The sequence below is a fragment of the Legionella jordanis genome, from assembly GCF_900637635.1.
GTDB lineage: Bacteria > Pseudomonadota > Gammaproteobacteria > Legionellales > Legionellaceae > Tatlockia > Tatlockia jordanis.
The window spans coordinates 1-57671 of record NZ_LR134383.1 but is presented as its reverse complement, the minus strand read 5'-3'; the positions used below and the strand labels follow the sequence as shown (position 1 = coordinate 57671).

Sequence of the window (57671 nt, the reverse complement as noted above, 5' to 3'; positions counted from 1 at the left end):
CTTCGGAAATGACGCCGAAAGCAGGCAGGACCAAAACATATACTTCAGGATGTCCAAAAAACCAGAACACGTGTTGAAACAAGATGGGGTCACCACCACCTGCTGCCTCGAAGAAGGAGGTGCCGAAATGCCTGTCTGCAAGCATCATGGTCACAGCCCCGGCTAAAACAGGCATGATGGAAATCAATAGAAATGCGGTAATTAACCAAGTCCATACGAACATAGGCATTTTCATTAACGTCATGCCTGGAGCACGCATGTTCAGAATAGTCGCAATGATGTTAATGGAACCCATAATTGATGAAATTCCGGCCATATGAATGGCAAAAATCATAAAATCCGTGCTTGGCGGAGCGTATTTAGTAGAAAGTGGCGCATACATTGTCCAGCCGAAGTTAGGTCCACCACCAGAATGAAACAATGTGGAGCCTAATAAAGCAAAAGCAAAGGGTAATAACCAAAAACTCCAGTTGTTTAATCTTGGTAGAGCCATATCCGGCGCACCAATCATTAATGGGATTTGCCAGTTGGCCATCCCTGTAAACGCAGGCATTACCACGCCAAAGAGCATAATGAGCCCATGCATGGTAGTCATTTGATTGAAGAAATTCGGATCGACAAAAACACGGCCAGGCTGGAGAAGCTCCAAACGGATGATTAAAGCCATGCCGCCAGCAACAAAAAAGCTGACCAAGGCCAGAATCATATATAGAGTACCGATATCTTTATGGTTTGTTGTAAATAACCAGCGTTTTACAAAACCAATGATGCCTTTACCCTGTTCTGGGCCATGTTCTTCGTGCTCTTGATCATGAGCTAATACTTGACTCATCGCAAACCTCCAGCTTGAGCTTTATTGACCATTGTCGGTTGTTGATTATTGCTTTGGCGTACTTGTGCAACATCAGCAGGTTGTACTGAATCATTGGTATTATTCCCCCATGCATTACGCTCGTACGTGGTGATGGCTGCAATTTCCTCATCAGTTAACTGATCTTTGAACGCTTGCATTGCTGTACCGGGGACGCCGTGCAATATGATGTTAATATGCCGTGAAATAGGGTTGCCCACTGCCACAGAGCTGCCTTTAAGCGGTGGATATAATGGCGGAAGTCCTTTACCATCTGCTCGATGGCAAGCGGCACAGAATTGTTCATATTTTTGTTTGCCCGTCATCATCAATTGATCACGGGTTAATTGCGCTTGAGCAGCAGGCTGAGCGGCATTCTCGGCGTATTGGTCACGGACTTTAGTCTGAGTTGCGACCCAGTTATTAAATTCATCTTCACTGACTGCCTTAACCACAATTGGCATGTATGCATGATTTAAACCACAAAGTTCAGCGCATTGGCCGCGATATATCCCTGGTTTTTCAATTCTTGCCCAAGCTTCATGCATAAATCCTGGCATGGCATCGCGCTTCACACCCAGTTCAGGCACCCACCAGGAGTGAATGACGTCATTGGAGGTTACCAAAAAGCGAATTTTTTTGTTCACTGGGACAACAACGGGGTTGTCAACTTCTAGCAAATACCATTGCCCCTTTGGTTTCTCATTATGAATTTGCTCGTATGGAGTGGATAAATTGCTAAAAAAACTGATCCCTTGATCCAGATATTGATATTGCCATTTCCACTGATAGCCAACCACTTTAATGGTTACATCCGAGTCACTACTGTCCTCAAGACGTATCAGTACCTTAGTAGCCGGAATGGCAAGGCCAATCAAGATTAAAAATGGAATGACAGACCACACAATCTCAAGGCGAGAATTATCATGGAAGCTCGCAGGAGCATAGCCTTTGGACTTACGGTGATGAATTAGGGAGTAAATCATGACGCCGAAAACGACAAGGCCAATGATGGCGCAAATCACCATTGCAATCATGTGCAAATCGTACATGTCTTTGCTTAAGGGCGTTACCCCTCTATACATATTCATTTGCCATTTATCTGCAGCGGCCATGACAGATTGATGTATACCCAATCCCACTATCGCAGCCAGCATTGCTCTAAGCTTCAACCCCTTTAGCATCCCCATATCACCTCTTTAAGTAGCTTTATCTCAAGGAATTTATTTGACGCGCGGCTAATTAGGCCGCGCCCATTATACCTTGCCTGTTCCCATCGTTGCTCTTACCACAATGAGTAATTACCCTCGGTTTTAGAGCGACTGACCATGTATTTGACCGCCTCAAGAATTTCCCCAGTGGTACACTCTTTACAGCCGCCATTTTTAGGATGGTAATCTCCTTTGACGGTATTCTCGACCAAAACATCTATATTTTTTGCAATCAGAGATTTCCAGGCGGCTTTATCTCCGAGTTTGGGCGCACCATCTTTGCCCTCGTTATGACACATGCTGCAGTTTTCCTCGTAAACTTCCTGGCCATTTGCAGGGTATTTAGCTGCTCCGCCAGTGGTCAAATCTTGCCATTGCGAACGAGACAAGGAAGCATTTAGGATATAATCCACTGCAGAAATAATGTCGTCATCAGAACAAGTCACACAAGCCCCTTTGACAGGCATGCTGTTATAGCCTCGGATAGCATGGCGATAAAGACCTGTTAGGCCATGCATTTTAAGGCGCATGTACCAGTTTGCACCATTGCCAATTATTGGCGCAGTCATTTCTCCCCTTTGATGACAAATGATGCAAGCTTTGACATACACTTGCTTGCCACGTTTCAAAGTGGGTTGGCTTTCTGAAGCAGGAACACCCAAAGGCTCGTCGCTAACCACTGTTTTTAAGTAGGTGGCAATGGCAAAACGATCCTCATCCGTCAAGTAGGACAAACTATTGTGGTTCACCTCAGCCATTGGACCAGAAACAGGCCCTGCGCGATTGATTAATTGTCCTTTGGCAAAAACATCTGCTACTTCATAGCGACTGGCAGAACGTAGACCATATTTGGTGATGTTCGGTGCCCAATAGCCATCAATAAAAGTTCCTGTTAAGTAGAAGCGATTCTTTGGGGCTCCAAAGATATTAAGTGGTGTGTGGCACATGCTGCAATGCCCCAGGCTGTCTACAATGTATTTTCCACGATTCCAAACAGGAGACCTCTCAGAATCGTAAGGCACAGAGTTATCATCCGGGAAGAAAAACAATAAGTTCCATCCCCACAGGGCAAAACGTGATCCGGGAACATTAAAAGGAAATGGTAAAGGTTTATTTTTTAGTTTGACTGGTGGAATGCTCATGAAGTAAGCATAAAGAGCTCGTGCGTCATCGTCAGTCATTTTTGCAAAATAAATATAAGGGAATACCGGGAAATAGTTTCTCCCTTGAGGATCCCTGCCTTCTTTTAAGGCACGAATAAAATCTTGTTCGGTCCAATTTCCAATACCTGTTTCTTTATCAGGGGTGATATTGGGACTGTAGAAAGTACCAAAGGGGGTTTCAATGGGCAGTCCGCCTGCATAAGCCGGTGTTCCTGCTTTGACATCAGTATGACAGGCGATGCAATCACCCATTTTTGCCAAATACTCTCCTCGTTGCACGAGTTCTGGTGAGAAGCCTTTTACAGCGCTCGTTGGCGGATAGGGAGGATAGTAGCCATCAATTAATGGTTCCATTGGCCTATTTCTATTATCCACCGGCTTCAGAATGGCTTGCGTATTATTATTTTGGGTGACTGCAGGTTGGGTCGCGGTCACACCTTGATTGGGATTAGCCGGTGCTCCCGTAGTGATGGTACTTCCCGTTGAGCTGCTATTGCCGGAAGCAGCAGTCCCTGCCTCCGGTTGCGTTGCCTGTGGCTGCCCAATACTGGTAGAAGCATCAGTGGTTGCATTGGGCGAAGTAGTAGGCTTATCAACCGCCGGTGTTGCTGTGGTTGTTTTCGAATCGGTCTTGATTGCTTTGCTATTTTTCTCTTGAGCTTTAGCCGTGGAATTCGTTTTGCCCTTAGTAGTCTTGGAGGTCGACGCCTGTTTAGAATTGTTGGTCGAAAGGTCTTTTCCACTGGTATGCCCACTGCTGGCAACAGCAACGCCGGATGGCAAAGCCAATATTATTAAAAAAGACACAACAAGTGCGTTTTTTGTCAACAAAGAGCCCACGCTCCCTCCTTTAAATTAATTACCTAAAGGTAAGACGGTCAGGAAAAAATAATTTGGCATTTTATACCCCTCGTGGGTCAACTGCAATGTTGATTGTTGCTGCAATGAATAAATAATGGAGTGATAATAGCGATAGAAATAAGGCAGAAGACAAATTAATGTACAAGATTACCTTTTAATCCTATTTTAAAAACTGCCGTGCGCCCTGTTTTATCGATTTAATAAACTGCTGATAGCGTTTAGCGGGTAATTGCCAGTAATGCCAATACAATGGCATTAACCAATGTTTATCCGGACAAATTTCTTGCAATTCGCCTGAACTTAATTCATCACTTATATCCAGGCTGGGAATCCAGCCGTAGCCGTAGCTTTGCAGGGCAAATTGCTTGTAAAGATGAACCGATGGCACTCTATGGAAGTGCCTGAGAGTGAAGGATTTATTAAAAAAATACTGAAAAAAATGCTGCGGTAAGCGATCTCGACTGTCAAAAATGATGACCGGGGCCCGTTGCAAATTCTCTTCCAAACCACGCTTGTTGTCAAAATAACGCTTCACAAACTGTGGGGAAGCTACCAATATGTAGGTCATGTGGCCCAGTAGATCGCATTCACAGCCCGGGAGTGGGCGATTATAAGTGCTAATGCAAGTAGAAACAGCCCCTTTACGGAAATGATCAATGGTCACATCCTGATCATCACTGATGATATCAATATTAATTTTTTCAAATAAATTTAAAGAGGGTAATAAACGCAAAAACCAGGTCTCTAAACTGTCACGGTTCAATGCTATGGAGAGCCTTGCCGGTAAATCATGCTGAATTTCCTGTAATAAATGTTCTTCCAGTAAACGGGTTCTGCGCAAAAGGCTTAATAATTTTTCACCAAGAGGCGTGGCTTGGTAGGGCAGCGTGCGAATGAGCAGGGGCTGGCCAAATTGGGACTCCAACTGCTTAATTCTTTGTGTCACCGCAGGCTGAGTGATAAATAGCTGCTTAGCCGCTGCTGCAAAACTTTGAGTTTGAATCACCGCATCCAATGCTTGTAAACCGCGCTGCTCAATCTTCATAAGTAAATTTTATCATTCATAAAAATTATTAATTTTAATTATAGTGAAGAATATAGGATAATTGCCATTCTTTTAATCATTTGCGATGAATCATGTTGGTATATTTCAATGGCTTATTCTTAGGGTTATCATTAATTACGGCTTTGGGCCCTCAAAACGTATTTTTAATCCGACAAGGCGCATTGGGCAAATACGCCATGCTTTCAGCAGTGGTTTGTTTTTTCTGTGATGTCATTTTGGTCAGTGGCAGCGTGGCAGGACTGCACAAAATTTTAGAGCTTCACCCCGTTTTTCAAGTGTGGATTACCTGGTTTGGCGTCGCTTTTCTTTCCTTTTATGGGACAAAAGCCTTGCAGCAGGCTTTTGCCAGGAATCCTGTTAAAAACAAAGCCGCCAAGGAGGCAACCAGCCGCTGGCAAATCATCGCCTTAGCATTGGGTTTTAGTCTCCTTAATCCCCATGCAATTATTGACAGCCTCGTAATAATTGGCGGGGGCAGCAGCCAATTTCCAGAGCATAAGCAAGCTTTTTTGTTTGGAGTCATCACCTCAAGCTTGTTCTGGTTTTCTGCCTTAACGCTGACAACCCGTTATTTTGCTAAAGCTCTGTCTCGACCCACAATTTGGCGAAATATTGAATTGGCAAGCGGTATGTTGATGTTTTTTTTAAGTTTTAAATTAGCTTGCACCCAGTTTTAATCGAGAAGCGCCGCCGTCAGAGTTACTGCATTTTTAAATAACCAGTAACCATGGCTGGCGCATACCGTTCTGCCACTCTCTGAGTACATCCTTTTAAATAGGCAATAGAGACAGCCATTAGGTCACCATTACCGCCTTCACCATAAACGCCAAACCAAATGTTTTTCACCTGCCGCCCAGCAGAGAATTCAGCACATTTTTCCTTAAACGTTTCACTGGGCTCAATTTCCCTATAAGAAAGCAGGTATGAGCTAAAATCTTCCTCAGACCATAAAGCTATTGTTTCAGGCTTAACGAAAGGCCCCAGCGTGAGAATAACTTCTTGGATTAATGGTACTCCTAATTTATACCACTTGTCTTTTTTAGTCATTGCCCAACTATAAGCCTCTATTAAATCCTTCAAGGCGGCCCAATAAGGCCTAAGAACTAAATCAGGATTAGCACTGCGGTGCCCCCATAAATAGGCCGCGTAAGAAAATCCAGCTATGGATAAAGTAGTGGAAGGTAACAACGGGATAAATGAAGAGCCTGCATAAAAGAATAAACCTACCCCTAGGGATGTTAGAATCTGATTATCAAATTCAAACAAATTTTGCTGTGCCTGCTTGAAACACTTCAAACGCTGTTCAAGAATTTGTAAATGATCTTTTGATTTATAGGCAAAATCCATCTTAGGTAACTGCTCTGGGGAAGATGGGGTAGAAAAATAATTAAAAAAACCAAATGGATTGGAAAACGCTCTAAACATACTTCACTCCATTGAAAAGCATTCAAGATTTTTTAACTGATTGTCAAAAAAATAGCAAGAGCAGGTTTTATTTACAAAGGATTAGATAAGAAAGGGCCAATCAGTGTGTCGCCAATTGACCCAGTGGAATGACACATAGCAAGTCCAACCTCGCAGCGCAAATATCTCATACAGCAAACGGACTGTCAATATTTTAACCTGAATGTGGTTGAGGTTAGTGCATTGTTTATCTTGCATAAGTTTGGACGCATTCCTATTTGTTGTTCTGCCATTCCTGCGCTAGACTGCATATGAATTTAGTAGTGTGGATTTTTTATGTTCTACGGTGACAATGTTCAAAATACAAGACAACTTTTTTTTACAAGCTGGGAGAAGCATCGGCAAAAGCAAGCTCTTTCGCCTCTTGAACAGCAAATTGTGGCTGTGATTATTGCCCACCCTGAATACCAAGCCTTACTAGAAGATCCACAGCAAAAAGATAAGATGTATTTTCCCGAAATGGGGCAAAGCAATCCTTATTTGCACATGGGGCTTCACCTTGCCATTCGGGATCAGGTGAGTACGGATAGGCCAGCAGGGATTATTAAAGTGTATCAGCAATTACTTCAACGATATGGCGATGAGCAAACGGTTGAGCACCTAATGATGGAGCATTTGGTTGAATGCCTGTGGCAGGCGCAAAGAAACCATTGCATGCCTGATGAACAAAAATACCTTGAAGATTTGGCCAAACTCGTTGGCTAAAGACATCCCTTAAGCCAAGTGTTTTTTCAATTGGGTATCGGACTGAGATGGGTTAGAATGAGTAACATCTCTACTCGCAGTTGCAGCAAATGAATGATAAAGAACAGCTGACGCATTTTGGCTTTGAGTCAGTAGCCTGGAATGACAAAGAAAAAAAAGTGGGTGCGGTTTTTAAATCCGTAGCCAAAAGTTATGATTTAATGAACAACATTATGTCATTCGGCATTCATCATCTTTGGAAACGCTTCACTGTGGAAGTGAGCCATGTCCGTCCGGGACAAACGGTATTAGATTTGGCAGGCGGCAGCGGCGACATAACCCGTTTACTCCGTAAAAAAGTGGGCGCAAATGGCCAGGTCATTCTGGCTGATATTAATGCTGCCATGTTGGAAGTTGGACGGGATCGCTTACTGGATGAAGGCTTACATGAAAACATTCATTTGGTTCAAGCCAATGCGCAATGTTTGCCTTTTGCCGATAACAGCTTTCATTGCATCACCATTGGATTTGGCTTAAGAAATGTAACCGACAAGGAGGAAGCCTTAAGATCCATGTATCGCGTTTGTAAACCTGGGGGCAAATTGATGGTTTTAGAGTTTTCGACCCCCAATTTTCCAGGTCTTAAACCTCTTTACGACTGGTATTCATTTAATATCTTACCCAAACTGGGCGAATTGTTCGCCCAAGATGCCGCGAGCTACCAGTATCTGGCCGAGTCCATTCGCATGCATCCTTCGCAAGAGAATTTAAAACGACTGATTGAAAGCGCGGGCTTTGAAGACTGCAGTTATTATAATTTGAGTGGGGGCATTGTTGCCTTACACATTGCTTATAAATATTGAGAATCTTATGATTAAGAAATATTCTTTAAAGGCCTTACAAAAAGCCATCAACCATGCCTTGATGCTGGATGAAAGCATGCCGGCTAAACTCACAGCATTGCAGGGCAAAGTGCTTGAAATCATCATCACCCCCCTGGCGACGAATTTTTTTATTCATTTTGACGAAGGTACAATGAAATTATTGGCCGACTATGATGGCCAACCCGACACCATTATCCACAGCAGCCCCATTGGCTTAATTCGCCTGAGTTTTTTGCCAGCCTCAAAAGCCCGCTCTTTGTTTAATGATAAAATGAGACTCTCTGGTGATCTCGAATTAGGGCAACAAGTAAAAAAGCTCTTTGATGAATTGGATATTGATTGGGAAGGCCATTTGGCTCATTTCACCGGGGATGTCGTTGCCCATCAAATTGGTTCATTGTTCCGTCATGGGCTTGCTTTTAGGAAGCAGGTCACCGAATCCATGCGCAGCAATCTTAGCGATTATCTCCATGAAGAGTTGGCTGCCTTTCCCAGCCGCGAGGAAATCGATGATTTTTTTGCGGATATTGACAAGCTGTCGCTCGATGTCGAGCGCTTACAAGCCCATGTGAACCAGTTGATGAAACATGAAATCAATTAAACAACTTATCCGTCTACTTCATATAAACACCATTTTAGCTCGCAACGGCTTAGATCAGGTCATTGTCAGCATTCGGTTATTTAGCCCTTTCCGCTTTATCGTCTATCTAAACCCCTGGAATTGGTTTCGCAAGGAAAAATTAACTCGGGGAGAGGCATTGAGAAAAAGCCTGGAAGAACTAGGACCTATTTTTATTAAATTTGGCCAGGCTCTTTCCACCCGCCCTGATATTTTGCCGCCCGATATTGCCCTTGAACTGTGCAAATTACAGGATGATGTACCACCTTTTGCCAGCGATAAGGCCTTGTCCATATTTGAATTGGCATTTGGACAATCTGCCTTTGAGGTATTTGCCGAATTTGACCCTATTCCTCTTGCATCAGCATCGATGGCTCAAGTTCATGCAGCCAAGTTAAAAACAGGTGAGGAAGTGGTGGTTAAGATTTTGCGCCCAAACATGCGTAAAATCATAGAACAAGATTTAAGCATCATGTACACCATTGCCAATTTAGCGGATCGCTACTGGGCTGAGAGCAAGCGCTTAAAGCCACGAGAAATTGTCCAGGAATTTGAGCATAACTTGCTCGACGAGCTCGATTTACAACGTGAAGCAGCCAATGCAGCCCAATTAAGAAGAAATTTCTGCAAGTCACCGCTGCTTTACATACCGGAAGTGTATTGGGATTACACTCGTGAAAATATTATGGTAATGGAGCGGATTCGCGGAATTCCTGTTGCTGATGTGGCTTCACTGAAAGAGCATGGGGTTGATATTAAGAAATTGGCTGAACGAGGGGTAGAAATATTCTTTACCCAAGTGTTTAGAGATTGTTTCTTCCATGCTGACATGCACCCGGGAAACATTTTTGTTTCCACATTAAGACCCCATGATCCGCAATACATTTGCATTGATTTTGGTATTATTGGCACCTTAAGTGACAGCGACAAACGGTATTTGGCTGAAAATTTGTACGCCTTTTTTAATCGCGATTATCGCCGCGTAGCCCAACTTCACGTTGAATCGGGATGGGTTGCCCGTGACACCCGAGTTGAGGAATTTGAGAGCGCCATTCGCACGGTGTGCGAACCCATTTTTGAAAAACCTTTAAAGGATATTTCTTTCGCCCAAGTGGTACTCCGTTTGTTTCAGGTGGCCAGACGCTTTAACATGCAGGTGCAACCGCAATTGGTTCTGCTGCAAAAAACTTTGCTGGCCATCGAAGGTTTGGGTCGCCAGCTTTATCCTGAACTGGATCTTTGGGCTACGGCAAAACCTTTTCTTGAAAAATGGTTGAAAGAGCAAATGGGCCCGCGGGCATTTTTAAGGCAATTACGAGAAAATCTTCCTTTCCTTTCCGAGCAACTGCCTCACATGCCGCGTTTATTAAATGATGTGTTGCAACTGACAAAAGAGCAGAAGATCAGAGCCCTTGTACGTGAAAATGAGCAGCTGATTGACTATAAACCCAAATGGTATCGAGTGCTTGGAGCAAGTACCTTTGCCAGCCTCATTACTGCAGGTTTTCTTGATATCTTGAACCAAGATAAAATAGCAGCCGTAGTCATTTCCGTAGCTGTTGTTACCGCTGCATTAACATTCTTTAACTGGACTAACAGGAGTTAACATGGGATTAAGTGGAATCAGTCCAATGTCTTTACTGCTAATCTTATTGATTGTTCTTGCCCTTTTTGGCACCAACAAGTTAAAAAATATTGGTTCTGACTTGGGGGCAGCCATAAAAAATTTCAGGCGCGCCATGAATGAAGACGACGATAAAAAATCATGAGCAGCGCTGAACTGTTGATCATTATTTTGGTGGCCATCATTGTGTTTGGTCCCAATAAATTGCCGATGTTGGCGGAACATTTGGGCAAATTGTATAAACAGTTCTTGCACTTGAAAGAGCAAGCGATGGCTTTTTGGCAGGCGCGATGGAATGAACAGCAGTTGCGGGAAAATCTTAAAAAAGCAGAACAAGCGGACGCCTGCTATCAGCAGCCTAACTCAAGGAAGCTTGAGTCATCAAGTGAGTTGCAAGCTGACTGTCAAGAAGATAAGGAGCCTGAGCGGCGAGATGCCAATTAAAAAGGACAATGAGCCAGCACCTAGTAAGCCTTTATTCCCCATCAGGAACCTTTCATTGCTGTACCAATCGCATTATCTGCTTGCTCGCCTTCATCCGTGGTGGACGTTTTTAAGGCAGATTGAATTCTCGTTGCTTTTTGTGATTCATAGGGCTTGAAGAAGCTAAATTGACTGCTGATTGAAAGTCCAAACGTTTTTTCAAACGCTGAATTGATTACATCAATAATTAAGTTAAAAGCACGCTCATAACCGCTTTCAGGAGGAAATATTTCGCGTGCAAGGTTGCTGAGCTTGTCTTGCTTTTCCTCTATTCTCTGGTTCCCAAGCAAAACTTCAAATGTTCCTCGACGGAATTTATAAAAACCTTGTTTCTCTATGTCATCCTTAAACAATGAGACATCAAAAGAATTGAATTTATCCATGATTTTGGCAAGCTGGGCAAAATCATGTCTCTCTGAGGCTTTTTCCAATGTCTCAATTTTTTTATGATGTTCATGGCGGCTGAAGCTGTCTGCTAGTACTCCCGTTGTTAAAGCCAATTTCCTCTCAGCGAGCTTGATTTGCGCATCATCGCCAAGTCTTTGAGCCTCAGCAAGCGCCTTCTGATCCTTAAGGTATTCACAGGCCAATTGGTTTTGCAATGTCTCTGGAAAATACATTTGCCTTAAGAAAGAATTAACGGCATTAGCATTAGCTGGAGTAACTTGGCCAATCATCTTTGCCAAAGCTTCATTTTCCCTGCAGTACAATAGAAACCAATGGGAAGCCACTCTTAATTCCTTACGCTCCCCTTCCATACCTTTGCTGCGCACCAATGTTTCATGTTCTGCATGCCACAGGTTGGCCAATCCATCAATTAGCTGATTATCATAGTCTTTAATACCTTCAAGCAAGAAATTTAACTCTTGTGAATTCAGCGCACCCTTTCTCAGGCTTTCCATTTCTGAATTATTTTTACACAAAAGATAAACTACTTCGCATTGTTTGACGTTTTTAGCTAATCCATCCAGCATTTGTCCGGTTAAGGCAATCCCGTTTTTATCCAATTCAACAATGGCATCCATAAAATAAGGACGATCCAGGTTTTCTTGACTGATGAACTCGCGAAACACTTCGTTGTTGAGTGTTCCAAGAACAGCATTGATGACATTTGGCTTATCCAGATAGCGATGTGGCTCATTGATGCCGAGCGTATGCATGGCGGTGAGGAAATTTATTTTTTGCAGAAATTCCAGGGGCGCGTCGCTTCCGACAGCAAAATCTTTCAAGGCGACCAATGCTTTTAAATTGAAGGCTGCAAGATTATCCTGATGATTAAGAAACTTGATGATTGATTGAGATGAAGCATAGAGGGAGAGGACGTTTAATAATTGCTTGCCTTTATTACTTCCCATGCGGTTTAATTTATCTTGTAACAATTCTAAATTTAAATTCCTGTGATTGTCTTCAACCGTAATGATTTCCCTGGCAAGCTTATGCAAGGTGATAATGTCCTGAACCTCTGCCGCCTGGGCTTGAAAATCTTGCAATTCATTTTTTACCTTCGTGCATTCCTGATTAAGTGTTTGAAGATCAGCCTGGGCATTAAAAGCTCCCCTTTGCAAAATGGCCTGGCCAGATAAGTCTGCATAGTGCGCCCTTTCCAATTCGGTTATTTTATCGGCATCAATCTCGTTAAATGATTCCAAACCAGTCATCAGTTGATTGGCGCGTTCTACACAGGTGGCTACCAGGCCTTCAATTTTTTGTCTTACGATGGCTTCAGCTTGCTCCAGTTTGGCTTCCAATTTCTCAACAGCCTGCAATCGGTCTTCATTAAACTTAATCCTCTCCTCAATTGTTCTTGTGACCGTTTGAGGAATAGCAAGCGCTTCAAAACCAGCATAAATACCATTTAAATCAGCCGGTATAACAAATTGTTGTTCTTGCACAAGATGAGCTAAGGCAGAAACAGTATCTTTGTCCTGCAAAATACGTTTTTCAACAACGTGCTCTTGATCAAGCATTTCACGACATTTGGCTTGCAGAACTTTTAACTCCTTAGCTGCAAATTTTTCCAAATCGGCATTTATTTTTGTCAAGGCTACTAATTTTTGCTGTTGAGACAGTAAAACTTCTCCTTCCTGCTCTTCCGAAATAACCTCGGCATAACGGGATTCAATTTCCAAAAGTTTTGTGCTGGTAAAACCATCCAACTGCTCTTGGATAAATGCAGATCTCCGTTTGTAGAGGGCAATTTGTTTTTTAATTTCTTCTCTGCTGGCTCGTATTTCCGCCTCTTCGGTAAATTTGGCTTGCTCAAACCTGCTATCTAATCGTTCTTGTAATTGTCTTAATGCTTCTGTGTCATCCTGGCACTGTTTGCTTGCCAGTTGCAGCTCCTGAAACAAATTATATTTTTCCTTCCTGGAGAAAATAGAATCGGGTTTTCTTCCCTTCAGATAACCTTTTGGCATGGCTAAAAGTTGTGCATTTAAGTCACTCACCAATGCTTTTACCGTTGGATCCCGATTAAGAACTTTAGCAATTTCAAGTTTATTTTTGGCTTCCTGGATTGCCCTTTCACGAGCATTTAGCGCTTCTTCATAGTTGGCTCTGGCATCCACAACAACATTAAACCGGTTTAATACGTCGTTGCTTTTTAATTTACTTGCAAAGCCTTCCAAAACTACAGTAGCCGTTTTGTACTCTTCATCCCCTTGAGCATGGGCTAATACGTCTTCTATATCTTTCAACAGATCCTGAAATTTTATGAGGACAGCAGGAAATTCCTCTGAGTGTTTTTGCAGGAAATCATCTTGCAAATAAAATTCATCAAGACGCGAAGGAATGGCTTGTGATATTGCCCTGACTTGCTGATTGTATTTTTCTTTGTAAGTAATCACATGTTTTTCGCTAGTCCGCATAAATTCGCTTAATCTTTGATTTAGCTGTGCAAGACCCGTTCTGACGGCAATAAATTGAGTAAATAGTTTTTCGCTTTCTGTTTCGATTATTTGACCCATTTCATCCAGTTGATATTCCGCCCTAAAATGAATTTCGGGGGCCTGTTCTGGCAATTTGGCAAGTGCTAGTTCAAGCTGATTTAGTCTTTCGCGCATCTTCTCCAAACGGTCAAAGTTGACCACGTTTTTCCTTAAGCCATTTTCAATTTCTTCTTCGTATCTCTTTTCAAACTGCTCGAGTCGAGTCCTTAAAGCTTTTGCTTGTACTTCAAGTTGCTCTCTTTTGATAGTCATAATGCGCCTGCCTCATGACCTGTTAAAGGGGTGGCTTCCTTCCCCTTTTTCGCTTCCTGCGTCTTTAGCAGATCATAAATGTAATCATCTTGTTATTAATATATACAATCAACATTAAGTGATTCTTAAAAAGACAGACGTATAACAAAATTTACAGAAAATTAACTCTATTTTGCCTTTAAATTTGCAAAAAAAAATGAAAGACTGCCCATAAAATGGGCTTTAGCTGAGCCTGCAGGGTAAATTTTGGGAAAGTTCTTGATTAATTAGCCAAATCTTGCTTCTGGCCGATGACAGTAAGGGGCTTTCTTGTGCTTTTCATAATAACTTTGATGGTAGCCTTCAGCAGGCCAAAAGGGCTGTACTTCTAACAAACGCGTGACAACATTGTAGCCACGGGCGCGCAGGATTCGAATAAGGTCTTCGGCTTCCTGATGTTGTTCATCATCATAATAAAACACAGCGCTTTTATACTGATGTCCTATATCTGGCCCCTGTCCGGTGCGCTGAGTCGGATCATGGATTTCAAAAAATCGCTTAAGGACGCTGCGATAATCAATTTTAGTTTTATCAAAAACCACTCTTGCTACTTCATAATGACCGGTGTTGCCTTGGCAAACTTGTTCATAACTGGGTTCAGCCACGAGCCCCCCGGAATACCCCACTTCAACCTTCAAAACACCAGGAAGTTGTCGCAAGAAATAATCAATGCCCCAAAAGCACCCGCCGGCGACAATGGCTTCTTCGCTATCCATCACAGCGACATCCGGAACAAAATCAATTGAAGCAGAATTCACGCAATGACGCAGATTATTGTGAGTGAAATGTTCCCCTACGAACACATGGCCCAAGTGAGCCTTACAACGGCCGCAGACAATCTCAGTCCGCTGCCCATCTGCGTCAGGGCGCTGCTCCACTGCCCGGGTAATGTTGTCATCGAAACTGGGCCAACCGCAGCCAGAGTGAAATTGATTGTTTGCGCGAAACAGAGCCAATCCACATCGGCGACAAAGGTAAGTCCCGGTTTCAGCCACTTCATTGTATTCGCCGGTAAAAGGATATTCGGTTGCTTTATGGCAAATGATGCGTTTGGCGGCTGGAGTCAAACTGTTTACTTTATCAAGGTAAGGTTCCATGGTTTCTCCTTACATGCTAGGTTCCTGGCCGCCCACTATCATTTATTTAACCCGATTACAGATTCTGTCGGCCATATAACCAATCGCACCTGCATAGTATATAGAGTTATTGTAACGCAAAATCATCTTATAGTTAGGGAAAGCCAAAAATACCGGGCCACCATTAGGTTGGACAATACTGGCAGTCAACTCAGGATAAGGGAGGCTATCTCCGTTTACAGTCCGAACACCCAAAGCATTCCATTCACTGACTGGTTTCGTAATGGACTTACCCTGTAGATTCATATCAAACTTGGGCGGTAACTTTACCTCAATTGCCCAGGGTTGGTTGGCTTGCCAGCCATTCTTTTTCATGTAGTTCGCTATGGAAGCAAATACGTCCGTTTTTGACCCCCATATGTCTTTTCGGCCATCACCATCATAATCTACGGCATATTCTACCCAGCTTGAGGGTAAGAACTGCGGTTGCCCTGAAGCACCCGCCCACTCCCCTTTAAAGCGCTCCAAAGGGACATGACCTTCATTTAGAATGCGTAAGCCCAGGAATAATTGCTTGCGGAAAAAATCGCGGCGGTTGGAATCATAAGCCAAAGTTGCTAATGATTTTATGACTGGGAAATTACCCATGTAGGTGCCATAGCTGCTTTCCATACCCCAAAAAGAAACAATAAAACAAGGGTCAACCCCAAAATGCTGTCCAACATCCTCAAGAATCTCTTTATTCTTGGCGTAATTTTTCCGCCCCATCACGATGCGGTAGTTATCAGCGCGAGAATGCAAGTATTTGTTAAATGTCAACCGATGCTCTGGCTGCGAACGTGCCAGGCCTTTAACCTGTCGACTGGGTTCGTGAATATCGGCAAATGCAGCATCAAAAACTGTTGGCGAAATCCCCTGCTCAAGAGCTTCTTTTCTAACCTCAGCCACCCAGCTGTTCCAGCTCTGTTGATTTGCCAGAACAAATTGCGGCAATAAAACCATCATCACGAATACCTTAACCAAGTGTTTTTTCATGAGCCACCTCTTAATTGAAAGTCGCAGGCATTAATTCTCTGAATTAACATGCTTCTTTTTGCCTTTGAAGTTAAAAATAAATTGCAAGAAGCAGGAAACGTGCCTTCATAATAACTTGAAATCCAATAAAAGACGAACTACTGAATTCCATAGTGAATGGTTAATGGTCTTTCTTATTCGGCTCAAGGATTAAGATGTTTAAGTCTTCTGTGGGAAGAAAGTTCGTTTTATTTATCTCAAACGTGGTGGGACTGCTCCTTCGTACATTTTGACCACAAAAACTGAGCAGATTATTGCTGTCGCCTTTGTCAATCACCAGATGGAATTGTCCAATAGGTTTGGCCCAATTCGCTCCCGTTTTTAAGATATAGGCGATGCGGTTTTCACTGTAACCGGGCATGCCATCTTCCACATGCTGAGCTACAGTTTTTTGCAAATGTTCATCAATGCAGTATTTTTTTAGGAAAGTTTGATACCAACTTTGCTGAGCGGCATAAGGTGCAGCAATGCTGGTTCCGGCTGAAAACCCAACGACTGGTTGGTACTCATGCTCTATTACCATTTCCTGCTTTGCAGGAAAACGCTGGTGCCAACTATAGGTGGCTTTTAGTGTCCAGGCAGGCTGCGGTACTTTCATCATGCCTTTACCAGCATCGTATTCATCTATCCAAATGAGGCCGAGCTTCTCAAGTTTCGGCCAGTCCTTTTTGGGAATTCGGCTTAAATAACTGGAGGTTTTGCTGTAAGCCGGCGAAAGAGGAATGTGATAGCTATTTAATAAAGCCGTCTGATCTAATCCATTGGCGATGGCTTTTTGCTCCACATCCATGCTGATTTCTTGACCATTAACCCTGCTATGAAAATTAAAGGGATTTGCCGGGTTGTCCACCGGAAAAATTGAAAACGGTTTATCATAACGATAACTTTCTATATCAGGCAAAGGAAAGGCAATTAAGAGATCCTGGTCTTTGTTAGCATTATTAAAGAATACATAGCGGACTGAGATTTTCTTGGCCGAGATATACAAATCTTCAGACCGCAATTCAATGTCCGGGTTTTTCACAAACCTTAATCCACCGGCGGCCAACTCAGCGGAAGAATCATTTGCAAAACAAAATTTCATAAAACAGCAAGCCGACAATAAAAAACCAATTTTTAAGAAGGGTATTCTCATTATAATTCTGCCTTTATAAAGTTTGGCCAATCGTCGTCATGGCCAGCAAGGGTCGTAAATTCAATGCATTTACCTCAGACAATCAACACATGCTGCGAAGGCTTCTCTTAGCATTTTAACCCAAGGAAAGCCTTGTTCATGATGAACGTTCATAGACTGTATTGCAATTGTTTCAAGGGGATGTGCTAAAGTAAAATTTATCATTCTAAAAAGGATCAAGATGAGTCTTACTTCTTTAATAACTGAGTTTTTTTCTTCTAAAGCCTATGCCGTAGTCGGGGCTTCCAGCAACCGGCATAAGTTTGGCAATAAAGTATTACGCTGTTATCTTCAGCATCACAAAACGGTTTATCCGGTTAACCCTCACGAGTCCATGATTGAAAGCTTAACTGCCGTTAAATCCATTGCCGACTTACCTGAAGAAGTTAACAGCATCTCCATCATCACCCCTCCTAAAATTACAGAACAGATTGTCAATGAAGCCATTCAAAAAGGCATTAAAAATATTTGGATGCAACCTGGGGCCGAAAGCCAATTGGCAGTGAAACAGTGTTTGGCGCAAGGAATTAATGTCATTTATGGTGGACCTTGCCTATTGGTTGAACTTGGATTTAAAGACATTTGATTTCATCTTAAATTCCCTAGCATACAAAGTGCTGCAAACTGCACATTCGCCGCTAATAGGAGCGGTCAATTAGTTTTTTTGAGGCTATTTGAACCAAGATTTTGGAGTAAGAGAGGGTTGTCCTGGGCTCGTTCCTTCCAAGCTTCCATGGCAGCCTCTGTTAAAAACATGACTTCGCCGTCAATAATTTTTTCCCCGTGAAAATATAATCTTTCAAAAATATCTTCTTTTAACGGCGTAAATCCTAACTTGAAATAAAATTCTCCAGATTTATTTGCAGAGAACAGCGCAACCCGCCCCTCTCACTCTGAAGTCAAACTGTATTCAACAATAGCCTGGACAAGCACTGTTCCCAAAGAATAGGCTCCTCGCTTCTTAGACTCAATGGCATCGATAACAATAAAAGACAGGTCCTTATAGGCCGCCTCCAAATGAGGAGATTGTTTGTTATAAGCAAAACGGGCATATGCCACTACATCCTGGCTTTCTTGATCGACCAACACTAAAAGTTCACTTTTTAATTCAGGGACGGAAACATGATATAAATTTAATGCAAGAGAGCCTGCATTTACATGCGTCTTCGGCTTTACTTTCAACTCGCAGACTTTGCCGTAGTTAAAGCCGCTGAGACTCACCATTTCGGAATAAGAACTAAATACATTGAATAAATTCTCGCTCAATGAATCTTTAATTTCGGCTATCACAATGTTGTGTGTCTGTTCTTCTTCTGGTTGACTAAAAGAAATAATTTCAGGCAGCTTTTTTATTTGTTGGGCCGAATCGGCTTCTACCTCATTCCAAAACCCTCTGGAAACTCTTTCGTATTGGTACATTAATCGCCTGCTCTCTTTCAGAACCTGCATATGAACAATTATAGAGCCATACGTCCATAATAAAAGCAATATACTGCCTCAAGCAAACGTTATCTCATTGGGATTGAACCAATACAATTTAATAATAAGTACTTTTGTACTATGGTATAAATATCTAAGGAAAATGCACATGGATAGCAGCTATGGCCGAAAGCAGGAAGATAAGCCCAATTGTGGAAGCAACCATTATGTCCCAGCTTGGGCCTGTCGTTCGCCAAGGGGGTTTAAGGGACTAAATACGCCAATTACTTCCGAAGAATTGGATGAGTTTTTTGAATTACTGGATAAATCCTATCAAGCTACAATCGCTCGTTTTACTGCAGGGATTAGTCCTGCCGCCTTGGCCACCGCAACATTTTCCTGGCTTTCACAATTGTCTCTCTGCCCAGGGCGCATGCTTGAATTAGCGCTTTATCCATTGTTTCATTCTCAAGATTGTACCAATAAAATTCTTTGTCATGAACGACCTGGAGAAGGTAGAGACGTTCGATTTCACACAAACAGTTGGCAAACCTGGCCATGGGAAATTTATGCAGAGAATTTTCTCCAATTTGAAGATTGGTGGCGCCGAGCAACCACCGATATTCCTGGAGTACCTGCTCATGTAGAAAGAACTGTGTCATTTTGTGCTCGCCAGATCATTGACGCCCTATCGCCTTCCAATTTTGTGCTGACCAATCCGGATCTATTCCGCCAAACCATCAATACCTATGGTTTGAATTTATTTCACGGGACAAAACTTGGCATACAAGACAGGCTGGAACGGATTTTTGGCATTCCACCGGAAGGAGTTGAGAATTTTATACCTGGAAAGCACGTAGCCATTACCCCCGGTAAAGTCGTTTATCGCAATCATTTAATTGAATTGCTGCAATATGAACCTCAAACCACATCAGTTTATAAAGAACCCATTTTAATTTTTCCAGCCTGGATCATGAAATACTACATACTGGATTTGTCCCCTCATAATTCATTAGTCAGATGGCTTGTTTCCAAAGGGCATACTGTTTTTATCATTTCCTGGCGAAACCCCAAAAACAAAGATAGAGATTTGGGGCTTGACGACTACCACCGTAAAGGAGCCATGGCAGCCATTGATGCTGTATCAAAAATCATACCCAAAACCAAAATACATTTAATGGGTTATTGCCTCGGTGGTACATTGGCTTTAATTTCATCAGCAGCCATGGCCAGGGATAACGACGATCGTCTTAAGACCATTACACTCTTAGCGGCTCAGGGGGATTTTAGTGAAGCAGGCGAATTAATGTTGTTTATTACTGAAAGTGAAGTCGCATTTTTAAAAAACATGATGTGGGAAAAGGGCTATTTGGACACCAAACAAATGGCCGGTTCTTTCCAAATGCTTCGCTCATACGATCTAATCTGGTCTAAAATGATTCACGATTACATGAGTGGAGCACAACGCGGCATGATTGACTTACTGGCCTGGAACTCCGATGCCACCCGTATGCCTTATAAAATGCACAGTGAATATTTAGAACAACTGTTTTTAAATAATGACTTTGCTGCGGGCCGTTTTGCCATCGAAGGCAAGCCCATCGTGATAGAAAACATTCATCTGCCCACTTTTTGTGTCAGTACAGAAAAAGACCATGTTGCTCCCTGGCGTTCAGTCTATAAAATTCACTTGATGATGAACAATAATATAACTTTTGTTTTAACTGCTGGCGGACATAATGCTGGTATAGTCAGTGAACCTGGTCATAAGGGCCGTGCCTACCGCATCCGCGAAAGGAAAAAAGATGAAACCTTTATCGATGCTGATCAATGGCTTGAATCGGCCCAGCAAAAAAAAGGTTCCTGGTGGATAGCCTGGCACAAATGGCTGGTCAATAACTCTTCAAAAAACAAAGTTCGAGCAAGGACACTGGACGCTTCTTTGCCCAATGCTCCTGGCTCCTATGTGTTACAGAAATGACCAAGGGCTAAATTCCTAATCCAGTTTAATGCTGTAGGAATAGCTATTAAATCCATCGTAACTGGTGCCCTTGTAAAGCATTTTGTTGCAAGAGGCGCTTACGGAAGGATGCATCATGTAGGGACCATCCTTGATATCTAGAACACACCAATGAGCAAGATCGTAAGCGACAGTGACATGCGCATAACCTTCACGGCACTGCTCAGTATCCCTGATTTCAAAACTTCTTGGACCTATAACCTGCAAGCGAATGTCAGGAGTGTGGTTGGCACTTACAATAAAAATACCTGGATGGGATTGATCATCTAGGTGAAAGTAGTCCCGATAACCGCAAAAAGTTGCTTTCGCCTGGGCACCTAGCACGAATAAACCGCCTAATAAAACCGCCAGAACTCTTTTCATATTTGTCCCTTCCTCAATCAATGGAAGTTGGATTATAAAAAAAGGGTGTATATGAAACAACCACTTAGATGCTCTTTCCTCGTTAATATTATTGGCAACTGACTGGACTTAAGCTAATTGAGTGAGCCATATCCCCATTATCCTTGTGCAGCAAAAGTAAAGGCTTATTAGGGGATAAAATGGAAGACGGCACAGTCCTGTCTGTCTCTGTTAGGCCTCTTTAATCATCTGGGCTGAACTATAATAACAATAAGGCGACCATGTAAAAGGACTTTACCATGTACAAATCTAAATTAAGCCCAATATCATTAGGATTAAGCTTTGGTATCCTATGGGGCCTTTCTACTCTAATTATGGGGTTGATAGCCACTTATTATTCCTATGGCCGTCCTTTTGTTGCAGCCATGGCTAACCTTTATCCAGGCTATGCGGCTACCATTAAAGGCAGCTTGATTGGCGGACTTTATGGCTTCATTGATGCCTTTATTTTTGGTCTTCTTCTGGCGTTGCTCTATAATTTGTTCAGCTGCTGCTGCCGCAAAAAAGATAATCTCCACTAATTGCAGGAATGGTTTGCGTCAGAGTGCTGTTTCGGCATAGGCTGCGCGCGAAACTCGGCTTCGTAACAGCAGGTTAAGGATAATTCCATATAAAGGAATAAAGGAAAGAAAGCTAATAACCAGCTTAAACAGCAAGTCGACCGTTGCAATTTCCAACCAATGGCTTGCCAGAAAAGCATTGCTGCACTCGAAAAAAGCGATAAAGAAAAAACAATAAGTATCAAAAATATTCCCAAAAAGATTGGCGACAGAGGGGGCTAACCACCAATTTTGTTGTCGTCTTAATGTTTGAAAAATACTGATATCGAGTACCTGCCCTACAACATAGGCACAAAAACTAGCCAAAGCAATTCGCAAAGATAAGGAATCCAGAGGAAACAGTGCATTTTGACTGTAATAATTTGAAATGACATAGGAAATGACTAATGCCGGAAACATGCTTAAAAAGATGACCTTCCTTGCCATATTTTGACCCAGAAGCCTTGTGGTTAAATCCGTTAAAATAAATATTAATGGATAGCTAAAAGCTCCCCAGGTTGTATGCCAATGCATAAGAGTCACAGGATGTTGAACCAGGGTGTTTGAAATCGCAACAATGAAGATGTGAGCAAGGGCAAGAAAAAACAGAGTTTGCCGTACGAGCATAGAGAATCCGGAGCTAATTTAATGCCTTATTGTAACATAGCTTATGGCACTAAGACTTATTCAGATTAACTGGTTCTTTATTACAGCGAAACCAATTTAAAGCGAGAAGGGTTGTAGCATCAACTATTTTCATCTCATCCATTAACTGGTAGACCCGACTTCTTGAGATGCATGTGGTCATAATTTCTTCTTCACCATCCAAACCATGCAGACCTGTTAGAGGTTGCCCCTTGAACTCAGAATAAAAGAGGTAGCATTTTTCAGTAGAAATACCTGGACTTTTGTAGACGAGGGCAATCTGTTCCAAAGCATCGATCTTAAGACCTGTTTCTTCATGAACTTCCTTAATGGCAGTCTTTTCAGGATTGCTATGTTTATCAATCGTGCCCGAAACGAACTCCAAAATGAAAGGGTCATGCTGTGCCTCATTGAAAAAAACCCCAAGGCGGAATTCCTGACAAAAAAGAAAACTATCCATATCGGGAACATAAATGAGCACCAAAACGGAATCTGCGTTATGAACCACTTCGCGTCCTTTTATACAGAAGTGCTCTTTTTCATGATCAAAGCTAGGAACGGTTAAATCATATTGATAAATCTGAAGATAACCTTCATATTTTTTCTCTTTTGAGATGCATTTAACTTGGTTGGCCATTTATTTAGTTATAAACCTGTATTGCAGTAATTCACTTAAGTTGGTTATGCTTATTTTTCAATTATTTATCTAACAGCTCAATTTAAATTTTTTATAGGTGATTGTCAATTTATTAACTTATAGTTCATAACTCAGTCTGGGAAAGGGATTTCATGGCATTCATATCCAGGATAAAACGCTTTTTTTCACAACTCGGCCCTGGTCTTATCACCGGTGCTAGTGATGATGATCCATCAGGAATTGCTACTTACTCTCAAGCTGGCGCCCAATTTGGCTTGCTTCCCTTGTGGACTGCCCTATATGCCTTTCCTCTCACAATTGCCATACAGGAAATGTGTGCACGCGTGGGGATTGTGACCGGAGAGGGGCTGGCAAGCAACATTAAAAAACACTACTCCAAAGTCATGTTGTATTTTGTGATGGCGCTGAGCCTCCCGGCCATCCTCTTAAATATTGCGGCTGATATTGCGGCCATGGGGGCGGTAGCGAACCTGTTGGTCCCAGCTATTCATGCTTATTGGTTTTCCCTGCTCTTTACGGGCATACTCATGATGACTATGATTTTTTTATCCTATGAAAAAATAGTCAAAATATTAAAATACCTCTGCCTGTCACTTTTTCTCTACCTCATCATCCCCTTTCTTAATAAACAGGACTGGCTTAGCATTTTTAAGCACAGTTTTATTCCGTATATGCAATTTAATAAACAGTATTTCGCTATTTTGCTGGCAATTCTTGGAGCCAACATCTCTCCCTATCTTTTCTTTTGGCAAGCAACCATGCAGGCAGAAAAGCACAAAAATCGGCCAACATTGTTTGTTAGCCACCGTCATCTAGAGCGGATGAATGTTGACGTGGGTATTGGCATGTTCGGTGCCAATTTAATCATGTATTTTATTATCCTAACTACAGGAACCATCCTGTTCCCACAACACATTCATAATATTGCTACGGTTGAACAGGCAGCAAAAGCGCTTGAACCCCTTGCCGGGCAACTGAGCTATCTGGTCTTTGCTTTGGGAATCATTGGTACCGGCTTTTTGGCTATCCCCGTTTTTACCGGTTGTATATCTTATGTTTTATCCTCTGCATTCAATTGGGAGGGTGGACTTAAAAAGCCCTTCTATCAAGCGAAGAGTTTTTATTCAGTAATCATCTTATCTTTAGTAATGGGCTTTGGAATTAATCTGATTGGACTGAATGCGATTCAAATTCTTTTCTACACTAACCTTCTTTATGGCTTAACATCACCATTCTTGATTCTGTTAATTTTACTCATTGCCAACAACAAAAGAATTATGGGCGAATATAGAAATGGGGCTTTGTCGAATGCATTAGGAGTCATCGTTCTATTTCTAATGACTCTTGCGGCACTTTTCTTAATCTTTTTATATCTTAGAGGTGATTCATGATCCCATGCAGGAAGCATGGGATCTCAAGGAATTATTTGTTTACTTCACAAGTAATTTTGGTGCAGTCACGGCAATGTTGAGCAGCAAAATTGAAGGCATCAGAAGCAGATTTAGCTTGATTTTTCATGTCTTGATCGGCTTGCTGATCAGCTGCAACTGAACTGCTGCTAGCATTGGTGGTGCAAATCCAGTTTGAATCCATTGAGGTTGCATTGGTATTGCTTGTATTGTTATCGCTGCTGGAAGCAAAAGCTCCGGCACTTACAACCAAAAGACCTGCAGCAACCAAATTTAAGATTCCTTTCATGATACTTTTCTCCATATTATTAATTTATTGATTGGATTTGATCGTTATCCAATGATTAGAGTAGAAGTCTATTTATTTTTAGTCAAGTGAGGAATTTCTGTATTGACTTCACCAAAACTCCTGCAAGGCACTCTAGCAGAGAACTTCGTTTAATCCTGCTGCCGCCGATTTTTCTTGCTCTTCCCCATTAGCAAGATAGGATCTTCCCAAGCAATTACAGATTTTAATTTTATCCTTGAGCATTAAATAAGCCGATAAAGCTGCAAGAGGATTGCAACCCTCTACCTCCCCATCAGAATGATTGCTGTTTTCTACTATTGTTTCCGGCGGGAGCTCATCGTCAATCGACCAGTTGTCAACGATGGCCATATATATACTGTTTAACAGCATTTTTCCTTGTCTTATTTTGTTTTGCAAAATGTCCTCGTCTTTGTCTCTTGGCAATGACAATAAGGAGAAAAAATACCCTTGCCAGCCGCTTATCCGCTCTTTGGCTTGCTTGGGTTTAATTTCTGCAAAACAGTCATAACATTGACGAATTTCTTTAATCAACCCTGTCCTATAGCTTTCATATTTTGCAGGTAATTTCGCATTGATAAATAACCATTCCAATTGTTGCAGCTTGCTCACCAAAGATTTAACTTCTGCATAATATTCCTTGGGTATTTTTAACAAGTCATCCGTGCTCGCTGAAAGGCATTCCATCTCTTGCGGGGGTATGCTCCAGAAAAGCTTCACCTCTTTATCCCTTGCATCTCGATAGTGCACTTGCTCTCCTGATTTTTTATGATGCAAGCGCAAAGGCCCGCGGCTGTGCAGTAGAATTTCTTCCATGGGGCCACTTAATCTCGGAATGGCTTTATGACTGTCGCCTACCGTTAGGCGTTTAATCTGGGATTCAGAAAGAACGGTTTTTAATAGAGAAATTGCCTGCGTCTTGCATGTGAAAGACTGATTAAAATCAGGCCCAAAAAGGCCCCATGAACATTTCAATTCAAAAGGCTTTAATCTAGGTTCTTGCCCGGATAGTTTGGCTTTGGCCTTTTCAATCCCAAAAATTTCTCGCGAAAAAGTTTCAAAGGGGTAGACCCTATACTTCTTTTGTTCTGGTAATTGAACAGGATGCATGGCTTCCTCTATTGCCTTTTTTTGCTCTTCAGCCATTTTTTCACAATTATTTCTAAGCAGAACAAACTGAACCTCAGTCAATTCAAAAGTGACCCCATGCAGGCCATAACCCAAATCTAAAAATCGGATATCTTCCCGCATTAACATGCCGTGATTGCCTTGAAAATCCAGATTCAACCCCAGTTTTTTCTTTAATCTGCTTATGGCTGAGGAGCTTGAATTAGTTGAAACACCATAGAACCCCCATTGCTCGACCACCTCCATTTTTTGTCCCTCTGTCCATTGCGATAACAAAAGGCAACTATGCCAAAAGGGATTACTGCCAACCTTCCCGTCTTCAACACAATAAGTAACCGCATATCTCATGGCACCATCCTTGTCTAAAGTTGGAATGAATGAACATCTTAATCAAGATAAATTCAACTCAGCCAAGAAGCAAGCACGCTCCCTGGACAAAGATTTGCATGAGCCGGATTTGCAGCGTTCGATATTAGTATTCGTACAACTCGATGGGTAATTGATCCGGATCAAATATAAAGCTAAATGTTTTGTTAGTTGCTTCATCAAATCGAATGGGTTCTGCTTCGATGTGCTTATCTTTCAAACCATTCAGAACTTCTGTCAAATTATCCACCTCAAATGCAAGATGCCTAAGTCCGCAAGCCTCTGGCCAAGATAAACGCTTTGGCGGGTTTTGAAATGAAAAAAGCTCGATAATGTATTGTCCATTTAAGGCAAGATCCAGTTTCCAGGAATGCTTGTCGGCGCGATATTGTTCACGAATGACTTGTAAACCCAAGATTTCGGTATAAAACTGCTTCGATTTGACATAATCAGAGCAAATGATGGCGATATGGTGAATGCGATTAAGCATAGTAATCCTCACTGTGGCTCAGTTAAGCTTGTATTAATCTCTCGTGTGCTAAGCTGGCGGCATCACCACTTAAAAGAGAATGAAATGGAACATGCAATTCCTTCCCTGAAAGAACTTTGCGTTAAAGCCCTTGTCAACTCTGAGCCCAAAACATTGAATCGCCAGCCCAATTTATTGCTCAGTCCCGAGATCAAATCACTGTATTTTAAACAGGAGCTCGAACAAAAAAAAGAAATGGTAGACAAAGACATCCAAGTAGCAAAATCGAACCGGCACGATAGAGTGAATGCCCAGGCAAGCGCTTTGGCGGAAAATAAAATATTCTTTAAAAGCATGTGCTGTGCCGGAGGCTCGCTGCTTACTATTCTCTATTTAGGCATTGGCTACCCTATCTTGCGAGCAACAGAGACCAGCACAAACAATGAGTATCTCTACTATTCTCTCGGTATTTTGCCTTTTGTAATGGGTGCCGGTCTTTCTACTGCATTTTTGATGAAGCTTGCAAAGCTTTTTGCAGAATTAAGAGTGCCAAAGGACTCTTTACCAGAGCTTGAGGCGCAAAGTAGCCTCTATAAAGACTTACTGAAAAAAATTTGAGGCCATTATTTAGTTAGTTTTTGAATGGTAGACGCAATGTCTTCTACTTCACCCGAATAATGGTAATAAATGCGGTTATGATAGCAATCTATAATGCAAAGAGGCTCCTTCTCCTGTGAATCTCTTTGCTTTAAGATCCAATACAAGCCCTCGCGATGGTTATTCTGAATTTCAATCAACAGATCGAGCATCCTTGCTTCTTCAAATTCTGCTTGGGTGCAAACCAAACCTGAAGCTTCACTAGTTACTTTATATGCATAATGCCTTTCTTTCATAATGCAATGTCCCTTATTTCTTGTATTTCAGGCTAAATTAATACCAACCTTTCCTGTTATGAGTATAGAAAACATTTTCAAAGCCTGCTGCCTGGCAAAAGCTATACTCATATTAGCCGTCCTTGCATAAGGAGAAGCCATGAAAAACATGATGGGCTGCATACTTTGTCTTGTTCTCTGTTTTTTAAGCCCCGTCAGCTCTGCAAGAATACTATTGACCACAAAACCCGTTGTTTTAGAAGCGCAGGGTGATGCTTACCTGTTTCCTGACAGCTATCACCGTAATGCCAATGGTTTTCATTTTGTGTATGTCATGGGAACGTATCGGGTTTGTCATCTTAATCCTCTACCAATTCTCGCTCATCTTGATGTGTTGCGTATTAATATCGAATTACATGGACAGAGATTTCTTTGGAATTGCTATGTCTATGATCCCAGGTTTTTTGAAATTGATTATTAAACAGCTGCTTAGTTGCTCAAGGCTTGTCATCTTGCTAGAGTGAGGTTTTCCTCAGTTTAGCTTTATTCATGAGTGAGCTTGTAAACATCAATGATTTAACCGTCGCCTTTCAAAGCAAAGAAAAAACACAAATTGCCGTCGATGCCGTCAATTTTAGTTTGCAACAGGGAGAAACTCTGGCTCTTTTAGGGGAATCTGGCTGTGGTAAATCCATCACCTCCCTGGCTTTAATGAGACTGCTTCCCCTACATGGCGTTTATGGAAAAAACAGCAGGGTAATGGTTCAAGGCAATGATGTGCTTGCACTCCCTGAATATTGGATGCGAAATTTACGTGGAAAAAAACTGGCTATGGTTTTCCAGGAACCCATGACCGCCCTAAATCCAGTTCTCACCATTGGCCAGCAATTGGCGGAGGTGCTAAAAAGACAGGGAGTAGAACGTCGATTTATTAAAGAGCAGATTTTGTCCTTGCTCAAGGAAGTTGAAATCCCCATGCCGCATTTGCGCCTACGTCAATATCCACACCAGTTGTCAGGCGGACAAAAACAACGCATCGTCATTGCCATGGCCATTGCCAGTAAACCAGAAATTTTAATTGCAGATGAGCCGACTACAGCTCTTGATGTCACCATTCAAGCACAAATTTTGACCTTATTAAAAAAACTGCAGCAACAATACCACATGAGTATTTTATTAATCACGCATGATCTGTCAGTGGTAAAAGCGATGGCTGATAGAGTTTGTGTTCTCTATGCAGGACAAGTTGTCGAGCAAGCCTCTGTGGCCGATTTTTTTAAGCAAGTCAGGCACCCTTATTCGCAACAACTATTAGCCTCACTACCGAGCTTTAATAAACGCCATCAGCGGCTCGAGTCCATTCCTGGTGCTGTACCAGCTCTAGGCAATTGGCCTAAAGGTTGTCGTTTCCATCCTCGCTGTGCTCATGCATTTTCAATCTGTCCAAACATCGAACCTCAGTTGCAGGAAATTTCAACGACAACAGTGCGCTGCCATCTTTATCCAACACTGGATAGCCCCCCTCCTTTGTCTGTAGAAAAACAAGATTGGCAATCCTCCGAAGAGGATGCTGAAATTTTGTTGTCGGTTAAGAATTTATGTGTACATTTTCGTAGCGGCACTTGGCCCTTCAAGCAAGAAACTGATGTAATTAAGGCAGTTGATGGCTTAACTTTTGATTTGGCAAAAGGCAAGACTTTGGCCTTGGTGGGCGAATCAGGTTGCGGCAAGACAACAGCAAGCCGTGCTATTTTGCGCCTGCTGCCGATTACCCGTGGCGAAGTGTTGTATCGCGGCAAGCTAGTGGGGACATTAAAAAACAAGGCTTTAAGAGATTACCGTAAGCAGGTGCAAATTATTTTTCAAGATCCGTTTTCTTCAATGAATCCTCGCATGACGATTGCTGAAATCCTGGCGGAGGGTATGCATGCCCAACACTTACCTTCAGCATTGGTTCAAAAAAAACAAGAACTTTTACTTGATCAAGTCAATCTGCCTCGTACAAGCCTTCAGCGCTATCCTCATCAATTTTCGGGTGGGCAGCGGCAAAGAATATGTATTGCAAGGGCATTGGCCATTGAACCTGAACTGCTTATTTGTGATGAGCCAACCAGTGCTTTGGACGTGTCAGTGCAAGCGCAAATCTTAAATCTTTTAAAAGAGTTGCAGCAAGAAACTGGGCTTTCCTACTTATTTATCACCCATAACATGGCGGTTGTATCCTACATTGCCGACCATGTGCTGGTAATGAACCAGGGTAGAGTCGTTGAATCGGGTAGCTGTGAACAAATATTAAAACATCCAAAAAAAGCCTATACACAACAACTGCTCGCCAGTGTTTTACAGATTTAAGTGCAAGTCTTGGAATTATCCTTTCCTTGCTGATTTAAAATAAGTAGCAATTGCTCCCGACATAACACCCAGGAATCAAGGGAATAGTGACCTGGGACTGAATGAAGGCCTTGATCTTGATGATTAAGAATAAAGTGCAACTCATCCAACAAATAAGATGAAAAGGAATGATGGTTGTATTGAGTTGTTGGATAGGAAAAAAATTCATGCAATGCTGCAATAATGGCCGATGACGTTTTGCTTTCAATATCCATATATAGCTTTTTCGCTTTATTCTGGCCTTCCACCCCGTGGCGCCACCAGGTAAACCAACCATTTTCTTGCCGGGGATTTTGTCTTGTTTGATAGTGGCCATGATATTTATGCCTGGCATCTAAAACAGCTCGCTTCAAAATTTTTTCAAAGTCCCCACCTGAATGCTCTGCCATGGTTTTAACTTGAAAAAAAGAGCACAGCCCAAGGCCCTCTTTGCATTTAGGTCGTGAAGGAGGCCTATGGCTGGGTCTTGGACGGGATTTTGTTAAATGAGACAACTTGTGATTAACAGTAGAAAGCAGTTCTGATTTCTTGTCCGCAAGCTTCTTATCCGTATTTTTTGGGCCAAATGTTGCAAAATTCAAATGGCTTAATTGCTGATGTCCTTTAGCGACAATTCCTTTGGGACAGCTCGATACCTCAACTTCCAATTTCTGTCTCATGCTTCTTCCCTAGAGCTGATTGCTAACACTCAGAACTTAAATAACCATCATTGAACCATGGATTTTTTAAATGTCAAAACATGTTCATAAGCATCATTAATGCGGCTTTCAGCAATCTCCCCTGATTTCACTTTTGCTGCAATGAGCTCAATAATTTCTTCCGGATCTTGTGGTGTATCACTGAGCTGATTGCCAAATAAAAGCATGTCAGCCCCTGCGTTTAAAGCCAAAGTCACTGCAGATTCCAAACCATAATGTTCACTGATGGCCTTCATTTGCATATCATCTGTAATGATGACCCCTTTAAATTGCAGGTCACCCCTAAGGATATCAGTAAGGACCCTATGCGATAAAGTGGCTGGCAAACCCGATGCATCCAAATTACGGTTGACAATGTGGGCTGTCATTAACATGCCACAAGCTTGTTCACTGTTAAGCAATAAACGATAAGGGTCAAGCTCATAATCCTGCCAACTGTCAGTGACGTCCACAAAACCCAAGTGCGAGTCGCTATTTGAGCTGCCGTGTCCTGGAAAGTGTTTGTACGCGCATTGAATGGAGTTTTGTAAGAAATTTTGCGAATAAATGCCTCCATAAAGTCCCACAAGGATTGGGTTTGCCGAAAAGCTTCGGCCTAATAAACCAATAATGGGATTGTCCGGATTCACATTCACGTCAACATCAGGAGCAAAATCCAAATTAAAATGGGCTTCTTGCAGTGTTGCAGACATTGTCGCCGCAACGTCATTCGCGGCTTCGGCTGTTAATTGGCCTACATCTGCAGCGGCAGGAATTCTAGGAAAACCATAATCGGAGCTAAGGCGATTAACGGATCCGCCCTCATAGTCAACTGAAATAATTAAAGGGAGGTGGGGGCGTTTATGTTTTTGGTTCGCAGCCCGTGTTGAATTTTGCAAGTCTTTATTCAGTTTTTTTACCTGTTCGGGATTGGCGATGTTTTTATCGAAGGTTTGGGTGCGGTAATTGTAATCAAATAAAATTACGCCACCAATATTAGAGCGCTCAATGGCCTGGACGACAGGGGATTCATGGTTAATTTCTTTACCTTCAAATCCAATAATCAGCAGTTGACCGATTTTATCGTGAAGGCTTATGTTCTCGGCTTGAATGACACCGCAATGGAATAAGCATAAGGCAAGCAAAATCTTGAAGTATTTCATAACGACGCAGGTTGGATGCGGGACCAAAATGATAACAAATTAGCCAAAAAGGATCAATCTTACAATTTATTGCCAAATACTTTCAAACTTTTGATTCTGAGCCTAAACTAATTGTTAATTATAAATTTTTGACTGGCTCACTCTTAATCACTATCAGGATGATCATCATGAAATCATTTATTGAACAGGCGCAATTTTATTCGGAGTACCATCAAAAACCCGTTACATTCTATAGCCATATGATTGGCATCCCCCTTATTATTTTCTCTTTGATGGTTTTTTTTGGTTTTTTTCATCTCATTATTCCTGGTGTAATGGACGCAAAATTTTCTGACATTGCAACCGTTCTGATACTCATCTATTACATCCTGCTCAATTGGCGTTTAGGTCTAGTATTAATACCCATTTTTATTTTGTTCTTATGGATAGCCGATTTGATCAGTTGGGCAGGTCCTACTCGTGGGGCATTGTGGACTTTTGCTGTCTGCTTTATCGTCGGTTGGGTTTTTCAATTCATAGGGCATTTCATGGAGGGGAGGCGACCAGCTTTAGCGGATAATTTCTGGCAAGCGTTGATTGCCCCCTTGTATTTAACAGCCGAACTATTCTTTAAAGCCGGGCGAATGGAGAACTTGAAGAGGAAAATTCATGGGGAACCCATATCGCCAATCGTTCAAAATTCGACAATCACTTCACCTCCTCCACGTTCAAACGATGACATAATGTGACATGGTTCTGCCTGAGTCTCGCGCTATCGATTCACAAGAAAACGATAGCGCGGGTTCTCAACGCCAAAACATTAAGAAGTTTTAGTAATCTTAAAACACTGATGAATGCGTTTACTTCGTTTGAAATCGACATCAATGGTCTCAGCACTGATGTCTTGAACGTTGTATTTTGCACTAAGGGCCGATGACAGTTTAAACTGGCGAAGATTGCTGGAAAAGTACAACACCCCATTTGGATTTAGCAAACGCATGGCTGCATCAATGAGTGACTCTTGATCGCGTTGGACATCCAGCGTTTGACTCATTCTTTTTGAATTTGAAAAGCTCGGTGGATCTAAAAAGATGACATCAAAGCGATCCCGGCTAATCTTGAGCCATTGCAAACAGTCATAATGCACGAATTGATGTTTGGATAAATCCAGATGATTCAGTTTGAAATTATCTTCCGCCCATTTTAAATAAGTTTTTGATAAATCCACATTTGTGGTTAATGCCCCAGCCAAAGCGGCGTGGACACTGGCGCTGGCCGTATAGCAAAAACAATTTAAAAACCGAGTTCCAGTTGGCAATTGCTCAAAACGCATCCTTATCGGGCGGTGATCTAAAAATAAGCCCGTATCCAGATAATCATAAAGGTTGACCTTAAATTTAGCCCTACCCTCCATCACTATCATACTGTGCTTGGTTTGATCCAATTTTTCATATTGCTTCGTGCCCTTTTGCGGCTTACGCTGCTTTACAACCAGCTTATCTGGAGAAATATCCAAGGCTTGCGGTACAACCTGAATTAACTCCAAACTTCGTTTTTCAGCAGTATGCTCGGGAATGCTTGCGGGAGCAGCGTACTCCTGAAGCACGGCATGGTCATTATAGATGTCGATGGCATAGGCGTATTCAGGGAGATCAGCGTCATAAACACGATAGCACTGAATGTGGTTGCGCTTGGCCCACTTTTGCAAATGCTGATGGTTTTTGCGTAAGCGATTCGCCAGCATTTGCGCTCCGGACGATAACTCCCCCCCTTTTCCTTTAAAGCGATTTTCAACACTCAAGTTCACGCAATATAACTTACATTCCAAAGGCCCATTAAATAAGCTGTATTGCTTACCGGCACGCAAGCCCAAGGCTTTAGCCAATATTGGGTTTGAGGTTAAAATGGCAGCCTGCCAACCCTGAAAATGCTGATGAAGTGTTTCTCCCAATTGTTGATACAAAGGAATTAACTGTGTGGCTTTTCCGAGGCGTTCGCCATAAGGAGGATTAGAAACAACCAAACCTTTTTCGTAATTGGGCCGACTCTCAGCAACAGGCATGACTGCAAACTCTACCAAAGGCAAAACACCTGCGCGTTCAGCATTGGCATGGGCAATCTTTATCGACTTGGCGTTGCTGTCCGTTCCTTTTAATTTAACTCGTAGCGGTTTGACTTGTTGCAAGGCCAAAGCCCTTATTTTTTCCCATAAGGACGATTGATGTTGCGCCCAATGAATTAGGGATTGATCCTGGCGTAAAAGCCCCGGAGCAATATGGCTGGCCATCATGGCCGCTTCGATAACGATTGTACCCGAACCGCAAAACGGATCATGCAAACTAAAACCCTTGGCAGCCAACTCCGGCCATCTTGCCCGTATCAGCATGGCCGCTGCAATGTTCTCCTTAATGGGTGCTTCACCCGCCTGTGTGCGATAACCGCGTTGATGAAGGCTGTAACCTGTTAAATCAAAACTAACGGTGACCACATCATTTTTCAAATGGGCATGAAGTTTTATCTGCGGTTTTTCGCGATCTATTGAAGGGCGCGAGCCTTTAAAACGACGAAAGTGATCAACAATACCATCTTTAACCACCTGAGCTCCAAACATGGAGTTACGGATATGAGTCGAAGAGCCATGGAATTCTATGGCTAAAGATTTATCCGCGGTAAAAACCGTCTGCCAGGGAAACTGGTTAGACAATTGATAAAGGCTCTGCTCATTGTGCGCTTGCCCGCTGAACAAAATGAGCTGGACCCGGTTGGCCAGACGAGACCACAAGCAAAGTTGGTAGATGATTGCAACATCTTCTGCTTCGCCATAAACCCCTTGAGGACTCACCCGGGTCACATGCAAACCCAAAGCTTTGACTTCCTCTTGTAATAGATATTCAAGGCCTTTAGGGCAGCTGACGAATAATGAATATTTCATATGCAGGCCCTCAAGAAGCGAAACAATGCTTTTGACGCACCCAGTTGCTTGTTATTGTTTTTCTCATCAATGGCTTTTTTAACCAGATGGCGTAATTGCTGAATGTCTTGAGGCTGATACTGATCAATAAATTCGGTAAGAGCATCATTACCTCCATGGATGAGCCGCTCTCGCCAATGTTCCAAATCATGGAAAACAGCAGTTTTGGCTTCGTCTTCAGCCATTAGTCCGGCAAAGGCTTCAACAATTGCTTCACTATCTGCAGCACGCATTAATTTGCCAATAAGTTGCGCCTGCCGCCTTATAGCACCATGACTCTTAATGTGTTTGGCATCGAGAATGGCTTGAAGCAAGGGAGGGGGCAAAGGTAATTCTTTGAGCTTCGCCGGACTTAAAGAGATTAATTGTATGCCGATTTTTTTTAAAGTTTCCGCTTCACGTTTTTTCTGTGATTTACTTTTTGGCTCTTCCATCAACTGACCTTTTGCGACTCATTAGATTTATTTAACAACAGTAGTGCATTTTTATTGATACTGCATATTCAAGGGAGTTTAGCCCTGAGGGCATCAGGGAAACTCATTACATAGCTATTCTAGAGATAATTTATTTTATCACCTTTGAGGTACAACTGAAAAAAGATTATTCAGCTGGTATAAGAGGAATGCTCTGATTGCCATAGCCCTTTTGCGGCCTGTGGCGAAGATAAGTACGGCTAATGGCATACAAATTATACAACAGGATGGCCAATAGCAGGGAGTGCAACCAGGTTACCGTGAGCTTGGTGAAAATGGGTAAAGTAATAAAAACACCAATGCAGCCAGCAAGACTTAAAATAAAAGTTTTTTTAAGTGGAATTTTATTTTGTTGGACAAAAACCAAAGTGGTCAACGGCTGCTGCATAGCACCAGCTGTGGTCATAATAGGGAAAGCGACAACCGGTGAAACATTTAATAAAAACAACACCGCTTGAACCATTACAAATAAGCCAATACCCACTGAGGTTAAAGCTCCGCAAACCACCATGGCCAAAAAACCAATAAGCAGCTTCCAGGAGTGTAACTCCACCAGATCACCGCCAATTGGCATCCAATGCAGTTGATGACAAATTAAAAGAATAATAATGGGGATAAAACAACAAACCATGGACAGACGAATGGCCTGCTTGCTTAAACGGCTGACCACATTGCCGCCAATTAAGCCACCAATGCAGGTTCCAAAGACGAGCGTCAATAGCGTAGTCAAATCCACATCCACAAGACGCATAAAAAAGAACGACTCAATCATTCCCGGGATGACTTGCGCACCATTGTTAACCGCCGGTAATTCATCATCGGGAAAAGTGTCTAACAATTTAGCCAAGGCAACATTTACGGCAAAGCTGCCCACCCCAAGCGTGTCGGCAATGAAGGCCACAATACCGGAGAAGGAAAGTTTTAAATAATCCAGTGGTTTTAGTGATACAGCGGGTTGCTTAAATAGGTTATAGGCCATCGAAAACACACAAATTAAGCTCAAAACCAATATTGCTGAAATTATTAAAGTGAAGGCCATCACAGTCTCATTTTAAGTTAGCTTTTGCCCCTGATTAACGCTGTACCCGGGGCAACTGGTAGTCCAGTTACACTGAAGAAAGAGTGATCAGCGATTATACACCATTTGACATGTTCAGCAAATAGCATATTGCATAATATTTACTCACTTGTGATTAAAATTTAGTCCGCAAAGACAATCCTGACCTATGATTAAAAACGATTTTGTTTAAAATCATCAAGAGCTTGCAACACTTCCTCCTGGGTATTCATAACAAAGGGGCCAAGCCATGCAATAGGTTCTTTTAATTGTTTTGCGGCTATGAGCAGATAATGCGAATCCTTGTGGCTGTGAAGGATTAGATGTCTCCCGACACCTAAAGCAGCCAAGGTACCCTCTGGGATGCTTTGTTTATTTAATGAAATTTCTCCTGATAAAACAAAAAGAAGGGCGCGATGCGTAGATGGGATGTGCTCTTCCAAACTTGCATTGGCCTTCATGTGGATATCAAAAAAAAGAGGCTCGGTGGCCATTCCCTGAATAGGGGAAGCAGTTCCCTTACTGGTTTTTCCGGCAATTACCTTAATGGTTACCGCTGAATCCTGTCTTTCAACGGGCAATTGCTTTGAAGAAAACTCCTGATAACGGGCAGCTGTTAATTTGCTTGCAGCGGGTAGATTTAACCAAAGCTGCAAACCCGTTAAGCCTTCTGCTTGAACTTTTGGCATCTCGGAATGAATGATGCCTCGACCAGCAGTCATCCACTGTACATCCCCAGGACCGATGATTCCATGGTGACCATGGTTGTCTTGATGCTCAATTTGTCCTTTGAGAACATAAGTTACCGTTTCAAAGCCGCGGTGGGGATGCTGAGGGAAACCGGCTGCATAATCCATTGGATCCTGACTGTCAAAAAAATCAAGCAGCAAAATAGGGTCGAACTCATTGCTTCGGGTCGTGCCGATATAACGCTGCAACTTTACCCCTGCGCCCTCGCGGATTAAAGTTCCCCTGATGAGTCTTTCAACTTGGATGCTAGCCATCTGACGCTTCCTTAACCTAAAGAGAAGATATGTCAACCTTATGCGATAACCCCTAAAAAAAACAAGATGCCCCTGACAATTTGTTTTTCTTACACTATGCTAAAAAATCAAGAATAGGAAAAGGAGCTTCCTGTGAATACCAATGAACACACTGAATTAGGCAATAGGCTTCGTTTTGAGAATTTAGTCAATAATCCTTATCTACGAATTGATGAACAAGGGACGCTGCACATAAAATTGCAACGCTGTGAAAATGGTCTTCCCTCTCCCATGAACTTAGAAATGTCAGCCGGCGAGATCATAGCCATGGCAGCCGACTTTTTCACCGACAGAAATTGGAACATGAAACTGGATTTACCCAGCTTTCACAGTTTCAAAACAGCCGCTTCTTTCAGCCATAATTCATCCAGATCCATGGGGGAATACCTCATTGAGAAACCGCTACAACCAGAAGAGGAGGAAGCATTCCTCAACGCCTATAACAGCCTCGCTTCACCCGCTGTTACAAGAAAAGACATTGACCGAATTTATAAGATCGATGGCAGCACCTATATTCCTTTTTCCAGCACCTTAAATGACTACGTCAAGCAATTAATGTTTTTCCTCAGAGTCAAAGATTACGGTGAAATGTTAAACCGCAATCAAACCCATTTTACACCCTGGGCCGTACGAGTCTATGTACTGGGACACAGTCAAGCATTGAGTTATGCGCGGCTGGCTTTTGAATTGGGTCAATGCCTAAAAGACAGTGCTTATCAATCCAACAATCCCGATTTCCAAAATCTCATTCACAATTTAAAGGAAGAAAACCAGGAGTTAAATCAAGAAAGCATCCAAGAATTGATGCATCGTTATCAAGCCCTGGCCTTGTGCCTGGAATTGTTTGTGTTTCATTATTACTCCGATCATTTTGCCGCAGGCCATATGGCCATGGTCGGAGATTTGCGGGTGTTACTGGGCGAGCGGTTTGGCGTATGGGGAAACATTTTAGCGAATAATTTACACAACGAATTAAACCGCCTCGGAGTGTTGACTAAAAAACCTTATGATCCGACTCCTTCGCCGACTGAAGCCCCAACTCCCGCTGGCGGGGATGGCAGTTTTGATGGCTGTTTGAATCACCACAATAAACAGGCTTGTTTGGCTGGCATGCAAGCCTCTCTGCTTGACTTGCAACATGTGCTGGCCGGAGAGCCCATGCCAAAGCCTAAGAATTATGGCGGCCTTGAATATCTTCCCGATGTGGATTTCAATGTTCGACAACTGCAGCCTGTCATTCTTTTAGGTGATGATTTAAAAATCTATTACAGGGAACAGTTGAGTGTGGTCAAAACCCTGTCTCCATTGGATTATAAAAAAATGCAAGCCGCTCCTGGACAATGGGGTTATGTCGAAATTAAAAATAAATGGGATGCTTTCTGGCTGACAGCCAAATTGCGCTTGTTGCCTTTTATTTACGAAGGCAAGGTGCAAGCCCCCTCCGCTGCAGAACTGCTTCGAATTGAACAAGAAGAGCAAGTTCTTAATCCCGATCGCGCACCAATTCCAAGCCCAAGCTGTGAAGTTGAGCTCTGTTCTAAACCAGCGAGCACCTCATGGAACAAATCAGGAAGCCGAGAACAATTGCTGGAGGGTTTAAGCCGTAACAGCCTGCTTGCAAAACGACAAAAAACGGACTTCTCCGAAGAAGCGCCAAGTCTTGATAAGCAAATGTCTTTGTAACAAGGCCACGATTCGCTCACCCTGTTTAGGAATAAAGTGGGCGAATCAAAACTTATAGTTAGCCAAACATCCTTTTGCTTTTAGGTCAAAATTCTTGATCTCAAGCCGTTCTGGTAGAATAATTAACTAATTTTTTAAAAACAAGGTAGCATAATGTCTGCTTGCAAAGCTGTGGTGTTTGCTCTTCTTTGGCTTTTGACGTTTCAGTGGGCTCAAGCTGCCGATGTCATTCTTACCACCTTGGATGGTCAGAAAATCCCCTTTAGCAGTTTAAAGGGTAAATGGGTTTTTATTAATTATTGGGCCAGTTGGTGTCAGCCCTGCCTTGATGAAATCCATGCACTCAACCGATTTTACGAGCATCAAAAAAAGGATGTAGCCTTATTTGCGGTTAATTTTGATATGTTAGCGGCTGAAGAACAACTGCAATTAATTAAAAAACATCGAATTAACTACCCTTCCCTGCAGAACGATCCAGCCCAAGCCCTTCATTTAAAAAATATTCCTGGGGTTCCTGCAACGTTTGTTTTTAATCCTGAAGGCAAACTCAGTCAAACACTTTTTGGGCCGCAAACGCTATTGAGTTTGAACGAAGTCATCGGCCAGAAATCCTAGCTCAGCAGTATTTGGCCATGCTGGACGGGGAAAGCTTCTTGCGGGTTAACGATGCATTAACCAAGCCTTGATTTCTTTCTGGCTTTCATCAATGGCAGAGAGAATTTGTTGGTACAATTGCTCAAGTAACTCACATTTTCCGGCTTTCCAATAGCGTTCAAAGTTTTGACAAGCCATTTTAATTTTAATCGTTCCTACATAAACAGCACCCCCTTTAATTTTATGGGCAATTTGCTGCACCTTATCCCAATTGTTATTTTCGTGAGCTTCTTTCATCAGCTTCAAATCTTTCGGAAGGGATTCATTTACCATAAAAGTCAGCATCTCCACCAGCATGGAGTCATTGGCGATTGTTTTTTTCGCTTCCTCGACATCCAACACTGGAAAGTGGCTTAAATCGAACCATTCTTCTTCATTAAAAAAGTCTGATTGATCAGCCTTAGCTCTGGCACTGTCCGGTTGTCTTTTGGGGATGAATGCGTCCACAATATCCATGCAATTTTTAGCGGTCAAAGGCTTGGTTAATACCGCATTCATGCCAGACTCAATGCAGTGTTTTTTGTTCTCTTCTCCAGCATGAGCCGTAAGGGCAATGATGGGCGTGTGGGTCTTTCTTGCTAATTCCTGGACGCGTATAAGATGGGTGACTTCATAACCATTGATATCAGGCAGACCAATATCCATGAATATCAAGTCATAGTTATTATTTTTCCATTGCTCAAGGGCTTTTTTACCGCAGTCCGCAATATCAACATCACATTTAAGCTGACCTAATATTGTCTTGGCAACAATTTGAGCAATCTCATTGTCTTCCACCACAAGAACGCGGTGTTGTTGGTTGGCACTCTGTTCCTGTGTGGGCGTTTTGGTTTGCTTACAAGTTCTGAAATAGGAATAATCCGTTGCCTCATCCAATTCGTCATCCGTGCCAAAATCTTCCTCAAGAAGAGCTTCCTGTAAGGGGATTACACAGGTAAATCGGCTTCCCTCCCTATTTTCACTTTCCACATAAATTTCACCGTCCAATTCATCTATGAACTGTTTCACAACTGAAAGACCAAGTCCCACACCTTTATAAATTCCTTGGTAAGAGGGAGTTAATCGCTTAAATTGTACATAAATTTCATGTTGCTTATCTTTGGGTATACCAATGCCTGTATCCTCCACAATCAATTTAAGAATGACTTCGCGCTCATTGCGTTTTGCCAATAAGGCCGATAATTTCACATGGCCCTGATTAGTAAAGTTTAAAGCATTTGCGATAAGCTCCAACGTGATGCGGTGAATTCGAATTTTGTCGCCTATTAAATATCGCGGGATTGCTTCATCGAAATAAAGCTCCAAATCCAATTTTTTTTGCGCAGCCTTGGCGCGATTTAAGGCCAAAACCTGCTCTAAAATTTTTTTAAGGTTAAATTTCTTTTTTAACCTTGGAATTTCACCCGAGCTCACCCTTATGGCCTCAAGCACTTCATCCATCAACTCTAGCAAAGCATGGCTTGAGGCAATTAAATTATCCGCATACTCTTGAACCCGCGGGTCATCAAATTCAGTTTTTAAAATTTCTGAAAATCCGACAATGCCTGTAAGAGGGGTGCGTAGATCATGCCGCATGTTTTCTAAAAATTCCGTTTTGGCCTTGCTTGCTTCTTCCGCTAGCTCTTTAGAGCGTCTTAAATCATCCTCCATTTTTTTTCGTTCGGTAATATCCAGAGAAAAGCCTAACAAACCAATGATTTCATCATTGTGGTTGCGGATGGGGTGCTTTTGCGATAAAAAAATTCGTTGTTCTCCCTGCGGAGTGACCACAGGTTCTTCAAGAATTACCGGCACGCCATCCTCCATGATTTTATTATCGATGTCATCGATTAATTTGGCCGATTCATAATCATTGAGAATCTCAAAAATTGTTTTGCCTACAAAGCTTTTGCCATCATGGCCAAAAATAGCAATCTGATTGCTATTGGCACCCATATAAACCCCTTTGCGATTTTTCCAAAAAATATAGGTAAACGGCATACTGTTGAACAGCAGCTCGAAAATATCGGATTTCTTTTTTATATTTAAGTTGGAGCTCATTTACTGACTTTGTTGTAGTTCCATCTAAATAGCATAGAACAATTTGCTAGGGCTTCCATCGCAGGCAAGCCCGTCTGCCCCCGAAAAACCATCCATTCGCTTGGGCGTTGTTCAATGAGATTTGAACTTCACTAAGGACGGTGGTCGTTAGTCAAACTCCGTAATTCGTTGTTGGCGCTTTAATCCAAGGAGTTTATCAATGTGTTTTAAATCCCTATCGGAGCAAACCTCCACGAAACACACCTTAGGATAATCACTTTTCAATCGCGATAAAATAGGTGCAACTCGATGCTCAAAATTCCACATGTATTTTATTAAGGACCAACTGATTGTTTCAGGACAATTTTCTGGTCTATCGTCGATTCTCTTATCCTTGAAACAAAATCTTCTAAAAACCCGCCAAAAGCAAAGATATTTGGGGAAATTAAAGTAAATGCAGATTTGGGCACGTTTATACCGCATTTCAAAAGATTGTATTGCATTGCCATCAATAATCCATTGTTCTTGAGCGACGAGGGATTGTTGAATGTCCAGGAACTGCTGATAATCCCGTTCCACCCAAAAGTCAGTAAAGAAATATTTATCCAGGTGATGTAAGGGTAACTTCATTTTTTGCTGCAATTGATAAGCAAACGTCGACTTGCCACTGCCGCTTCGACCCATAATCATAATGCGTTTTATCATTATTGAACCCTGCCTGTGCTATTTAGGCGCTCTACCAGACTCCATTCTAATATTTAATTGTCCTCAATGAGTCACATTGGCTAACTTTTTAATCGACATTGACTTTAACCATATGAAAATAAAGGCATATGTTATAAATTTTATTCAATATGCGTGAAATATGTTAAAATAAAGCCGCAAAATTTACATATAGGAAGGGAAAATGACTATTTATGTGTTTTTATATAATGTAGTCCCAATTAAGTCCAATCTATCCCAGTTAAAGGAAGATCAAGACTCTACATTTATTCTGATTGGTAGTGACTATTGTCTGCAGCACCTGTCAGATGATAACCAAAAGCTGTTTCAAGAAATTCATGGTATCCATCGGAATTTTCATCAACCCGATCTAAATGAGGTTGAAACGATTTTATTAAACATTTTAGAACGCTATGATACGAAAAATATAAGATTGCTCACCAATGAGGACAGCACTCAACTCACTTGTGCCACATTAAGAGAAAAATACGGCATTCCAGGTAATAACAGCGAGCAGGTTTTGCCTTTTGTGAATAAACTGGTTTCAAAGAGCAAACTTGCCGGAAAAATAAGGACCCCCCGCTTTCTGTCCTTTGATAAAACCAGCTTTCAGGACAATCCTGAAGCCTATCTGTCTTCAGTTATTGAATACATCGGCTTTCCAATGTTCATCAAGCCCATCGATCTGGTTAGCAGTATTGATACTTACCATGTTCCGGATGTTAAAACATTGCGTAATGTGTTGAACAGCATCGTAGGCAAATCCTGGGATTTTGAAATTGATGAATTCATCGAAGGCGACTTATTTCATTGTGACGTCATCATACGTGAACATCGCATTGAATTTTTTATGGCAGGCAAATACGCTTGGCCACTGGCGAAATTTTCAAAAGGTTCGCCCATGGGTAGTCTGCCGATTAATGACAGCGTTTTATTCGCACAACTAAGGGCCTTTTCTGAAAACGCTTTAACCTGTCTAGGTCAGTTCTCATCTGCTTTTCATCTTGAGGTGTTCAAAGACCATAAATCGGGTGAGTTTATTTTCCTTGAGGCCGCAGCGAGAACACCCGGTGCTTTGGTGCCCGATATGTATAAGCTTATTTTCAATAGACACCTTGAAGAATTGCACTATCATGTCCAAATGTATCCTGATCAAGAGTTAGGCATAGAACAGAGTGAAACTTTTGCTGGTTGGGTAACCTTTCCCAAAGTCAAAGGAACCCTGCTCGAAATTAAGCAGCCAAGCATTTCCATTAATAACAACCTCAACCATTATGTCCAGTCTGGAGAGAAAATGGAGCAAGCTGTAAGTTTGTTGGACAGCTCTTGCAGCGTAGTATTTTGGGATGACTGTTATCGGAAAGCAGAACAGACTTTTGAATATCTACGGCATTATCAACCGCTGATTTTAAATGAAGCTGAAGGATAAAATCCTGCTCAATCATTAAAAGTATTCAAACCTCGAAGGGAGCAATAATCACGAGTGCTTTTGCTCCCTACTTTCTTTAAGGAATAATTTTTGCTTCTGTTCTTTGGTTAATTTAATTGTTAAACGCCATCCGTCCTCTTCAATTTTTTCATCCAGTACAGCATGGATTGCGTACAGTTCAGAACGTAATTTGGCATCCTGAGGGGTTAGTACAATCTCCTCTTCTAAAATGCCTCCTTGCAGCTGTTTGGTTATTGCCTCTCTTAATAAGTCCAGGCCTTCACCAGTTTTCGCCGACAGCCATACTTTGTATGCACCATCCTGAAGATCTATTTTTGCTTGCCAGCCTTCTTGCTGATCAATTTTGTTAAACACCTGGATGATTGGAATATCTTGCACACCCAGTTCAAGTAAAACCTGCCCAACAGCTGCTGCCATTTCTCGCCAATGAGGATCAGAAATGTCAATTACATGCAATAATAAGTCGGCTTCTTGCGTCTCTTCGAGCGTTGCACGGAAAGCTTCAATTAATTGATGTGGCAGATCTCTTATGAACCCTACTGTATCAGCTAGAATGACGGATGTAGCGCCCGGAAGTTCAGTTTTTCGCATGGTCGGATCAAGGGTTGCAAAAAGCTGATTGGCCGCGTAAATTTGCTCCCCGGTTAACGCATTAAACAGCGTGGATTTGCCTGCATTGGTATAGCCAACTAGAGAAACTGTAGGCATCGCTGCCTTCTTTCGCGCTCGGCGGTTTTGATCACGGCTTTTCCTCACCTTTTCCAAACGCTTGTTAATGGAGCGAATTCGCTCTCTTAATAAACGGCGATCAGTCTCCAGCTGCGTTTCTCCAGGACCTCGAAGACCTATCCCTCCCTTTTGGCGTTCGAGGTGGGTCCAACCTCTAACTAAGCGAGTGGACAAATGTTGCAGTTGTGCGAGTTCAACTTGCAATTTACCCTCGAAAGTCCGAGCCCGCTGCGCAAAAATATCCAGAATTAATCCGCTGCGATCAACGACTCGACATTGAAAAAGGCGCTCTAAATTCCGCTCCTGGGAGGGCGACAATTCGTGATTGACTAGAACCAAGTCTGCTTGCAGGGCTTGTACTTGCTGTTGAATTTCCTCAGCCTTTCCCAAACCTACATAGTATTTTGCTTCTGGGGTCGAGCGCCTCCCTAAAACGCAGCCAACCACCTCTGCCTGGGCGGAAATCGCCAGCTCCTTAAATTCTTCCAGAGCCTTTTCAGCATCTATTTCAGGCAATGCCAGCTGCACTAAGATGGCTCGCTCACCACCTTGGGGTCTTTCAAACAAGGTATATTCCGCTTTAAAATAAGTCAGTTAGTCTGCCACATTTTCTTCATCATCTCCAGCAGGTATTTTTACCATGCGGGATGGTACCACCGTGGAAATGGCATGTTTATATACCATTTGGGTTACGGAATTTTTAAGCATGACTACATATTGATCAAAGGAATCCACTATTCCGTGCAATTTAATTCCGTTTACTAAAAAAACAGAAACGGGAATTTTTTCCTTTCTTAATTCATTCAAGAAGGGATCCTGTAAGAGATGATTTTTAGACATTGCCCACTCCTTATTCTTATTTTATTCAGGCAACTACTTCATTAGTATAGTCGTCTTTAAGAAATAAAACTTTAGATTTTATATGCGCATGTGCAATTTTATTGCTCTAAATTGGAGCGCGTGAGTTGATTTCCCTCTTCCTGAGAATCTGGCTGTGCATTGTTTAATGGTGGTTGCACGCTTGCACTTGGTTTACCCAGTTTTAAAATCTGCCTGACATGGGCTGGTGCTTGATTATCAATAAGAAAAAATCGTTTAGGCTCCCAATGCTTGCGGCAAATGTCGGTGTGAATAGCCAGTTTGGGTTCAAGCAATTCAATGTTTTCCAAAATAACATTGACCAGGGGTCGATATTGCAGGGCTGTCCAGTAAATATCACAAAGAATGTTGGAAGCATATACAAACGTATTTTTTATACTTAAATCCTGGATGTGATTTTTTATTTTGATAAAGCTTGCAGCATCTGCGAAGGATTGTTTGATGCAAATGGTATTTGCTATTAGCTTTTGTAAGTAATCGTAAGTGTATAAATCAATAAGCTCGCCCCAGAACTTAAAAGGATCCTGCGGAGGATGCGTTTGGCTGTCTGCGCATTCGCAGGAATATTTTTTAAACGCACGATAACCCTTATTTTCTTCTTGAATTAAATATTGGGAGAGCTGTTCAAAAAATTCCGGTGCACTGGATTGTTCAGCGCTTTTTTTAAGGGAAGTCCAAGCATCATGCACTTTTTGGCTGTTATCAACGATGAAAATTCTTGGTGTGACGGAGCGATCTTTGACCGACAGCTCACAGGCAATTTTAATCGCACGGAAAGCGGAAGTAGCCACAAGTGCAACCCCTCCTTCCTTTGGAGCATGGTGATTAAGACCTTCAATATTGGGATCATTGCCCAATAAAAAGGCCATATACTCAGTCATTTGGTCCTTAGGCGACTGGTTAAACCGGTAACGTTTTTGGGTAAGGTATTTTCTAATCAGGCTTTGAACTTTGATAACTGAATTAAGCTGTGCATTCTCCGTGCTTACCGTATCATTGGCGCTCACCATTTCAACGCCTACGCTTCCATCTTGACTCATGGAATCTTCAGTAGTTGTGCCGGTGTTTTCTTTCATTAAGCACCTATCTAATTGTGTCTCATGGATATAAAAATAATCTTTTTGTTTATTTTTAATATAGACCATGCACAATGCAGGCGGCTTTCCCTTAAGATGCTTTGATCACAGTTCTATCCTGGGGCATTGAATTTGTAGTCAGTTTTGTCTTATTGGGGTTGTTTTTTAATCTGGTCGTCCTTGCTCTCCTCTGTGGAGTCGTCGATTAATTTTTTGTAATTTTCCCGCCAGAATAGGTTCTTATTCCCGCTTGCATCATCAGTGACTGTGCTTTCTTTCCGTTCTCGCCAGAGTTCTTGCCAGAGCTTGTCTTGCCAAAAAGGGGGTACTGTCTTCAATTCATAGCCATTTTCATCGCCTGTTAGTTCCACAAATTTGAACGTTTGCTTGGCAACTTCACTGAATCGCTCTCCAAATTCATGGGCTATTTTAAAGCATCTTCTCAATTCTGCTTGGGTAACTCCTTTTTCATAGGGATCTTCTCTTTCGGCTACTTTTGCAATAACTAATTTTTATTATTCAAACCCACAACAAAAATTAAAGGGACAATCGCCTCACCTTTTTGTATCCTTTTATAATTTTCAAGAACCAAATCATTGATAAGCTCTTTGAAATGCCTGTTCATTTGATATTTCTGACGTTTGTCTGAAAAACTATTTTTATACTCATAAGTATCTGAGTTAAATGCTTTTATATCTGAGCTCTCATTAATGGCTTGGCAAAGCTCGTGATATTGGAACACATTAAAACCATAAACCACTACTTGCTTACTGTCTCCACAGATGGCTTCTAAAGATTGTAGGTTAAGTTTCATAGATGCACTCAGAGGCTACTGCTGGTTGTATAAGTATAGAAGCGATTTGTATTATTTTTAACCATCTATTTAATTCTTAAAATTCACTCTTTGCTAATTACATGCTCAATCAAATTAGATACTATAGACCCTGGATTCATTTGGACACTGTTTGTCCAATTACGAGTCCCTAAGTTGTAAAATCTTTACTCTTAATTCCAACTTAGTTCTTCATCAGCAAATAAGGAGATTTTCATGACAAAATTCGCACTCACTGATTTATTAGAAATGAAGGATGAGCATATTTATGAATCTTTGCTAAAGGATGATTCTTTATGCGAGAGCAGCGACAGCTTGCAGCTAATGAGTTCAAGGCAGTCGATTGAATTGGCTACTAAGCTCATGTTAGCTTGCCCGCCAGAGTGCATGGCCTTCATTGAGGTACAAATGGATAAACTCAAGCAATCAGCCCCTGTTTTTGCCCCATACTTAGAGCATGCTATTAAAATAAAACATTATTTCAATTTGATATTAGACCCGCAGCAACAAGAACCCCAGACTGTTTTTACGAATCAACTTAAATTTGATGAATTAATACAATTCCAAAGGCTTTCGCAAACATTGGCAAATCAACATGCCCACCCGCTGGCCATGCGTATCTTGCAAACCGCATCCAATGAGAAATCGGAAGAAGTATTCAAACGCATCCGCGTCGTCTTCCATCACACGCCATTTTCAGAAACCTGTAACCGCATCGCCATCCTTAAGCGTTTATTGGAACAATTGGATGGTGATACTCCTTACCAAGCGTTTCAAAGCCGAGATTTCGATGCAGGGCTTTTCCATGAATTCTCTTCATTTGTCGCTGTGAATTTAAAAAATATAGACAGCCTTGCTGAGCGCTTAGCCAATGCTCCCTGCGAATATCATTCGCTAATCGCTAAAAAGCTCGAACAGCTGAATCCTGTTGCCTATCAGCAACAAGTGCTATTTAAAGAAGTTAACAGGCAATTTGGCAAACTCGCTGAATCAAAGCAGCAAGAACGAAAACTCTCCCCTTATGGCAATCTGCGTTATTGCTTCCACGTTGAACAATCAGCTCAAGGCTCTGACGCCGACAAAAAAGAAGAAGCCAAAGACAAAGCTTCACTCTCGATTTCCTAATTACCTTCAGCCATGGCCTTTGGCTAGTAAGGCCATGCTTTCCCCTCAGATAAAACCTCACTTGATTTGAGAAATTTCTTACAATTCATAAATGCCATTTCCCCATGACATCAACCGTGGAAGAGTTATACTCAGTACATAAGGATTTGACATGGATTGTCTGACAGGATGTCAACTAAGGGACCAGCACAATGGATGTGCTTCGCCGTAAGGATGCGGCCTTTTTCCATCAGAGCTTAAGGATGTAATTATACGTGGATGTCGTTTCTATCGATCGTCCAGCACCCAAATACTCTTAATCCCATCTATTACTTGTGCCAAATTGTTCCATTAATTTTTTTATTCCCAATCGATTCGATGTTCTTAGCTGTAGGCCTTATAGCACAACATTCTTCTTTTAAGACCCATAAGACAGGAATATATTCTTGATAAGCCATCAGGAACATAAATTTTTGTGCCTTTTTACTCAATTGAATGCAATAAACCAAAAAATCAATTTTCTAGGCCGAAAAACTATTGAGTTGTTTGTGGCGGCTGTGGCTAACTGTTTCTCAATAATGCAATTGCTTGAGGTCTTAATCTGGCTACAGCCGAAACGTCGTTGGCTGTAGCTAAGGTATCGTGCATATCCACACTACTTACTAAAATGGTTTGATTTTTTGTTGCTACACATTGGAGTAGACTTTGCACCTAGGAGCTTCCAAGCTTGTAAAAAAGGCTCTATCCATCAGCGATAAGCCTATAGGGGTTTTAACTGGACCTACGAAAAATAGAATTAAGTCTACATCTTTATTGCTATTATTTTCTCCGTAATGCCAAGTATTTACTGTTTTTGTCCATGTCTGTCCGGTTTTTAGTCTATTTTTTTAACCTTGGATTTGTCAGCAAAGCTACCGTGGGGATCGTCAGTGGCATACATTGTCAACTCACCCGAGAGAATATAACCTGCACCATTCATTGGATGTAAATGTATCGATGTTTTAGATCCGGGTGGAATTTGAAGCGGAGAATACTAAATTCAGTTTGACCCGGGGTTATGCTTGGTAATGTAGCACCATTCCAACTGCTGGTTGTTTTAAGTATTGTTCCATTTTTAATGAACTAGCTTTAAGTGTTGCATTGATACCAAATGCTAATAAAAATATTAAACTAAAACGTTTAGTTATCGTCATTGTACACATATGAAAATCCTTCAAATAAAGTCAACATAAAAACAGCCTCTACCTTCGATGCTTATTTGGAAAGTGGAAAGCTCTTGGTGATGATATCCAACTTTTACTTTACAAAGAATTGTTCGATACGAATTAATCTTAGATAGTCGCACCTTTCGAATAGGGCTCTTAAGCTTTTTAGAAGCGAACTGTTCGTGGATTACAAGGAACTCCCTGTTGGGTACTTGGAATAATAATCAACAATCACTTCCGTCTCTTGCTCCTTTGGGGCTCTTCAATCGGGTATCCTGCAACATCATCAATTTGTTGTAGAAAAATGATTATTTTTCATTTTATACCGTTTCTAATTAAGACATTCAGATTCCAAATTTAATTTTCGCCTACTATATGGGTTAAAATCACTGTTGGTTCAAACGGGATTGAATAACTTTACTCCCCTCAGCACTGGAGCAGTATCGAGTCTTGCGTTGGGATATTTAATAAATCTAAATTTAGAGCTAATTAAGGCATAATGCCTTCTTCTTAATATACGAGATTGGATTGGGAATACAATCCCACTCTGGTCATTGAACTTGCAAGAAATTCTTCGCTGATTGTTTTTAATTGCAAATTAAATTTCATGACCTATTCGGGGCATCAATTGGTGAGCAATTATATGAAGTCCATAATTGATTAATTTATAATCACATTTTTTTGATAATTTCATTAGCGATACACCAGACGTTGCTCATTCTAATGAACCGATTCTTCACACGCTGATCACCGAAGGATTAGGAACCTGAATAAAATTCATTGAACATCGCAGATCGGTATTTTCGAATGAATTATTTTGAATGAGCTATCCCATGATTGCACTGCAGGGGCTTTATAGACTAGAGAATCCTGTCTTATCATTCGATTCATTTCGGGCAATGCTTTAGAGGGTTTGGGGGTTATTATTGAACGGCCCCTTTCCATCCGATCATGCTTTTAATTTAATGCGATGTGCTTTGCTACCATAATGGTTAAGCAAAGCACATCGCATACGGAAAGGAGGAAATTTTGCCACTTAAATGTCGATGTTTTCTGCTTCCAATGCATTGTTTTCGATAAATTCTCGACGGGGCTCAACCTGATCACCCATTAAGGTCGTAAATATCTCGTCAGCAGCAACCGCATCTTCAATGCTCACTTGCAGCATACGTCTGACTTCAGGATCCATGGTTGTCTCCCAAAGTTGTTCCGGATTCATTTCACCAAGTCCTTTATATCGTTGGATGCTTTGTCCTCGTTTGGCTTCATCCATTAACCAACTTAATACTTCTTCAAAAGACTCCACATTTTGCACTTTCTCACCACGCTTGATGTAAGCGCCTTCTTCAATCAAAGTTGATAATTTAGCGCCAAGAGCTGCCATTTCTTTGTAATCTTTGGAGAAGAAAAATTCAGCATTCAAAAGGATATGATGATCCATTCCATGCTGAGTGATGCTCACTCGAGGTAAATGATAGTCCGTTTCCTGATGGTGAATAACGGCTACTTTAAATTGCTGAGTTTTATTGCCAAGCTGCTGTAAACTTAAGTGCAGTTGATTTGCCCAGCTGTTTATGATCTCGCGATGGTTGAAGTCATCATTATGAAGCATAGGCAGATAGATTAATCTTCTTAAAATTTCTACATTATATCGACGCGAATGGCGCTTGATGATTTTTTCCACACGGCGATATTTCAGCACTAAATCTTCCAATGCGGCTGCTGAAATCGCTGGCAAGTCCTTTCCTGGAAAAAATTGGGCATCTTCTAATGCGCTTTGAGTCAAATAATCGTATAGGGCTTCATCGTCTTTGACATACTGCTCTTGCTTGCCTCGTTTTACCTTATACAAGGGCGGTTGCGCGATGTAGATGTATCCGCGTTCAATTAATTCTGGCGCTTGCCGGTAAAAAAATGTCAGCAACAGGGTTCGAATATGGGAACCATCGACGTCAGCATCGGTCATGATAATGATCCGATGATAACGTATTTTATCCGGATCATATTCATCCGGACCAATACCACAACCTAAAGCAGTAATTAAGGTGGCCACTTCCTGAGAAGAAAGCATTTTGTCAAAACGGGCTTTCTCAACGTTAAGAATTTTTCCCTTTAGAGGAAGAATGGCTTGGAATTTGCGATCACGGCCTTGTTTTGCTGAGCCTCCTGCTGAATCTCCCTCAACAATATATAGTTCGGAAAGCGCAGGGTCTTTTTCTTGACAATCGGCCAGTTTACCCGGTAAACCGGCAATATCTAAAGCACCTTTTCGCCTGGTCATTTCACGGGCCTTGCGAGCAGCTTCTCTAGCCCGCGCGGCATCGATGATTTTGCCTACTATTGACTTCGCTACGTTTGGATTTTCAAGTAAGAAATCGTTTAATTTTTCTGCCACTAGAGATTCAACAGCCGCTTTTACTTCCGATGAAACCAACTTATCTTTGGTCTGTGAGGAAAATTTTGGATCCGGGACTTTTACAGATAACACGGCAGTCAATCCTTCACGCGCATCATCCCCCGTTGTAGCAACCTTTGCTTTTTTGGCAAAGCCTTCATTTTCAATGTAGGAATTAAGGGTTCTTGTTAATGCAGCACGAAAACCGGCCAGATGCGTGCCGCCATCCCGTTGTGGGATATTGTTGGTAAAGCAAAAAATGGTTTCCTGATATGAGTCATTCCATTGCATGGCCAATTCCACCGCAATGCTATCCTTTTCAGCAGAGAGCGTGAAAACAACTGGCATTATCGGGGTTTTATTTCGGTTCAGATGCTCGACAAAGGCTTTGATGCCACCTTCGTAGCAGAACGTATCGCGTTTTTGGCTACGTTCATCATAGAGATGAATGGTAACGCCAGAATTAAGGAATGATAACTCTCGTAGTCTCTTGGCAAGAATATCGTAGTTGAATTCTATATTGCTAAATGTATTCGAGCTCGGCTTAAACCAAACTTGGGTGCCAGTGGAACTCGCCTCACCCGTTACCGTTAAGGGAGCATCGGGTACACCATTGCGGTAATGTTGCTCATGCACTTTGCCATTGCGGCGAATCAAAAGATGCAATTCTTCAGACAAGGCATTCACGACTGAAACACCTACGCCATGCAGTCCACCAGAAACCTTATAGGAGTTATCATCAAATTTACCCCCGGCATGAAGTATCGTCATGATCACTTCCGCCGCAGAGCGACCTTCCTCTTTATGGATATCAACGGGGATCCCGCGGCCATCATCTTTTACAGTAATTGACTCATCAGCATGAATGGTTACATATATTTCACGACAGTGTCCAGCCAATGCTTCATCTATGGAGTTATCAACCACTTCAAAAACCATATGGTGCAGACCAGTACCATCGTCAGTATCACCAATATACATTCCTGGGCGCTTACGAACAGCATCCAAGCCTTTTAATACTTTGATATTTGACGAATCATAGCTGGCGCCAACGCTCATAGAACTCCTCGTTGCCTACTGGCAATAGCAAATAGTATATTATACCACGAAATCATTTTTTTTATATGATTACTGAGGCTATTGCAACAATGATGTACTGTTTCACGTGAAACATTTTCATTTACTGAAGCAAGTAATTGGGCGAGTAATGAAGCAAAAATTAGAATCAACGAATGGTGAGTAGTAAGGATGCAACTAGGGCCATTTAACGGTCGGAGATGGATGAATCGACCATTTTACTACTTTTATGAATGAATAACATGGCGGGCACTTCTAAACTAGTATCATTACTCAGTTCCCATTTCATACACAGCTCTCTCTATCAGAATTTAAGTCAAATGGTCTTTAGCCAAGCAATTGGGCATCCGACTTACTAGCTTAAACCCAGTTTTAAATTTAATAGTAACGGCTCATAAATACAAACATTAAACAACACAGATCCAAAGCAAAGTGAAAAATAAGTAAAAATTAGAATATTTAGGGCACTGAATTGCATAACCGACTAGCCTTGTATGGCATTTAAACTTCTCTCAAGATTTGTGACGGCTTTGCCCTCGAGAAAATAATCCTGCCTGCAGTCAGTGCTCAGCGCAAAAATGGTTTCATGGCGAAACTCCTTCAATCAAAAAGCACGTTTGCATTCAGTAAAGTGTTGGAAATGAAAAAATATGCACAGTGAAGCTGCGAAACCCATAGCCCATTTTAGAAGTTCATTTAGCAGGTTTGCTAAGACCTAATCATGGATTTGATGGTCCGCTGAACTCTCTTGCTATCCTGCCTTTACTACTGAGAGCAACATGTTGTTGTGGCAATGAACACATTCACTCATTTGAAAAGCAGATGTAGAATTTCAATTTAAGCGTTCTATTTCTTTAACGCTGCCGTTGTCGACTTGAAAAAGCTTAAATTCATCAGGCAGATTGGACAGTGAGGGCAGTGCCAACGTTGTGATAAACACTTGCCCTGACAGGGTCTTCATATGCTGTAATAAGCGATTTACATGTGCTTCATCGAGTTCGGATGTGAAATCATCAAACAAGTATAAACAAGGTTTTTGCGTCAAGTGAGCTTGAGCTAATTTTAAAGCGAAGAGTAGAATTTTTTGTTGGCCACGTGATAAGTATTGTTTTGCGGCATTAGCCTCAACCCGAAACAGCAAATCGGCTTGATGTGGTCCATATTGACTAAATTGCCGAGCAATATCCTGTTCATAGTTGCTTTCAAGAATTTGTAAAAGACTCTTTCCTGTTTCTCGCCTGTCCCAACCCTTAAAATATTCAAAGCTGCATTGGATATTACTTAACTCTAATGAAATCTGATTAAAAAATGGGAGAAGCTTTTGCACATAAGACAAACGCGCTTGATGAAGTTCATTGCCAAACTGATCAAGAATCTTATTCCAGGGCAAAAGCTGCTCTTTGTTTGCTCGTTGTCTTAGCAAAGCATTTCTCTGTTTCAACGCCCGTTTGTAGTGTTTCCATAGGTCATGGTAGTTTTGTTTCACGTGAAACAACCCCCAGTCCAGAACTGCTCGACGCACAGCAGGGCCTGCATCAATGATTTGAAAAATGTCCTGATAAAATATTTGGCAAGGCAGGAAACGAGCTAACTCACTGCTTGCCTGGCAGGCGGTGCCGTTCAAACGAACCTGCGTTGGCGAGCCAAGAGCCTTTTGAATACTGATGGTTTCATCAGAGGATGTACGGGCGAAAACAGTTAGTGCTTCCTGTTCTCGCGTAATCAACGGCAGAATCTCCCTACTACGAAAAGAGTGGCCGGTCCCTAGCAAATAAATCGCTTCCAGAAAAGAAGTTTTTCCGCTGCCATTTGCACCAAAGATAAAATTTAATTTAGGATGCAAATCCAGGCGAGCTGCTGTTATATTTCGCAGATGATAAATTTGCAGCTGAGCAAGGCTCATAATTTCATAGGCATAATGATGTATTGGTATTGTTCATCTTGCAGTGACTCTACCAAAATGCTGCTATCCATGGCTGACATCGATAAGCGAACCAATCCTTCATCAAAATAATTGAGCACGTCAAGAAGATAACTGGCGTTAATACCAATCTTGATTTCATTCCCGTCGGTATGAGCCTCAAGGGTTTCCGTCGCTTCTTCCTGTTCCTGATTATTGGCGATTAAAGTGAATGTTCCGCTTTGCATGTGCAAAATGACGGCTCGTGATTTTTCATGCGCTAAAATCATAATGCGTGACAATGCCCGTTTGAGCAAATCGCGATCCACCAACACAAATTTATCCTGTTGCTTTGGAATAGCTTTGGCATAAGGGGGAAAGCGCGCTTCGATAAGTCTGGATTGAAAGCTGAATTCACGACTGTCCAATTTGAAATGGCCTTTGCCAGCCGAAATTGCAATATGCTCATCTTCAATGCTGTTGAGTAATCTTAACATTTCCTGCACGGATTTTCTGGGCAATAAAAAACGCTGGTGGGAGTCAACGGCATCACAAGGCAATCTGCATACAGCCATGCGATGACCATCGGTAGCCACTGCCGTAATGACTTGGGAGTCAAGCTCAAGCAACAAACCATTTAAAAAAATCCGAACATCATGCTGCGACATGGCGAAATGGGTGGATTGCAGCAAATGAATTAAATCCTGCCGGGCAACCGTTAATTCAATGTCGCTTACATCGTTGTCACTTGATGGAAAATCCTCTGCAGGTAAAGTAGCTAATTTAAATTGACTTCTCCCGCAGCTGATAATCACCGTCCCTGCCTTTGAACTGATAGTAGGTGTGGCATCTTCATCCAGAGAACGCATTATATCGATGAATTTTTTGGCAGGGACAGTAATTTTTGCCGATGAACCGTGGCTGGCACAATCGATGCGGGCCGTTATTTCCATTTCCAAATCGGTGGCGGTTAAGCGCAATTGATCATTCGCCCAATAAAGAAGAATGTTGGACAGTATGGCCAAAGACTGCTTTTTATCAACAGCACCAGCGACAGCCAATAAAGGATTTAATAAGTGATTCCTGCTAAGTGTTAATTCAAACATGACAATCCAAACTATGAAGTTAAAGTTCGCATCAGATTTTTATAGTCTTCGGCAAAATCACTTTCACTCTGTATCAATTCTTTCACCTTTCGGCAAGCATGAATTACAGTAGTATGATCACGCCCACCGAAATGATCGCCAATTTCAGGTAGACTGTGATTGGTTAGTTCTTTCGCCAAGGCCATTGCCATTTGCCGGGGACGTGCAATTGAGCGACTGCGCCGCTTTGACAATAAATCAGCCACTTTGACCTTATAATACTCAGCAACGGTTTTTTGAATATTTTCAATCGTGACTAATTTATCTTGGAGAGCAAGCAAATCTCTGAGCGCTTCGTGTACAAAGTCAATGGTAATTGGTTTGCCGGTAAAATGAGCATTGGCAATCACTCGCCTTAGAGCACCCTCCAATTCCCGTACGTTTGAGCGGATGCGCTTGGCAATAAAAAATGCCACTTCATAAGGCAACTCGATGTTGGATTGTTCAGCCTTGCTGATTAGAATAGCAACTCGAGTTTCGAGTTCAGGAGGTTCTACTGCAACGGTCAAGCCCCAGCCAAAGCGGGATTTTAGCCGCTCCTCCATGCCCTCAATTTCCTTAGGATAGCGATCGCTTGTTAAAATAATTTGCTGCTGACCTTCAAGCAAGGCATTAAAGGTGTGGAAAAACTCTTCTTGCGAACGGTCTTTACCAGCAAAAAACTGAATGTCATCAATGAGCAAAGCATTTAAAGAACGGTAAAAACGTTTAAACTCATTAATTGAGTTGGTTTGCAATGCCTTGACCATATCAGCAACAAAACGTTCTGAATGCAGATACAACACCTTTGCTTCTGGATTATTCCTTAAAATGGTGTTGCCAATGGCATGCATTAAATGGGTTTTACCCAGGCCAACGCCCCCGTAAATAAACAGCGGATTATACGCTTCACCAGGACGCTCGGCGACCTGTAATGAGGCGGCACGAGCAAGCTGGTTGGAATTCCCCTCCACGAAACTGTCAAAAAGGAATTTCTTATTTAAATAGCTGTTCTTGTATTCAGCAGTTTTTTTGGCCATGGGTTTGCTGGCATTGGAAGGAGCGTTAGTTGACATCGCAGCAGCAGGGCTTTGCTCAACAGAATTCTCAGAAACCGATTTTGGCCCAATTTCAATACTTACTGAGGAAATAACTCCAGCGCCAAATTGCAAAACTAATTCTTTGATTCTGGAATAGAAGTTTTTTTTGACCCAATCCACAACAAAGCGATTTGGGGCAAATAAAATCAAATTAGCTCCTTGAAAATCAGCTTGCAAAGGATTCAACCATGTATTGAATTGCTGGGGAGGATATTCCTCTTTCAAAAACCCCAAACATTTCTGCCAAACATTTGCAGACAC

At 41.9% G+C, this 57671-nt stretch carries 53 protein-coding genes (1 of these 53 running past the window's edge); 19 read left to right on the top strand and 34 right to left on the bottom strand.

Features of this window, described 5'->3' with window-relative positions; genetic code table 11:
* From ctaD to EL203_RS00250, 4 genes are all read right to left on the bottom strand, one after another.
* Window positions 1-832, bottom strand: the 5' portion of a protein-coding gene (gene ctaD, locus EL203_RS00265; protein WP_058471545.1) for a cytochrome c oxidase subunit I. 770 nt of this gene lie to the left of the window's left edge; the window shows 832 of its 1602 coding nt (coding positions 1-832); the start codon lies at window positions 830-832; its stop codon lies beyond the left edge, outside the window.
* Window positions 829-2034: a cytochrome c oxidase subunit II gene (coxB, locus tag EL203_RS00260; RefSeq protein WP_058472235.1), complete on the bottom strand. Its 1206-nt coding sequence runs from the start codon at window positions 2032-2034 to the stop codon at window positions 829-831. The genes ctaD and coxB overlap by 4 nt, the downstream gene beginning before the upstream one ends.
* A gap of 101 nt (window positions 2035-2135) precedes the next feature.
* Window positions 2136-3578, bottom strand: coding sequence for a c-type cytochrome (locus EL203_RS00255; RefSeq protein ID WP_058472236.1), 1443 nt, complete (start codon window positions 3576-3578; stop codon window positions 2136-2138).
* A gap of 667 nt (window positions 3579-4245) precedes the next feature.
* Entirely contained in the window at window positions 4246-5130 is an 885-nt protein-coding gene (locus tag EL203_RS00250) for an ArgP/LysG family DNA-binding transcriptional regulator (protein WP_058471546.1), read from the bottom strand.
* Window positions 5131-5222: 92 nt separating this feature from the next.
* Here EL203_RS00250 and EL203_RS00245 point away from each other — a divergent pair, with 92 nt between their 5' ends.
* Complete coding sequence (locus EL203_RS00245) at window positions 5223-5828, top strand: LysE/ArgO family amino acid transporter (RefSeq protein ID WP_058471547.1); 606 nt, start codon at window positions 5223-5225, stop codon at window positions 5826-5828.
* 22 nt (window positions 5829-5850) lie between these two features.
* Here the strand turns inward: EL203_RS00245 and EL203_RS00240 are convergent, their stop codons facing one another.
* Entirely contained in the window at window positions 5851-6576 is a 726-nt protein-coding gene (locus EL203_RS00240) for a hypothetical protein (RefSeq protein WP_058471548.1), read from the bottom strand.
* 315 nt (window positions 6577-6891) lie between these two features.
* Here EL203_RS00240 and EL203_RS00235 point away from each other — a divergent pair, with 315 nt between their 5' ends.
* The 6 genes from EL203_RS00235 to EL203_RS00210 all read left to right on the top strand — a co-directional run bounded on the left by EL203_RS00235 (window position 6892) and on the right by EL203_RS00210 (window position 10870).
* Window positions 6892-7320: a DUF1841 family protein gene (locus EL203_RS00235; protein ID WP_058471549.1), complete on the top strand. Its 429-nt coding sequence runs from the start codon at window positions 6892-6894 to the stop codon at window positions 7318-7320.
* Window positions 7321-7409: 89 nt separating this feature from the next.
* Window positions 7410-8162, top strand: coding sequence for a bifunctional demethylmenaquinone methyltransferase/2-methoxy-6-polyprenyl-1,4-benzoquinol methylase UbiE (gene ubiE / locus EL203_RS00230; RefSeq protein WP_058471550.1), 753 nt, complete (start codon window positions 7410-7412; stop codon window positions 8160-8162).
* Between the two features lie 7 nt (window positions 8163-8169).
* On the top strand, window positions 8170-8784 hold the full coding sequence (locus EL203_RS00225) for a ubiquinone biosynthesis accessory factor UbiJ (protein ID WP_058471551.1): 615 nt from the start codon (window positions 8170-8172) through the stop codon (window positions 8782-8784).
* Window positions 8771-10408 carry a ubiquinone biosynthesis regulatory protein kinase UbiB gene (gene ubiB, locus EL203_RS00220; RefSeq protein ID WP_058471552.1) on the top strand — a complete coding sequence of 546 codons (1638 nt, stop codon included), beginning with the start codon at window positions 8771-8773 and terminating at the stop codon, window positions 10406-10408. Before EL203_RS00225 ends, ubiB begins: the two co-directional genes overlap by 14 nt.
* A 1-nt stretch (window position 10409) precedes the next feature.
* Window positions 10410-10571 carry a twin-arginine translocase TatA/TatE family subunit gene (gene tatA / locus EL203_RS00215; RefSeq protein ID WP_058471553.1) on the top strand — a complete coding sequence of 54 codons (162 nt, stop codon included), beginning with the start codon at window positions 10410-10412 and terminating at the stop codon, window positions 10569-10571.
* Window positions 10568-10870 (top strand): twin-arginine translocase TatA/TatE family subunit, encoded by a 303-nt coding sequence (locus EL203_RS00210; protein ID WP_064108357.1) that lies wholly within the window; start codon window positions 10568-10570, stop codon window positions 10868-10870. The genes tatA and EL203_RS00210 overlap by 4 nt, the downstream gene beginning before the upstream one ends.
* 41 nt (window positions 10871-10911) lie before the next feature.
* Here the strand turns inward: EL203_RS00210 and EL203_RS00205 are convergent, their stop codons facing one another.
* The 4 genes from EL203_RS00205 to EL203_RS00190 all read right to left on the bottom strand — a co-directional run bounded on the left by EL203_RS00205 (window position 10912) and on the right by EL203_RS00190 (window position 17433).
* The gene (locus EL203_RS00205) at window positions 10912-14109 is read right to left on the bottom strand and encodes a hypothetical protein (protein ID WP_058471554.1); all 3198 of its coding nucleotides are present in this window, start codon (window positions 14107-14109) and stop codon (window positions 10912-10914) included.
* Between the two features lie 266 nt (window positions 14110-14375).
* On the bottom strand, window positions 14376-15245 hold the full coding sequence (locus EL203_RS00200) for a bifunctional methionine sulfoxide reductase B/A protein (RefSeq protein WP_058471555.1): 870 nt from the start codon (window positions 15243-15245) through the stop codon (window positions 14376-14378).
* 42 nt (window positions 15246-15287) lie between these two features.
* Window positions 15288-16229, bottom strand: coding sequence for a lytic murein transglycosylase (locus EL203_RS00195; protein ID WP_162262761.1), 942 nt, complete (start codon window positions 16227-16229; stop codon window positions 15288-15290).
* Between the two features lie 190 nt (window positions 16230-16419).
* Entirely contained in the window at window positions 16420-17433 is a 1014-nt protein-coding gene (locus EL203_RS00190; RefSeq protein ID WP_058471557.1) for a DUF4424 family protein, read from the bottom strand.
* A gap of 220 nt (window positions 17434-17653) precedes the next feature.
* On the opposite strand from EL203_RS00190, the gene EL203_RS00185 reads away from it, so the two are divergent.
* Entirely contained in the window at window positions 17654-18058 is a 405-nt protein-coding gene (locus EL203_RS00185; protein ID WP_058471558.1) for a CoA-binding protein, read from the top strand.
* A 302-nt stretch (window positions 18059-18360) separates the two neighbouring features.
* Here EL203_RS00185 and EL203_RS00180 read toward each other — a convergent pair whose 3' ends face one another.
* On the bottom strand, window positions 18361-18891 hold the full coding sequence (locus EL203_RS00180; protein WP_058471559.1) for a hypothetical protein: 531 nt from the start codon (window positions 18889-18891) through the stop codon (window positions 18361-18363).
* Window positions 18892-19060: 169 nt separating this feature from the next.
* On the opposite strand from EL203_RS00180, the gene EL203_RS00175 reads away from it, so the two are divergent.
* Entirely contained in the window at window positions 19061-20872 is a 1812-nt protein-coding gene (locus EL203_RS00175; protein WP_126320069.1) for a PHA/PHB synthase family protein, read from the top strand.
* Between the two features lie 15 nt (window positions 20873-20887).
* On the opposite strand, the gene EL203_RS00170 is transcribed toward EL203_RS00175, so the two are convergent.
* Entirely contained in the window at window positions 20888-21274 is a 387-nt protein-coding gene (locus tag EL203_RS00170) for a hypothetical protein (RefSeq protein ID WP_058471560.1), read from the bottom strand.
* Between the two features lie 278 nt (window positions 21275-21552).
* Between EL203_RS00170 and EL203_RS00165 the strand changes: the two genes are divergently transcribed.
* A complete protein-coding gene (locus EL203_RS00165) occupies window positions 21553-21834 on the top strand; it encodes a bacteriophage holin (RefSeq protein WP_058471561.1) in 282 nt (93 codons plus the stop codon).
* A gap of 18 nt (window positions 21835-21852) precedes the next feature.
* Here EL203_RS00165 and EL203_RS00160 read toward each other — a convergent pair whose 3' ends face one another.
* Together EL203_RS00160 and EL203_RS00155 are read right to left on the bottom strand one after the other, a co-directional pair.
* Window positions 21853-22479, bottom strand: coding sequence for a 7-cyano-7-deazaguanine/7-aminomethyl-7-deazaguanine transporter (locus EL203_RS00160; RefSeq protein WP_058471562.1), 627 nt, complete (start codon window positions 22477-22479; stop codon window positions 21853-21855).
* Window positions 22480-22528: 49 nt separating this feature from the next.
* Entirely contained in the window at window positions 22529-23134 is a 606-nt protein-coding gene (locus EL203_RS00155; protein ID WP_058471563.1) for an NUDIX domain-containing protein, read from the bottom strand.
* Window positions 23135-23286: 152 nt separating this feature from the next.
* Between EL203_RS00155 and EL203_RS00150 the strand changes: the two genes are divergently transcribed.
* A complete protein-coding gene (locus EL203_RS00150) occupies window positions 23287-24546 on the top strand; it encodes an Nramp family divalent metal transporter (RefSeq protein ID WP_058471564.1) in 1260 nt (419 codons plus the stop codon).
* Between the two features lie 31 nt (window positions 24547-24577).
* Here the strand turns inward: EL203_RS00150 and EL203_RS00145 are convergent, their stop codons facing one another.
* The 3 genes from EL203_RS00145 to gloA2 all read right to left on the bottom strand — a co-directional run bounded on the left by EL203_RS00145 (window position 24578) and on the right by gloA2 (window position 26855).
* Window positions 24578-24853: a hypothetical protein gene (locus EL203_RS00145; RefSeq protein ID WP_058471565.1), complete on the bottom strand. Its 276-nt coding sequence runs from the start codon at window positions 24851-24853 to the stop codon at window positions 24578-24580.
* A gap of 132 nt (window positions 24854-24985) precedes the next feature.
* Window positions 24986-26347 (bottom strand): hypothetical protein, encoded by a 1362-nt coding sequence (locus EL203_RS00140; protein WP_058471566.1) that lies wholly within the window; start codon window positions 26345-26347, stop codon window positions 24986-24988.
* Between the two features lie 124 nt (window positions 26348-26471).
* Window positions 26472-26855 (bottom strand): SMU1112c/YaeR family gloxylase I-like metalloprotein, encoded by a 384-nt coding sequence (gene gloA2, locus EL203_RS00135; RefSeq protein ID WP_058471567.1) that lies wholly within the window; start codon window positions 26853-26855, stop codon window positions 26472-26474.
* Between the two features lie 84 nt (window positions 26856-26939).
* On the opposite strand from gloA2, the gene EL203_RS00130 reads away from it, so the two are divergent.
* Window positions 26940-27452: a hypothetical protein gene (locus EL203_RS00130; RefSeq protein WP_122224953.1), complete on the top strand. Its 513-nt coding sequence runs from the start codon at window positions 26940-26942 to the stop codon at window positions 27450-27452.
* Between the two features lie 5 nt (window positions 27453-27457).
* Here the strand turns inward: EL203_RS00130 and EL203_RS00125 are convergent, their stop codons facing one another.
* Window positions 27458-27727: a hypothetical protein gene (locus tag EL203_RS00125; protein WP_058471569.1), complete on the bottom strand. Its 270-nt coding sequence runs from the start codon at window positions 27725-27727 to the stop codon at window positions 27458-27460.
* A gap of 139 nt (window positions 27728-27866) precedes the next feature.
* Here EL203_RS00125 and EL203_RS00120 point away from each other — a divergent pair, with 139 nt between their 5' ends.
* Entirely contained in the window at window positions 27867-28187 is a 321-nt protein-coding gene (locus tag EL203_RS00120; RefSeq protein ID WP_058471570.1) for a hypothetical protein, read from the top strand.
* A gap of 68 nt (window positions 28188-28255) precedes the next feature.
* Window positions 28256-30058, top strand: coding sequence for an ABC transporter ATP-binding protein (locus EL203_RS00115; protein ID WP_058471571.1), 1803 nt, complete (start codon window positions 28256-28258; stop codon window positions 30056-30058).
* On the opposite strand, the gene EL203_RS00110 is transcribed toward EL203_RS00115, so the two are convergent.
* Both EL203_RS00110 and EL203_RS00105 read right to left on the bottom strand, forming a co-directional pair.
* On the bottom strand, window positions 30055-30756 hold the full coding sequence (locus EL203_RS00110) for a hypothetical protein (RefSeq protein ID WP_058471572.1): 702 nt from the start codon (window positions 30754-30756) through the stop codon (window positions 30055-30057). The two genes, EL203_RS00115 and EL203_RS00110, sit on opposite strands and share 4 nt — an antisense overlap.
* A gap of 47 nt (window positions 30757-30803) precedes the next feature.
* On the bottom strand, window positions 30804-31937 hold the full coding sequence (locus EL203_RS00105; protein WP_058471573.1) for a glycoside hydrolase family 3 protein: 1134 nt from the start codon (window positions 31935-31937) through the stop codon (window positions 30804-30806).
* A gap of 167 nt (window positions 31938-32104) precedes the next feature.
* Here EL203_RS00105 and EL203_RS00100 point away from each other — a divergent pair, with 167 nt between their 5' ends.
* Window positions 32105-32665, top strand: a complete 561-nt coding sequence (locus EL203_RS00100) for an Mpo1 family 2-hydroxy fatty acid dioxygenase (protein ID WP_064108358.1) — start codon at window positions 32105-32107, stop codon at window positions 32663-32665.
* A 71-nt stretch (window positions 32666-32736) separates the two neighbouring features.
* Here the strand turns inward: EL203_RS00100 and rlmKL are convergent, their stop codons facing one another.
* From rlmKL to EL203_RS00080, 4 genes are all read right to left on the bottom strand, one after another.
* Window positions 32737-34848, bottom strand: coding sequence for a bifunctional 23S rRNA (guanine(2069)-N(7))-methyltransferase RlmK/23S rRNA (guanine(2445)-N(2))-methyltransferase RlmL (gene rlmKL, locus EL203_RS00095; protein WP_058471574.1), 2112 nt, complete (start codon window positions 34846-34848; stop codon window positions 32737-32739).
* Window positions 34845-35321 carry a ribosome biogenesis factor YjgA gene (gene yjgA / locus EL203_RS00090; RefSeq protein WP_058471575.1) on the bottom strand — a complete coding sequence of 159 codons (477 nt, stop codon included), beginning with the start codon at window positions 35319-35321 and terminating at the stop codon, window positions 34845-34847. Before yjgA ends, rlmKL begins: the two co-directional genes overlap by 4 nt.
* Before the next feature lie 166 nt (window positions 35322-35487).
* Complete coding sequence (locus EL203_RS00085; protein ID WP_375232622.1) at window positions 35488-36339, bottom strand: sulfite exporter TauE/SafE family protein; 852 nt, start codon at window positions 36337-36339, stop codon at window positions 35488-35490.
* Between the two features lie 251 nt (window positions 36340-36590).
* A complete protein-coding gene (locus EL203_RS00080) occupies window positions 36591-37421 on the bottom strand; it encodes a pirin family protein (protein ID WP_058471577.1) in 831 nt (276 codons plus the stop codon).
* Window positions 37422-37553: 132 nt separating this feature from the next.
* On the opposite strand from EL203_RS00080, the gene EL203_RS00075 reads away from it, so the two are divergent.
* Both EL203_RS00075 and EL203_RS00070 read left to right on the top strand, forming a co-directional pair.
* Window positions 37554-39143, top strand: a complete 1590-nt coding sequence (locus tag EL203_RS00075) for a hypothetical protein (RefSeq protein WP_058471578.1) — start codon at window positions 37554-37556, stop codon at window positions 39141-39143.
* A 153-nt stretch (window positions 39144-39296) separates the two neighbouring features.
* A complete protein-coding gene (locus EL203_RS00070; protein WP_058471579.1) occupies window positions 39297-39758 on the top strand; it encodes a TlpA disulfide reductase family protein in 462 nt (153 codons plus the stop codon).
* Window positions 39759-39803: 45 nt separating this feature from the next.
* Here EL203_RS00070 and EL203_RS00065 read toward each other — a convergent pair whose 3' ends face one another.
* The gene (locus EL203_RS00065) at window positions 39804-41837 is read right to left on the bottom strand and encodes a response regulator (protein ID WP_058471580.1); all 2034 of its coding nucleotides are present in this window, start codon (window positions 41835-41837) and stop codon (window positions 39804-39806) included.
* A 147-nt stretch (window positions 41838-41984) separates the two neighbouring features.
* On the bottom strand, window positions 41985-42521 hold the full coding sequence (locus EL203_RS00060) for a P-loop NTPase family protein (protein WP_232003968.1): 537 nt from the start codon (window positions 42519-42521) through the stop codon (window positions 41985-41987).
* 202 nt (window positions 42522-42723) lie between these two features.
* Between EL203_RS00060 and EL203_RS00055 the strand changes: the two genes are divergently transcribed.
* The gene (locus tag EL203_RS00055) at window positions 42724-43968 is read left to right on the top strand and encodes an ATP-grasp domain-containing protein (protein ID WP_058471581.1); all 1245 of its coding nucleotides are present in this window, start codon (window positions 42724-42726) and stop codon (window positions 43966-43968) included.
* Window positions 43969-44016: 48 nt separating this feature from the next.
* On the opposite strand, the gene hflX is transcribed toward EL203_RS00055, so the two are convergent.
* The 5 genes from hflX to EL203_RS00030 all read right to left on the bottom strand — a co-directional run bounded on the left by hflX (window position 44017) and on the right by EL203_RS00030 (window position 47487).
* Window positions 44017-45285 carry a ribosome rescue GTPase HflX gene (hflX, locus tag EL203_RS00050; protein WP_058471582.1) on the bottom strand — a complete coding sequence of 423 codons (1269 nt, stop codon included), beginning with the start codon at window positions 45283-45285 and terminating at the stop codon, window positions 44017-44019.
* 27 nt (window positions 45286-45312) lie between these two features.
* Complete coding sequence (gene hfq / locus EL203_RS00045; protein WP_058471583.1) at window positions 45313-45558, bottom strand: RNA chaperone Hfq; 246 nt, start codon at window positions 45556-45558, stop codon at window positions 45313-45315.
* Window positions 45559-45656: 98 nt separating this feature from the next.
* Window positions 45657-46673 carry a hypothetical protein gene (locus EL203_RS00040; RefSeq protein WP_126320068.1) on the bottom strand — a complete coding sequence of 339 codons (1017 nt, stop codon included), beginning with the start codon at window positions 46671-46673 and terminating at the stop codon, window positions 45657-45659.
* 149 nt (window positions 46674-46822) lie between these two features.
* The gene (locus tag EL203_RS00035; protein WP_058471585.1) at window positions 46823-47119 is read right to left on the bottom strand and encodes a hypothetical protein; all 297 of its coding nucleotides are present in this window, start codon (window positions 47117-47119) and stop codon (window positions 46823-46825) included.
* Window positions 47120-47178: 59 nt separating this feature from the next.
* The gene (locus EL203_RS00030; RefSeq protein WP_058471586.1) at window positions 47179-47487 is read right to left on the bottom strand and encodes a hypothetical protein; all 309 of its coding nucleotides are present in this window, start codon (window positions 47485-47487) and stop codon (window positions 47179-47181) included.
* Between the two features lie 234 nt (window positions 47488-47721).
* Between EL203_RS00030 and EL203_RS00025 the strand changes: the two genes are divergently transcribed.
* The gene (locus tag EL203_RS00025; protein WP_058471587.1) at window positions 47722-48630 is read left to right on the top strand and encodes a hypothetical protein; all 909 of its coding nucleotides are present in this window, start codon (window positions 47722-47724) and stop codon (window positions 48628-48630) included.
* Window positions 48631-50850: 2220 nt separating this feature from the next.
* Here EL203_RS00025 and gyrB read toward each other — a convergent pair.
* The 4 genes from gyrB to dnaA all read right to left on the bottom strand — a co-directional run bounded on the left by gyrB (window position 50851) and on the right by dnaA (window position 57671).
* On the bottom strand, window positions 50851-53268 hold the full coding sequence (gyrB, locus tag EL203_RS00020) for a DNA topoisomerase (ATP-hydrolyzing) subunit B (protein WP_058471589.1): 2418 nt from the start codon (window positions 53266-53268) through the stop codon (window positions 50851-50853).
* 850 nt (window positions 53269-54118) lie between these two features.
* Entirely contained in the window at window positions 54119-55189 is a 1071-nt protein-coding gene (gene recF, locus EL203_RS00015; RefSeq protein ID WP_058471590.1) for a DNA replication/repair protein RecF, read from the bottom strand.
* The gene (gene dnaN / locus EL203_RS00010) at window positions 55186-56292 is read right to left on the bottom strand and encodes a DNA polymerase III subunit beta (RefSeq protein WP_058471591.1); all 1107 of its coding nucleotides are present in this window, start codon (window positions 56290-56292) and stop codon (window positions 55186-55188) included. Before dnaN ends, recF begins: the two co-directional genes overlap by 4 nt.
* Window positions 56293-56303: 11 nt before the next feature.
* Window positions 56304-57671, bottom strand: coding sequence for a chromosomal replication initiator protein DnaA (dnaA, locus tag EL203_RS00005; protein ID WP_058471592.1), 1368 nt, complete (start codon window positions 57669-57671; stop codon window positions 56304-56306).

Bases quoted from the DNA above. Each gene is read 5' to 3' on its own strand.
- gyrB (WP_058471589.1), bottom strand. From the start codon at position 53,268: ATGAGCGTTGGCGCCAGCTATGATTCGTCAAATATCAAAGTATTAAAA.
- EL203_RS00065 (WP_058471580.1), bottom strand. From the start codon at position 41,837: ATGAGCTCCAACTTAAATATAAAAAAGAAATCCGATATTTTCGAGCTG.
- EL203_RS00105 (WP_058471573.1), bottom strand. From the start codon at position 31,937: ATGAAATACTTCAAGATTTTGCTTGCCTTATGCTTATTCCATTGCGGT.
- EL203_RS00115 (WP_058471571.1), top strand. From the start codon at position 28,256: ATGAGTGAGCTTGTAAACATCAATGATTTAACCGTCGCCTTTCAAAGC.
- EL203_RS00055 (WP_058471581.1), top strand. From the start codon at position 42,724: ATGACTATTTATGTGTTTTTATATAATGTAGTCCCAATTAAGTCCAAT.
- EL203_RS00070 (WP_058471579.1), top strand. From the start codon at position 39,297: ATGTCTGCTTGCAAAGCTGTGGTGTTTGCTCTTCTTTGGCTTTTGACG.
- EL203_RS00225 (WP_058471551.1), top strand. From the start codon at position 8,170: ATGATTAAGAAATATTCTTTAAAGGCCTTACAAAAAGCCATCAACCAT.
- EL203_RS00120 (WP_058471570.1), top strand. From the start codon at position 27,867: ATGAAAAACATGATGGGCTGCATACTTTGTCTTGTTCTCTGTTTTTTA.
- EL203_RS00110 (WP_058471572.1), bottom strand. From the start codon at position 30,756: ATGAGACAGAAATTGGAAGTTGAGGTATCGAGCTGTCCCAAAGGAATT.
- EL203_RS00210 (WP_064108357.1), top strand. From the start codon at position 10,568: ATGAGCAGCGCTGAACTGTTGATCATTATTTTGGTGGCCATCATTGTG.
- EL203_RS00130 (WP_122224953.1), top strand. From the start codon at position 26,940: ATGGAACATGCAATTCCTTCCCTGAAAGAACTTTGCGTTAAAGCCCTT.
- tatA (WP_058471553.1), top strand. From the start codon at position 10,410: ATGGGATTAAGTGGAATCAGTCCAATGTCTTTACTGCTAATCTTATTG.
- ubiE (WP_058471550.1), top strand. From the start codon at position 7,410: ATGAATGATAAAGAACAGCTGACGCATTTTGGCTTTGAGTCAGTAGCC.
- EL203_RS00255 (WP_058472236.1), bottom strand. From the start codon at position 3,578: ATGGAACCATTAATTGATGGCTACTATCCTCCCTATCCGCCAACGAGC.
- EL203_RS00030 (WP_058471586.1), bottom strand. From the start codon at position 47,487: ATGAAACTTAACCTACAATCTTTAGAAGCCATCTGTGGAGACAGTAAG.
- EL203_RS00250 (WP_058471546.1), bottom strand. From the start codon at position 5,130: ATGAAGATTGAGCAGCGCGGTTTACAAGCATTGGATGCGGTGATTCAA.
- EL203_RS00170 (WP_058471560.1), bottom strand. From the start codon at position 21,274: ATGAAAAGAGTTCTGGCGGTTTTATTAGGCGGTTTATTCGTGCTAGGT.
- EL203_RS00040 (WP_126320068.1), bottom strand. From the start codon at position 46,673: ATGAAAGAAAACACCGGCACAACTACTGAAGATTCCATGAGTCAAGAT.
- EL203_RS00195 (WP_162262761.1), bottom strand. From the start codon at position 16,229: ATGATGGTTTTATTGCCGCAATTTGTTCTGGCAAATCAACAGAGCTGG.
- EL203_RS00190 (WP_058471557.1), bottom strand. From the start codon at position 17,433: ATGAGAATACCCTTCTTAAAAATTGGTTTTTTATTGTCGGCTTGCTGT.
- EL203_RS00080 (WP_058471577.1), bottom strand. From the start codon at position 37,421: ATGGCTAGCATCCAAGTTGAAAGACTCATCAGGGGAACTTTAATCCGC.
- hfq (WP_058471583.1), bottom strand. From the start codon at position 45,558: ATGTCTAAAAATCATCTCTTACAGGATCCCTTCTTGAATGAATTAAGA.
- gloA2 (WP_058471567.1), bottom strand. From the start codon at position 26,855: ATGCTTAATCGCATTCACCATATCGCCATCATTTGCTCTGATTATGTC.
- EL203_RS00240 (WP_058471548.1), bottom strand. From the start codon at position 6,576: ATGTTTAGAGCGTTTTCCAATCCATTTGGTTTTTTTAATTATTTTTCT.
- EL203_RS00140 (WP_058471566.1), bottom strand. From the start codon at position 26,347: ATGAGATATGCGGTTACTTATTGTGTTGAAGACGGGAAGGTTGGCAGT.
- rlmKL (WP_058471574.1), bottom strand. From the start codon at position 34,848: ATGAAATATTCATTATTCGTCAGCTGCCCTAAAGGCCTTGAATATCTA.
- ubiB (WP_058471552.1), top strand. From the start codon at position 8,771: ATGAAATCAATTAAACAACTTATCCGTCTACTTCATATAAACACCATT.
- EL203_RS00085 (WP_375232622.1), bottom strand. From the start codon at position 36,339: ATGGCCTATAACCTATTTAAGCAACCCGCTGTATCACTAAAACCACTG.
- EL203_RS00060 (WP_232003968.1), bottom strand. From the start codon at position 42,521: ATGATAAAACGCATTATGATTATGGGTCGAAGCGGCAGTGGCAAGTCG.
- EL203_RS00180 (WP_058471559.1), bottom strand. From the start codon at position 18,891: ATGTACCAATACGAAAGAGTTTCCAGAGGGTTTTGGAATGAGGTAGAA.
- EL203_RS00165 (WP_058471561.1), top strand. From the start codon at position 21,553: ATGTACAAATCTAAATTAAGCCCAATATCATTAGGATTAAGCTTTGGT.
- EL203_RS00185 (WP_058471558.1), top strand. From the start codon at position 17,654: ATGAGTCTTACTTCTTTAATAACTGAGTTTTTTTCTTCTAAAGCCTAT.
- EL203_RS00160 (WP_058471562.1), bottom strand. From the start codon at position 22,479: ATGCTCGTACGGCAAACTCTGTTTTTTCTTGCCCTTGCTCACATCTTC.
- EL203_RS00200 (WP_058471555.1), bottom strand. From the start codon at position 15,245: ATGGAACCTTACCTTGATAAAGTAAACAGTTTGACTCCAGCCGCCAAA.
- EL203_RS00100 (WP_064108358.1), top strand. From the start codon at position 32,105: ATGAAATCATTTATTGAACAGGCGCAATTTTATTCGGAGTACCATCAA.
- EL203_RS00155 (WP_058471563.1), bottom strand. From the start codon at position 23,134: ATGGCCAACCAAGTTAAATGCATCTCAAAAGAGAAAAAATATGAAGGT.
- EL203_RS00150 (WP_058471564.1), top strand. From the start codon at position 23,287: ATGGCATTCATATCCAGGATAAAACGCTTTTTTTCACAACTCGGCCCT.
- EL203_RS00175 (WP_126320069.1), top strand. From the start codon at position 19,061: ATGGATAGCAGCTATGGCCGAAAGCAGGAAGATAAGCCCAATTGTGGA.
- EL203_RS00125 (WP_058471569.1), bottom strand. From the start codon at position 27,727: ATGAAAGAAAGGCATTATGCATATAAAGTAACTAGTGAAGCTTCAGGT.
- recF (WP_058471590.1), bottom strand. From the start codon at position 55,189: ATGAGCCTTGCTCAGCTGCAAATTTATCATCTGCGAAATATAACAGCA.
- EL203_RS00025 (WP_058471587.1), top strand. From the start codon at position 47,722: ATGACAAAATTCGCACTCACTGATTTATTAGAAATGAAGGATGAGCAT.
- EL203_RS00245 (WP_058471547.1), top strand. From the start codon at position 5,223: ATGTTGGTATATTTCAATGGCTTATTCTTAGGGTTATCATTAATTACG.
- yjgA (WP_058471575.1), bottom strand. From the start codon at position 35,321: ATGGAAGAGCCAAAAAGTAAATCACAGAAAAAACGTGAAGCGGAAACT.
- dnaN (WP_058471591.1), bottom strand. From the start codon at position 56,292: ATGTTTGAATTAACACTTAGCAGGAATCACTTATTAAATCCTTTATTG.
- EL203_RS00235 (WP_058471549.1), top strand. From the start codon at position 6,892: ATGTTCTACGGTGACAATGTTCAAAATACAAGACAACTTTTTTTTACA.
- EL203_RS00205 (WP_058471554.1), bottom strand. From the start codon at position 14,109: ATGACTATCAAAAGAGAGCAACTTGAAGTACAAGCAAAAGCTTTAAGG.
- EL203_RS00145 (WP_058471565.1), bottom strand. From the start codon at position 24,853: ATGAAAGGAATCTTAAATTTGGTTGCTGCAGGTCTTTTGGTTGTAAGT.
- coxB (WP_058472235.1), bottom strand. From the start codon at position 2,034: ATGCTAAAGGGGTTGAAGCTTAGAGCAATGCTGGCTGCGATAGTGGGA.